The sequence below is a fragment of the Telluria sp. LT2P34 genome, assembly GCF_059685915.1.
The window spans coordinates 1,191,904-1,249,030 of the sequence record NZ_JCASIN010000001.1; the positions used below are offsets into that span (position 1 = coordinate 1,191,904).

Consider the following 57,127-nt stretch of genomic DNA (forward strand, 5'->3'; position numbering starts at 1 on the left):
GGCCTGCGCTTCGTGCGCTCGCGCCCGATCGTGCTGGGCGCCATTTCGCTCGACCTGTTCGCGGTATTGTTCGGTGGCGCCACCGCCCTGCTGCCGGCCTACGCCCACGACGTGCTGCATGCCGGGCCGACCGCGCTCGGCTGGCTGCGTACGGCCCCGGGCGCGGGTGCGGCCCTGTGCTCGATCGCGCTCGCCTTTTTCCCGCTGCGGCGCCGGGTCGGGGCCTGGATGTTCGGCGGCGTGGCCGTGTTCGGCCTGGCCACGCTGACACTCGGCTTCACGGACAATTTCGCCATCGCCCTGGCCGCCCTGTTCCTGCTGGGCGCGGGCGACATGGTCAGCGTCTACGTACGCCATCTGCTGGTGCAGTACGAGACGCCGGACGAGATCCGCGGGCGGGTCAGCGCCGTCAACGCCGTCTTCATCGGCGCGTCGAACGAACTCGGGGAATTCGAATCGGGCGTCACCGCCGGCTGGTTCGGCCTGGTGCGCGCCATCCTGCTCGGCGGCGCCGCGACCCTGGTCGTGACCGGGCTGTGGGCCGTGCTGTTCCCCGTCCTGTCGAAAATGGACCGCTTTCCCCATCACCGTGAAGAAGGAAAGCCGGGCTAGCGTGCGGAACGCGGTAAAAATGGCGCAAAGTGTAAGATTGGCTTCAAGATTTTTGATAGGGGAGCCATCTTTATGCAAATTAATGTCAACACCGACCGCACCATCGAAAAACACCAGGGCCTGGACGAGCATGTCGAAAGCGTCGTAAAAGACCAGATCGGCCGTTTCGACCAGGTTCACCGCGTGGAAGTGCACCTGAGCAACGAGAACAGCCAGAAGCAACTCGACGGCGGCAACCGCTGCATGATGGAAGCCCACGTGACCGGCTACGCGCCAGTCGTCGTCAACGAACATGCAGTCAACCTGCACCAGGCCATCACCCAGGCCGGCGGCAAGCTCAGGCGCGCGCTCGACAGCGCCATCGGCCGCCTGAATGACAAGGGCCGCCGCGAACCGCTGCCGATTGGCGACGACATCGAACCTGAACAGGACAAGAACCTGACCAGCGGCATGTAATAAAGAATGGGCGGCGCCCCTGGCGCCGCAGCACGAGGAAGGGCCGCCGAGCTGTTCTACCCGGCGGCCCTTCCTTCGACCATCGCGCGCAGTGTGTGCAGGTAACGCAGGCCTGCAAGCGCCCGGCTGCCATACCAGGACATCATTTCTCCGTCGACGAGGAAGACGGGAATGCCGAGCTGTTTTTCCAGGGCATCGGCATGCGATTCCGTAAAACGATAGGGCTCGGTCGACAACAGCACCGCGTCGAGCCCGGCCACCAGGGCGTCGGACCAGGCGAAACGCGGATAGCGCGCCGGATCGGGCAAGGCGGGCAGCTGCCAGCCGAGTTCGGCCAGCATGCGTGCGATATAGGTATCGGCGGACACGCTCATCCACGGGTCTTGCCAGATGCAGTAGAGCACCCTCACTGGCAACCCCGGCGCCATCGACCGCAGCCGCGCATGCTCGGCCTCGAACTCGGCGCACCAGCGCTCGGCCGCGGTTTCAGCGTTGAAGATGCCGCCCATCAGGCGCGCCAGCGCCAGGTTGTCGAGCGGCGCCACCGGGTGCGTGACGACGATGTTGGGCACAAATTCGGCGAGCGCGGCGACGGTCGGCTTTTCGTTCTCGTCGATGTTGACGACGAGGTGGCTTGGCGCGAGCTTGCGGATTTTTTCGATGTTGACGTCCTTGGTGCCGCCCACTTTCGGGATCGCCGCCACCACGCTCTCCGGATGGATGCAGAAACCGGTGCGGCCGACCAGCTGCGCGGCCAGGCCCAGGTCGCACAGCAGTTCGGTAATCGATGGAACCAGCGAGACGATGCGCGCATCGGGCGCCGGCTGGTGGACGACGCCCAGGGCGTCGACAAGATGGTGTGGGGAAGTCATGGTCCCTATTGGAACATCCCTGTCGCAGGAATACCAGCCCCGCGGGACCGCAGGATCCGGTCCTCCTGCCTTTTTCGTATTACACTGCTTCAGCCATCATGCGGAGGAAGTCGTTTTGAGAGTTACCGGTATTTTTTGTGATTCGGGCTACACGGTCGAGAACCTGGAGCTGTTTCGCGGTGCGGATATGGCCGAGGCCGCCCGCGCGATCGCGGATTGCAAGGTGGTGCAACTGAGCGCGGGCGAAAGCATCGAAGACGCCGTGCGTGCGCGGCTCTACATCGTGCTGTCGGGCATGCTGGAAGTCGAGACCGATGTCCATCCCGGCGCCTCGGATGGCAGCGTCACGCGCATCGTGCCGGGCGAAAGCGTCGGCGAGCAATCGGTGCTGGACGACGCCGCCAACCTCGACGCCGTGCGCGCGGTGGAGGACACGCGCCTGCTGGTGATCGAGTCCGCCTTGGCCTGGGAACTGATCGACCAGTCGAACGTGGTGGCGCGCAACCTGCTGCGCCTGCTGTCCTTCCGGATCCGGGCCGCGAATGCCCTGCTGCGACGACGCCAGAAGCTGGGCGAGTTCTACCGCCAGCTGTCGCTGAACGACACGCTTACCGGACTGTACAACCGCACCTGGCTGGCCGACATGCTGCCGAAACTCGTCACGCGTGCCCGCACCCAGGGCAGCCCGCTGGCCCTGCTGATGGTTGACCTCGACAATTTCAAGAAGTTCAACGACACCCACGGCCACCTGGTCGGGGATGCGGCCCTGTGCGCCGCGGCCAACGTCATCCGCGACGGCTTGCGCCCGTCGGATTTTGCGGTGCGCTACGGCGGCGAGGAATTGATGGCGGTGCTGCCGGAAACGAGCGTCGAGCTGGCCCACATGGTGGCCGACCGCCTGTGCCAGCAAATGCGCGAAGCCGTGCTGTTTTCCGACATGCGCGTGCCGATGCCACACCTGACCGCCTGTTTCGGCGTCGCGGTGCTGGGTCCCGACGGGGATGAATTGAGCCTGATCGAGGCGGCCGACGCCGCCCTGTATCGGGCCAAGGATGCCGGGCGCAATTGCGTCAGTGCCTGAGCCGACGGCAAGCCCGGGGTGCTTAAAGATCGCCGGCATGCGGGCGCCGATTGACGGATCCCTGTACTGCCCCGACAATCGCCGCAGGCACCAATAACCGAACAAGCGATGAGCACCCATACCTTCCTCTGGCACGACTATGAAACCTTCGGCGCGCAACCGCGCCGAGACCGTCCGGCGCAGTTCGCCGCCATCCGCACCGATGCCGACCTGAACGAGATCGGCGAGCCGCTCATGCTGTTCTGCCAGCCGGCCAACGACTACCTGCCCGACCCGCAATCCTGCCTGATCACCGGCATCACGCCCCAGCAATGCCTGGAACAGGGCGTACCCGAGCACGAGTTCGCGCGCCAGGTCGAAGCCGTCTTCGCACAGCCGGACACCATCGGCGTCGGCTACAACACGATCCGCTTCGACGACGAGGTGACGCGTTTCCTGTTCTGGCGCAACCTGCTCGACCCGTATGCGCGCGAGTGGCAGAACAATTGCGGCCGCTGGGACTTGCTCGACGTCGTGCGCATGACCTACGCGCTGCGCCCGGAAGGCATCGAGTGGCCGCGCCACCCGGACGGCCGTCCGAGTTTTCGCCTCGAGGACCTGGCCAGCGCGAATGGCCTGGCGCACGACAGCGCCCACGACGCGCTGTCGGACGTGCGCGCGACGATCGCGCTAGCGCGCCTGATCCGCAAGGCGCAGCCACGCCTGTTCGAGTTTTGCCTCGAGCTACGCCGCAAGGACAAGGTCGCCAGCGAAATGGGCCTGCATCTCGACCCGGCCCAGCGCCAGCCTTTCCTGCATGTGTCGGGCATGTTCCCGGCCGAACAGGGCTGCCTCGGCCTGGTATGGCCGCTGGCCCAGCATCCGACCAACAAGAATGAAGTCCTGGTGTGGGACTGCCGTCATGATCCGTCGGAACTGTTCGGGATGGATGTCGAGACCATCCGCTTGCGCATGTTTACGCGCAGCGCCGACTTGCCGGAGGGCGTGACGCGCCTGCCGATCAAGAGCGTGCACCTGAACAAGTCGCCGATGCTGGTCGCCAACCTGAAGACCTTGAGTGCGCCGATGGCGCAGCGCTGGGGCATCGACCTCGAGCAGGGGCGCGCGCACGCCGTGCTGGCGGCAGGTGGACCGGACATGGCGGCGACCTGGGCCCAGGTGTTCCAGAAACCGGCGGCCGCGAGCGAATTCGACGTCGATGAAGATTTATATGGCGGCTTTGTCGGCAAGGACGACCGCCGCAAGCTCGACGCCCTGCGCATGCAGACGCCGGCCCAGCTGGCGAGCGGCCGCCCTTCCTTCGAGGATGGACGCCTGGCCGAACTCCTGTTCCGCTATCGCGCACGCAATTTCCCGCAGACGCTGAGCCCGGAAGAAATGGCTACGTGGGAAGAGCACCGGGCGGCCAGGCTGTTCGACGGCGCCGGCGGCGCACGCACGGTGGACCAGCTGTTTGGCGAAATCGATGCGCTGTCGGAGACGGCCGACGAGCGCGCCGAGGAGATCCTGGGGGCGCTGTACGACTATGTGGAAGCGATTGCGCCGAGCAGGTATTGAGGCTCAGGCCCCACGATACCGGTTGATGTCGTCGCGCGTCTCGCGCGCCACCCTCCTCGCCGCCGCCGCGAAATCTTCCCCCTCCTGCGGCGCCGCATACAAAATCGCCCGCGAGGAATTGATCATCATCCCGGTGCCGCTGCTGGTCCGTCCGGCGCGCACGGTCGCTTCGACGTCGCCGCCCTGGGCGCCGATACCCGGCACCAGCAGCGGCATGTCGCCGATGATCCTGCGTACCTGCGCCAGTTCTTCCGGGAATGTCGCGCCCACCACCAGCGCGCACTGTCCGTTGCGGTTCCATTCTTCGGCCACCAGGCGCGCCACGTGCTGGTACAGCGGCTGCCCGCCGACATCCAGGAACTGCAGGTCCGAGCCACCCGGATTCGAGGTGCGGCACAGCACGATCACGCCCCGGTCCGGCCATGCCAGGTAGGGCTCGACCGAATCGAAACCCATGTAGGGATTGACCGTCACCGCATCCGCCCCGTAGCGGTCGAAGGCTTCGCGCGCGTACTGGTGGGCGGTGGCGCCGATGTCGCCGCGCTTGGCGTCGAGGATCAGCGGGATGTGCGGGTAGGCGTCGCGCAGGTAGCGGCAAATCTTCTCGAGCTGGGCTTCGGCGCCGAGCGCGGAGAAATAGGCGATCTGCGGCTTGAAGGCGCAGGCCAGGTCGGCCGTGGCGTCGATGATGGCCTTGCAGAAGCGGACAATCCCGTCCGGTGCATCGGCCAGGCCCATGGGAAAGCGCGCCGGGTCCGGGTCGAGCCCGACGCACAGCAGCGAATCGTTGCGCGCCCAGGCCGCGGAGAGTTTAGTCATGAAATTCACGTGGCGCCCCTTGTAACAGTGTCATTGCAAACCCCATATTGTACCCGCCGGCCACGGGGCTCGGCCTTGCATGGCCTGCGGCGAGCACGAGCGTGCGACCCGCGATGTTATCCTGAGGTATATTTTAACTATTCGACAACTCGCAATGGACAAGTACACCATGACCTCATCCCTCTTCTCGCGCTGGGCCCGCCTGCTGGCGGCCGCAATGCTGGCAAGCTCGCTGCTCTCGGGCTGCGGCTACAACGATTTCCAGGTCAAGGATGAAGCGACCAAGGCCGCCTGGGGCGAAGTGGTCAACCAGTACCAGCGCCGCGCCGACCTGATCCCCAACCTGGTCAATACCGTCAAGGGCTATGCCTCGCACGAACGCGAGACCCTGGAAGCGGTGACCCGTGCGCGCGCCGCCGCGACGAGCTTCCAGATCACCCCGGAAGTGCTGAACAATCCGGAAGCGTTCAAGAAGTTCCAGCAGGTGCAGGGAGAACTGTCGAGCGCGCTGTCGCGCCTGATGGCGGTCTCCGAGGCCTATCCGAACCTGAAGGCCGACACCAGCTTCCGCGACCTGCAATCCCAGCTCGAAGGCACCGAGAACCGCATCACGGTCGCACGCCAGCGCTATATCGCGTCGGTGCAGGACTATAACGTCCAGGTGCGCAAGTTCCCGACCAACCTCACCGCGATGATGTTCGGCTACGAGGCAAGGCCGTCGTTCACGGTGGAGAACGAAAAAGCGATCTCGACCGCACCGTCGGTCAACTTCGGCAAATAAGCAGATGAGCGTGCTGCGTACTTTATGGGCCGTGATCCTGGTCAGCCTGCTTGCCGGCCCGGCCCAGGCCCAGCTGAAAGCCGTGCCGGCGCTCACAGCCCGCGTCACCGACAGCGCCGGCATGCTGGACGCCAACCAGCGCGCGCGCCTGGAAGCGGTGCTCGCCGAACACGAAGCAAAGAGCGGCAACCAGATCGCAGTGCTGCTCGTCAAGTCGACCGAGCCGGAAGCGATCGAGCAATACGGCATTCGCGTCGTCGAAGCCTGGAAGCTCGGCCGTAAAGGCATCGACGACGGCGTCCTGCTGCTGGTTGCGCGCGATAACCCGAGCGCGCTCAGGCGCTTGCGCATCGAAGCGGGTCGTGGCGTGCAGGGCGTGCTGACGGATGCCCAATCGAAGCGCATCCTGCAAGACGTGATCGCACCGCATTTTCGTCAAAACCATTACTACGAGGGCCTGGTCGCAGGTGTGGGAGCGATCTCCACCGTGCTGAACCGGGAACGATTTCCCGAAGTGGCGCGGCAGGAAGTAGCGCCTGCGGGACAAAACGAACAAGGAGGCGGGATCGGTATGTTTGGTATCTTGGCACTGGTATTTGGTTTCATGCTGTTGCGGTCGATGTTCAAGCCGCGCCGTCCGCGCCTGTCGCGTGGCGGCTGGGGCAGCGGCGCATCGGGCTTCATCCTCGGCAGCGTGCTGTCGAATGCGGGACGCGGCGGCTTCGGCGGCTTTTCAGGCGGTGGCGGCGGATTCGGCGGCGGCGGTGGTTTCGGCGGTGGCGGCGGCAGCTTTGACGGCGGCGGCGCCTCGGGAGACTGGTAATGGAACATCCATCGTTTGGACAACGCCTGGGCCGCGTGATGCGCCACTGGCGCAGCTCGAAGGCCGACGCGCAGCGCGCCTTCCCTGAAGCCAGCCTGGCCGCAGTTGCGCAGGCAATCGCCGCCGGCGAGCAGACCCATCGGGGCGAAGTGCGCTTCATCGTCGAAGCGGCCCTGCCCACCGACGAGGCCTGGGACGGCATCAGCAACCGCGAGCGCGCCCTCGCCCTGTTCGCCGACTACGGCGTGTGGGACACCGAAGACAATTGCGGCGTACTCATCTACGTGAACCTGGCCGAGCACAAGGTCGACATCGTGGCCGACCGTGGCATCGACCGCAAGATCGACAGCGCCACCTGGCAGGCGGTGTGCCGCACCATGACCGATGGCTTCAAGCAGGGCAATTATCACGACGCCACGCTGGCCGCGATCGAACAGGTCAATGCGCTGCTGCGCCAGCATTTCCCGGCCAACGGCGCGCGTCCCAACGAGCTGCCGGACCGGCCGGTCATGCTCTAGCTGACGCCGGGGCGCAGGAAGCCGGGTGCCGCTACAATGCGGCATTCCGTTATCCTTGAAAGTCCCGCCATGAAACTCGCCAACAAGATCGCCCTCGTCACTGGCGCCAGCCAGGGCATCGGCCTGGCCTGTGCCCAGCGCTTCGTGCGCGAAGGCGCGCGTGTGATGCTGGCCGACGTGCGGCCTGAAGGCGCGGCCGCTGCCGCAGCGCTCGGCGACGACGCCCGCTTCTTTTGCGCAGACGTCAGCCAGAAGTCCGATGTCGACGCGCTGATCGAAGCGACCCTGGCCGCCTTCGGCCGCATCGATATCCTCATCAATAACGCGGGCGTCACGCATGCCGCCGACTTCCTGGACCTGACCGAGGAAGATTTCGACCGCGTACTGCGCATCAACCTGAAATCGATGTTCCTGTGCAGCCAGGCAGCGGCGCGCGACATGGTCAAGCGTCAGAACGGCTGCATCATCAACATGTCGAGCGTGAACGCCGAGCTGGTGATTCCGAACCAGGTGCCGTATGTGATTTCCAAGGGCGGCGTCAACCAGTTGACCCGGGTAGCGGCGATCAGCCTGGCGCAGCGAGGCATCCGCGTCAACGCCATCGGACCGGGCACGATCTTGACGGAACTGGCAAAACAGGCCGTGCTGTCGAGCCCGGAGGCACGCCACACGATCCTGTCGCGCACGCCGCTCGGACGCTGCGGCGAACCGGAAGAAATTGCCGCCATCGCCGCCTTCCTGGCCAGCGACGACGCCTCGTACATCACGGGCCAGACCTTGTACGCCGATGGCGGACGCATGCCGCTGAACTACACAGTTCCCGTGCTGGAACAAGCCGGGTAAGCGCCGCAGCTATTCACGCCATGCATGTCTGGTATCTGATTTAACAATTAGACAAATGTTTGGCGGCGCAACATACTTGCACCTGTCTCCACTATTCTCCTCCAAGAAAATAGTTTCAAGCCCGCTCTTCAGCGGGCTTTTTTTTTGCCTAATTACGGCGAACATCTTCCCTCATGTCAGACCATCCACCGTGGGCATCGTTCGGCAATGCGTGTGCAGGCTTGCGCTACGTCATGTCCGCGTAATAATCGAACCTTATACTGGGTTTCATCTGCAGTACACGCAACCGATATGCGTGATTGCAGACAGGTGTGCAACGCTTTCGCGCTGCACACCCACCGATCAAGTGTCTCTTGGCCCGGTCTTGGGTTGTGCCCACCTTATTTCTGGTGGGCACTTTTTTTCGCGGGTCCATCTGATTAGCATAAAAACATCCGCCAGCCTTGCAGGCTGACGGGTTTTGACTATGATGAAGTTCGTGCCTCGCAAGCGAACGCAAACCAACCATGACAGGGAGTCGGACAGATGAATTTTCACGTTCCTGAAACACATACCCCGCAAGCTGGCGCCAGTCGCCGCCAGCATCACGATGTCGGCAGCCTGGTTCTCTCCGAGCTCAACCCGCTGGTCGTGGTCGATCACCTCGACGGCGAAGAGGTACCCTTGACCCTGCTGACCTTCGGGGCCGTCCGTGAACTCTGCCCCAAGTGCCAGCAAACCCATCTCAAGCTCGTGCTGCGCCAGACCTCGGTACGCATGGCCCACCTGTTTTGTGTCGAGTGCGAAAGCTGCTTCGACGCACGCTACTCCGACGGCGCCCCGGCGCTGACGATCTGAGTTCCCAGCGCAAGTCCGGCGGTGCTGTCGTGCGGCCAGCCGGCGTGGTATGGTTGCCGTTTTTTTCGCACTTGTCCGCCATGCCCTCATTATTTCGACTTGCCCTGCTCGACCCGCGCCTGAACAAGCTGCGCTTTGCAGCCGCGACCGCCATGTTTTTGTCGATTATCGTCACCGGGTCGATTCCGGGCGTGCGTGCCGGCGTCGGCCATTACGCATCCGGCCTGGTGCTGCATTCCCTGGCCTATGCCACCCTGGCCCTGCTCTGGTTCACCGCCAGCCGCGGCAACGCCGCCAGCCGCAGCCTGTCCGCCGTGCTGGCCGTCGCTGTCATGGGCGCCATCGACGAGCTGGTACAAAGCATGTTCCCCTTCCGCGGCGCCGACATCGGAGACTGGCTGGTCGACTGCAGCGCCGCCATCGTCACCTGCGCGGTCCTGTGGCTGGTGTTGCCGAAGACAGCGCTGCAACGCAGCTGAATTCTTTACAGTCAGGCGCCCGCTGCCAGGTTTCGGCCGCCGGGCTCCCTGACTGACGAGTTTCCCCTACCATCCCCTCGCTTGATCTGCCTCATGTCATACCCGAGTCAGCTGGAACGTCGCGCCCGTTCGCGCCTCTTACCTGAGTGGCAGACGACATCGTCACGCTTACCCACTGACAAATCAACAAAGGAGTCGATCATGAAACAACCACACCAGAGCGCAATCCTGGCCGGCTTGCTGGTCCTGGCGCTCGGCCTGTCGGGCTGCGCCGCCATGCGCGGCGGCAGCGATAGCGGCGCAGGAACCAGCGGCAGCTCGGCGAGCGGCGATACTGGCAGCGGTAGCGGTGGCATGTCGGGTACGAGCAGCGGCACCAGCACCAGCGGTTCAGGCGGCTGGGGCGGTGGCAGCGCGACCGGATCGGGCAGCTCGGGCAGCTCGGGCACGTCCGGTACCTCGGAAAGCTCCGCGACCTCCGGCACGTCCGGCGCCACCGGCCATGACCAGTGCGGCACGAGCGGCACTGCCGGCACCTCGGGCAGCTCGGGCACAACCAGCAGCATGGGTGAAGGCAGCGCTGCCGGCACCATGGCCGACACTGCCAGCGGCAGCGCCCAGGCAGGCAGCACGACCGCCGGCAGCGCCACCGCGGCCGGCGCCAGCCCGAACAGCACGGTGGTATCGGTTGAACGGGTCGCCCGCTCCAGCAGCGACATGAGCAGCGGCGCAACCGGTACCGGCGCCGTCGGCAGCAGCTCGGGAGGAACCACCGGCAGTTCGACAGCGGCGGACAGCGGGGTCTACCGCATCACGCTGCGCATGGACGATGGCAGCATGCAGGTCGTCAACCAGGAGACGACGCCGGACTTCCGCAGCGGGGACCGCGTCAACCTGAGCGGTGGAGCGATCCGGCGCTAGTGCGTGCGGCCGCGGCCGGGGCGAGTCCGGGCCGGCGCCAGGTGCGCCGGTCAGGTGGACATCGGCACGCCCCCTCCCTGGTTCGGCGGCGGCGACGACGAGTTGCGCGTTGCCGCCCAAATCACATCGAAGGGCAGCTTCGGCGTGCGGTCGGCATTGAGCAAACCGTTCGCTTCCTGGAAGGTGTCGGCGAACTGCGTGTAGCAAAAGCCCGCGAACATGAAGGTTTCGTTGACCACCTTCAACAGCCCGCTGTACAGGCAATGGAAGCTTTCCGCCGTGTTCGAGCGCGAATAGCCCCAGGTGCCGGTGTCCGGCGTTTCCTTGGTGTCGAAGGCGATGCCGCCGAACTCGGTCAGCACGATCGGCTGGCCGCGGTGCGGGAAGCCGTCCAGCGTCAGGATACGCCCGCCGGGACGCCGCTGATCGAAGAGTGTCCGCACCGGGTCGCTCACTTCGTAGCGCGCCTTGACCTTTTCCGGATCGCAGTCGTAGTCGTGGATGCCGAGGATGTCGGTGGCCGACGCTTCCCAGCCGTCATTGCCGATCACCGGGCGCGTCGCGTCCAGGGTGCGCGTCAGGTGGTACAGCGCTTCCACCGCGTTGCGATGCGCCTGCGTCAGCGTCAGGTTCGGCACGCCCCAGGATTCGTTGAAGGCGACCCAGACGATGATGCAGGGATGGCTGTAGTCGCGTTCGATCGCTTCGGTCCACTCACGCACCATGCGCGAGATCGCTTTCGGGCTGAAGCGGTAGGCCGAGGGCATTTCTTCCCAGACCAGCAGGCCCAGCTTGTCGGCCCAGTACAGGTAGCGCGGATCTTCGATCTTCTGGTGCTTGCGCACGCCGTTGAAGCCCATCAGCTTGGCCAGCTCGACGTCACGCCGCAGGTGCTCGTCGGACGGCGCGGTGAGGAAGGACTCGGGCCAGTAACCCTGGTCGAGCACGAGGCGCAACTGGTAAGGCCTCCCATTCAACATCAGGCGGTCGCGGTTGATGGCGAACGAGCGCAGCGCTGTGTACGAGCGGATGCGGTCGACAACCTTGTCGCCGCAGCGCAGCGTGACCTCGGCGTCGAGCAGGGTCGGACGCTCCGGGCTCCACAGCAGTTCGTTGCGTGAATCGTCTATGCCCGGATCCGACAGCGCGATCTTGCGGTTCGCTTCGCCGGCCAGCAGCTTGTAATGGTCGTCGGCCATCAAATGCTCGCCATGCCAGATCTTCACCTCGACGAACATGTCGTCGCGGATCGCGCCGCCGGCGAACACTTCGCAGCCGATCTCGAAGGTCTCGAAAATTGGGGTCCACTTCAGCTTGGCGATGAAGGTCTCTTCGACCTGTTCGACCCAGACGGTCTGCCAGATGCCGGTGGTGCGCGGATACCAGATCGAGTGGGGTTCCAGCAGCCAGTCCTGCTTGCCGCGCGGTTTGGCCAGGTCCATCGGGTCGTCCTCGACGAACAGGGTCACGACCTGCTTGCCGTCGGCCTTCATGGCCGAGGTGATGTCGGCCGAAAACGGCGTATGCCCGCCTTCGTGCTCGGCGACGAGCTGGCCGTTCACCCAGACGCGCGAATGATAGTCGACAGCGCCGAAGTGCAGGATGGTGCGGCCATCGGTGGGCATGACCGTGAACTCGCGTTCGTACCAGCAGAAGCGGTGAAAACCCGTGTCGCCGATGCCGGACATGGCCGTCTCGGGCGCGAACGGCACTTCGATTTCATGGGTCCATTCGGTGACGTCGCCGGGCAGCTTGAAGCGCATCGCGTCGTCGAAACAGAAGCGCCACTTGCCATTGAGGCTGATCCAGTTGTCGCGCACCAGTTGGGGACGGGGATATTCAAACTGACTCATATTTTCCTTTCAGTGTGTCGGTACGGGAATCAGGATGCGGCCTTCGCGTCCGTTCCGGTTGTATTCGGCGAGCGCCGCGGCCGCGGCGCGTTCGGCATGGCCGGCCTGGCACAGCGCCACGCAGGCGCCGCCAAAGCCGGCGCCGGTCAGGCGCGCGCCGACCACGCCTTCCTGCGCACGCAGCAAGGCGCACAGCTCGTCGAGCTCGGGGATCGATACTTCGTAATCGTCGCGCAGGCTGAAGTGCGACGCGTTCATCAGTTCACCGAAACGCTCGAGCGGCACGCCGCCGGCCGCTTCGAGTACCCGCAAATTTTCCTGTACCACATGGCGGGCGCGCTGTCGCAGCAGCTCCGGCAGCGTTTCGACGGAGGCCGGGTCCTTCACATCGCGCAGGGCTTTTACGCCCAGCTGGCGCGACGCTTCCTCGCACTCGGCGCGGCGCTCGTTGTACTTGCTGCCGGCCAGCTTGCGCGCAATGCCAGTGTCGATCACGATGATTTCGGCGCCCTCCGGCAGCGGCACCAGGCGGTGCTCGAGGGTGCGCGCATCGATGAACAGCATGTTCGATTCGTCGGCCAGGCTCGACGCCATCTGGTCCATGATGCCGCAGTTGACGCGGGCGTATTCGATCTCGGCGCGCTGCGCCAGGCGCGCCAGCTTGACGTCGTCGAGTTCGAAACCGAGCAGCCGGCGCAGCGCGCGCAGCGTCGCCACTTCCAGCGCCGCGCTCGAGGACAGGCCCGAGCCCACCGGCACGTCGGTCGAGACCCACACGCGCAGCGGCGGCACCTGCACGCCCTCGGCCTCGACCAGGCGGATGCAGCCTTCGATATAGCTGCCGAAGCCTGATGGCGCGCTGCCTTCGGGCGCGAAGCTGACGTTGGCGTCGAGCGTGCTCGAATAGAAAATGAAGTTGCCGTCGCCGCTGCGCGAGATCGCCACCGTGGTGCGCTGGGGCGTGGCCACCGGCAGCATGAAGCCGTCGTTGTAGTCGGTATGCTCGCCCAGCAGGTTCACGCGTCCCGGTGCGTCGGCGTGCACTTCGGGCGCACCGCCAAAGAAGGAATCGGTTGTCACCATCAGTTCATCTCCAGCCAAAGCGGCCGCTGTCGGCCCTGCACGGTCATGGCAGGCCACTGCGGGTCCAGGGTCAGGTTGTCCAGTCCCTGCGGGCCGAGGAGGAAGGTGTCCTCGACCTTCAGTCCCGCAAAGCTGGGGTTGAATGCGAATGCCATGCCGGTTTCCAGTTCGGTCGCGGTACTGGGCGTGGCGACGATCTCGCGCGCCAGGTAGCCGGTGATGCCGCCCTGGTGGTGTTCTTCCATCGCGCTTTGCTTGTCGGCGTGGTTGTACGCCGCGGCAAACGCGTGGTACACCGCCGACAGCGATTTGCCCGGCACGACAGCGGCCAGGCCGGTCGCCTCGACTTGCATGAGCGCGTCGGCCTCCTGCGGGGCGGGACCGGCAAAACTGACGAAGCGCGTCAGGTTGGCGTACAGGCCCTGGCGGCGCGCGCAGAACACCAGCATGGCGCGCGCGCCGATCCGTTCATGCGTCGGCGTCGGGTGCCGGTACAGGGGCAGGCGGCGCTCGCCGGCGGCCAGCACCAGCGCCGGATGGATGCCGCGCCGCCAGAGTTCCGCCGCGCCGGCCGCAGCCAGTTCGTATTCGGTCCATTCGGGACGGGCGCGGCGCAGGGTCGCCGTCATCGCTTCGGCTGCCTCGCGCCCGAGCTGGCGGTAGCGCAGCTGTTCCGATTCGAGCAGGACCAGGCGCCGCTGCCGCAGTCCGTTTGCCAGCAGTCGTTCGTCGCCGTGCGGATGGTCGGACAAGACCGCTCCCTCGCCGGCCACTCCGAGCACGTAACGCTCCCGCAATTCGGCTTCGGCCCAGGGTGAAACGTGGAAGGAAAAGCCGGCCGGGATTTCTTCCTCGCGCAGGCGCGCGGCCTCGATCTCGTCGGTCAGGATGGCCGCTTCGTCCTGCGTGACCAGCACTTCGGCCACGCCGGTGTCGCTCGTGTGCAGCACCGCGTTCGAGCCGCCGGCCGTGATCCAGGCGAACCAGTCGCTGCCGCGCAGGCGGATCGCCGCCGCGCCCTGGCTGGCAAGGGACTCGCGCAGCAGGGCCAGCTTCGATGCGACTTCGGCGGCGCGATCCGGATCGCTCATGCGCCCTGCTCCAGGGATACGTTTACGGCCTGCAGCTCGGCGGCCGTATTCTCGGGCAGCACGTCCATCGCAAACATGCCCGCGCCCAGCTCGGTGCCGGCCAGGTATTTCAGGCGGTCGCGCGAGCGGTAGGGCGGATAGAACTGCGCATGCAGCTGGGTTTCGGGATGCTCGGCGCCATCGGTCGGCGCCTGGTACCAGGCCATCAGGTAAGGGAAAGGACGGTCCCACATCTTCTCGTACTTGAGCAGTACGGTTTTCAGGGCCCGCGCCAGGCCGGCGCGCGCCTCCGGCGTCAGGGCGGCGAAATCCTTGCAGGGCGCCGTCGGCATCACCCAGACTTCATACGGATAGCGCGCGCAGGCCGGCACGAAGGCGATCGCATGCGCGTCCTGGTACAGCACGCGGCTGCCGTCGGCCGACTCGTTTTTCGCCATGTCGCACAGCAGGCTGGTGCCGTGCTGCAGGTAGTAGTCGCGCTCCTGCGCCAGCATGCGCTCTGGCACCTGGGGCACGAAGGGGTAGGCATAGATCTGCCCGTGCGGATGGTGCAGCGTCACGCCCACTTCCGCGCCGCGGTTTTCGAAAGGCAGCACGTACTGGATGTGTTCGGTAGCGCCGATGCGACGGGTGCGGTCGCCCCAGACCTGGAACAGCAATTCGATGCGCGACAGCGGCAGGTGCACCAGGGCCGTGGTCGGGTCCTGCGTGAACACGACCACTTCGCAGTGGCCGTTGGCCGGGGCGGTCGGCACCGTCAGGTGCGGCGGATTGTGCGAGCCCAGCGCCAGCGACGGGAAGCGGTTGTCGAACACCGCGACTTCATAGTCGCCCGGCGGCATCTCGGTCGGGAAAGCGGGATCTTTCGTCACTGCCAGCGGGTTGTACTCCGGCGGCGGCAGGAAGGTGCGGTTCTGGCGGAATCCGGCGTAGGTGACCCACTCGCCGCGCAGCGGATGCCAGCGCAGGTGCGGGTTGGCCTGCAGCGGATCGGGGAAAGGGCTGGGCGCCTCGATGCCATCCGGAATCGGCTGGTTGCTGTAAAGAGTAAGCTGTCTTCCGTCCGGCTTTGTCAGTTCTTTGCTGTACATGTCGTCTTTGAAAGGTCGGGCAGGTCACATACGCTCGCCGGGGCCAGGCCCCTGCGTTCGCGGCTAGGCAACGATCCTAACATGGGGGTTATCGTTACATTTTCCCCACAGAATGTATGTTTTTTCCAACAGTTAATGACTCAGCGGAGTGGCATCTCCACTGCATGGCTGGCAGCACGCCGCGCTCCTATGAAAAACGCGATAAAGCCGTGCTCGCCAGGTCAGCATTCGGTCGCAACGTAAGACATATCCTACCAAACTAATCGACGTTTTCGCCTAATTCGGCAAGCATTCCTCTGACAAACTCGACAGCGTGTTTTTTCACCGTCTTTTCTTACTTTGCCAGTTCCGCCAACACCGCCGTGTACATCTGAAGATTCAGCAACAGCTGCTTGAGGGTGATGAATTCGCGCTCGGAGTGTCCGGTATAGACCTTGCCGGGCATGGCCGGGCCGAAACTGACGGCGTTTGGGAACAGGCGCGAATTGGTGCCGCCGCCGATGGCGATCGGCTTCGGGTTTTTCACGCCGGTGAAATAGGAAAACACGTTCATCAGCACGGGCAGTTGCGGCGCATCCTTGCGCAGCCAGGGCTCGCCGGTGCGTACCGAGATGTTCGCCAGCGGCAGGTTGCGCCCCTGCCACTGCGCCAGCGCCGCGTTGACCTCGTTGGTGAACTGCTCGACGCTCTTGCCCTGCGGACGGCGCAAATTGATCGACACTTCGATGCCCTCCTCCTTCTGGCGGATCACCGTCGGCGCCAGGGTCATCGGACCCATGAAACTGTCGCGATAGGCAAGGCTGCCGAACTTGTCGCCGTACAGCCCGGTGCCAACCAGCTGATTCAGGTAATTGACGACGCCGCCGGCCGTCGTGTTCGGCCAGGGGCGCACGGCCAAGGCGTCGGCCAGCATCGCCACCGCGTTCACGCCGTCTTCGGGCTTCGAGGAATGCGCCGACACGCCGCGCGCGCGTACCAGCAAGTCAGTGCCCTTCCATTCGAATTCATAGCGCATGCCGTCCTGCTTCGCGCCGCGCGCGCGCACCTGCGCTTCGAGCGCCGGGTTGGCATTGGCGATGGTGGCGCTGGCGTCTTCGGGAATCTGGGTGCCGAAAAAGCCGCCGGCAAAAGCGGCGATGTGGGGTTCGCCCGCCGGCGGCAGTTCGGCGCCGGCCTTCGGCAGCGTCACGGCGATCGTGCCCGAGGCCTTTTCCGCAACTACCGCCGGGTACTCGGCATCGAGCGTGATGTTCATCTGCGGCGGCTGGTGGGTCTTCAGGAAGTCCACCAGCGGCTGCCAGTTCGATTCTTCGCCCATGTACACATACAGCTCGATGCGCTTGGACAGAGGCAGCTGCTGGTCTTTCAAGGCCTTCATCGCATACAGCGCGGTGGCGATCGGGCCCTTGTCGTCTTCGGCGCCGCGCGCCATCAGCTTGCCCGGCTCGCTCGTCTGGTCGAGGACAAAAGGCGATTTCTTCCACTTGCTCGGGTCTACCGGCTGGACGTCGCCGTGGGTGACGATGCCGACCCGTTCCGTCCCCTGCCCCATCCCGATGACCACTACCCAGCCGTGGTCGGTGAAATCGAAGCCGAGGCGCCCGGCCTCCGCCTTCAGCGCATTCTTGAAGCCGATATGCTGCGGGTCCTGGTCGGACGGCAGATCGGGCCTGGCCACGGTGTTGAAGCTGACCAGCTTCGCCAGCGTCTCGACGACCTTCGTGCGATAGGTGGTGACGGCGTACTTGGCCGCTTTCACGGCGGCGGGGCTGGGGACGGCGGCGGTGCTCGAGGGAGCGTCGGCGGCGGCGTGGGCGGCACAGGCCAGCAACAGGCCGGCGAGGATGGTTCGTTTCATGTTCTATGTAGTCTCCATTGCAGGGGCGCAACGAGTCTAGCACAGGGGTTACGGCGCTCCGCGCACCGCCGCAATCCGTTATCGTGGCGTTATCGAAGACAGCAAAACCAAAGGATCATCATGAGCAGCAAGAGCGTACGCCGCATCCACCCGGCCCTGCGGGACGACATCGGCGACCTGATCACCCAGCGGCCGGTGCCGAGCAACCACCTCGACCAGGTCGACCCCTTCCTGTTCCTGAACCACCACGGCCCGCAAACCTACCCGCCGCACAACCGCGGCCTGCCCTTCGGGCCGCACCCGCACCGCGGCTTCGAGACCGTCACCTTCATCCTCGACGGCATGCTGACCCACAAGGACAGCGCCGGCCACGAAAGCATCATCCGCGCCGGCGGCGTCCAGTGGATGACTGCCGGCAGTGGGCTGATCCATGCCGAAATTTCGCCGCCTGAATTCCTCGAGCACGGCGGGCCGCTGGAAATCCTGCAGTTGTGGGTCAACCTGCCGCCGCACCTGAAAATGACGCAGCCGGCCTATACCGGCCTGCAGCGCGACCAGATCCCGGCCCGGCAGTTCGATGATGGCCGGGTGACGATGAACCTGGTGGCCGGCGAATTCGAGGGTACGAGCGGCCCGGTGCGCTCGCTCACGGACGTGTTCATGAGTACCGTCGAATTGCGTGCCGGCGGACGCTTGCGCCTGCCGGTTCCCGGGCGGCGCAACGTCTTCCTGTACGTCGTGCGCGGCGCGGTGCTGGCCGGCGTCGGGCAGGACCGCGTGGCCGCCTGCCACCTGGCCGAAATGGCGATCGAAGGCGACGAAGTCGAGCTGACGGCACCCGAAGGCGCGCTGGTCCTGCTGGGGCATGGCGAGCCGATCGGGGCGCCGGTGGTGTCGCACGGTCCCTTCGTGATGAATACGCGCGCCGAGATCGAACAGGCGATCCGCGACTACCAGGCGGGCCTTTTCGGGCAACCCATGTAGTACATTAGCCCGACCGACAACTTCCCGCGAGACCTGCATGCATGCCGTCCCCCTCGTCGCCACCACCCGTGGCTACCCGTCTTCCGGCTACGTGGTCGAAAACGTCCACGCCGGTTCGATCGCCGTCACCGACAGCACCGGGCGCCTGATCGCCTGGGCTGGCGATCCGCACTATCCGACCTTCACCCGCTCGGCGCTGAAACCCTTCCAGGCCCTGCCTTTCCTGCTGGACGGCGGCCCGGACAAATTCGGGCTGGCGCAGGACGAGCTGGCCCTGCTCTGCGCCAGCCATTCGGGCGAGGAAAAACACCTGGCGGGCGTGCGTTCGATCCTCGGCAAGATCGGGCTCGACGCCGGCCACCTCGAATGCGGCTGCGGCGCGCCGCTGTATTACGAAGCGAACAACCTGCCGGTCCCGCAAGACCGCGCCTGGACGCCACTGCACCACAACTGCTCCGGCAAGCACAGCGGCTTCCTGGCCTGGTGCCGCATGCACGACGCACCCAGCGCCGGCTATGTCGAGTTCGACCACCCGCTGCAACGCGCGATCCGCGCGACCCTGCTTGATGCCGCCGGCCTGCCCGAAGCGAGCCTCGCGACCGGCATCGACGGCTGCTCGGCGCCGAACTACGCCCTGCCGCTGGACCGCCTGGCGCAACTGTTCGCGCGCCTCGGCCAGGGCGCGCTCGACCCGCGCTTCGGCAGCGCCTTCGGCCCCCTGTTCGACGCCATGACGGGGCGGCCGGACATGGTCTCCGGCACCGAGCGCAGCGACCTGGTGTTGATGACGGCGGGCGGCGGCGACTGGGTGGCCAAGATCGGCGCCGACGCGGTGCAGGCGATCGGCATCCGCTCGGCCGGCATCGGCATCGCCATCAAGATCGCCGACGGCAACAACCGGGGCCTGCATACGGTCACCTACAACGTGCTGGATCAGCTCGGGCTGCTGAACGACGCCCAGCGCACGGTGCTGGAGCGCTTCCGGCAGCCGCAGATCCGCAATGCGCGTGGGGCGGTGGCGGGGGATATGCGGCCGATGTTTACCTTGCAGCGGGCGTGAGGCGTAGGGTGGGCGGCTCTGCCGCTCACGCGTTCAAGCACAGTACGATCAAGCGCGCAGGCATTTCAAAGGTAATTTGAACGCGTGAGCAGGAAACCTGCGCACCCTACGAAATCAAGCGCCGCAGCATGCCAGCCACCGGCTCGAGCACCTCGCCATCCTGCCAGTACGAATTGTGCGACAGCGGGTTCCAGCTCTTGAGCACCCAGCCGATCGCGCCCTGGCCGGCATTAATGGTGCGGTCTTCGACCAGGGCGCGGTAGCCGCTTGACAAAGGCTGAAGCGGCCAGCCGAGAACGTCGTCGGGGTCGTACAGATTCAGCCAGCGGAACATCGGCGTCGGCCGCGCGATCGGCTTGATGTGCATCTCCTTGTGGGCGGCAACAAAAATCGGGATATTGCAGCCGGTCGTCACCAGGCCGGCGCAGCTGCCGGCGGCCAGGAACTGCTTTTCGCGCTCGCTCAGGACGCGTCCCAGCGCCAGGCGCGACCAGCCATCGATGTCGCGCCAGATGCCGGCTTCCACGCGCCCGCCGCCGAGCGCCTTCTGCGCGTCGTAGATATAGTTCGAAAGCACCTGGCAGCCGAGCGAATGCGCCAGGAACACGATCGGCACCGGCTGTTCGGAAGGCGCGGCCGATGCGTGCGAAGCGAGCAGGCTGCGCGCGATCTCTCCCTGCGCCAGTTCGTACACGGAACCCGGATCTTCCTTGCGGTTCTCCAGCCCCGCCGCGTCGGCAAAGCCGAACAGCATGAACTTGCGCAGCCCGGCGTAATGGACCTCGCTGGCGGCGTTGACGCGCTCCCAGACCTCCTGCTCGTTCTTTTGCAGGATGTGCTGGTAGTAGACCGAATGGAAGGCGACCCGCTCGCGCAAGGCCGGGCCGAGGCGAGTACGCATCTGGCCGAACAGGTTTGCCGCATAGTCGCGCGGCGTCTCGCCCATTCCGTGAATCGTGATCAGTGCGACCTGGGGCATGGCAAGCTCCGCAAATGAACTCGCGCCGAAAGCGCGTCGGAATCGACCTCAACAGTGAAGCAGATTCCTAACTCCAGCTTACCACCGGCAGGCAGGGAACGGCAGCGCGCCGTTGCGACGCACCGACACCTGGTCAGGCAGCTTTACTGAATTTGTTATAGGAACTATAATTTACAAAAAACTAACTATATTGCTCGATAAATATATTTACACGGTAGTCCATGTGAACCCTCTTCTATTTCCCGACTATGCCCAGGCCATCCGCGAACTCGACCTGGCCTCGATCGCGGCGCCCGCCGCCATCCCCGAGCGCTTCCTGCTGGCGCGCGAGGGCCGCACCAGCATCCATTACATCCCTTTCGAGCACGTCAACCAGCATGCCCGTATCGTGATCGTCGGGATCGCGCCCGGCTTCGTGCAATGGAAGATTGCGATGGCCGAGGCGCAGCGCCAACTTGCCAGCGGCGCGCAGGACGCCGAGATCCTGCGTGCGGCGCGCCTGGCCGGGGCCTTCAGCGGCGCGATCCGCCCGAATTTCGTCGCCCTGCTGGACGCCATCGGCATGCAGCGCTGGCTCGGCATCGCCAGCTGCGCCAGCCTGTTCGGCCAGGATGCGCAGCTGGTGCAGATCAGCGCGATCCTGCGCCATCCGGTTTTCGTCGACGGCAAGAACTACAGCGGCACTCCCGGCATGGCAAAACAGCCTTTCCTGCGCGAGGCCGTGCTGCGCTATTTCGCGCACGAAGCGGCGCAGCTGCCGGACGCGCTGTACATCCCGATGGGCGGCAGCGTTGCCGAGGGCCTCGATTGGCTGGCGCGCGAAGGCGTGATCCGGCGCGACCGCATCCTGCATGGCCTGCCGCACCCGTCCGGCGCGAATGCCGAGCGTGTCGCCTATTTCCTGGGCCGCAAGGAGCGTGCCTTGCTTTCCTCGCGCACCAACGCGCGTCAGATCGATGCGGCGCGCGCCACGCTGGTGGCGCAAATGGATGCGCTGACCAACTAGGTGCTGGCCACGTCCCGCAGGATGCGCACCAGCGCCGCCATGTCGACCGGCTTGACCAGGTGGTGCGCGAAACCGGCGGCGAGCGCCCGTTCGCGGTCGCGCTCGAGGCCATAGCCGGTGGCCGCGATCAGCAGCGCGCCGCGCGTTCGTTCGTCCTTGCGCAGCAGCGCCGCCAGCTGGTAGCCGTCCATGTCCGGCAAGCCGATATCGACCACCATCGCGTCCGGCCGTTCGACGATGGCGCGCTCGAGCGCCGCCGCCGCGTTGTACTCGACCAGCACCGCATGGCCCTGCGCGCGCAGCAGCATGGCCAGGCTGTCGGCCGCGTCTTCGTTGTCGTCGACGACCATGACGCGCAGCGGCCGGTAAGGCGCGGCCTCGACGCTATGGGGCCGCCCCGGCTGCCCGCGGCCGGGCCCGCCAAGCAGGCTGCATGGCAGGTCGATGGTAAACATGCTGCCGCGCCCGACGCCCCCGCTGTGCGCGGCGACGCTGCCGCCATGCAGCTCGACCAGCTTTTTCACCAGCGCCAGGCCCAGCCCGAGCCCGCCCTGCGAGCGCGCCAGCGTGCGCGCGCCCTGCGTGAACAGTTCGAACACGCTCGGCAGCAGTTCGGGCGGCATGCCCGAGCCGTTATCGCGCACCAACACGCGCGCATATTCCCCCTCCTGCCCCCCTGCGTGCACCTCCAGCCCTAGCGCGATGGTCCCGGCCGGCGGCGTGTACTTCGCCGCATTGTTGAGGATATTCGCGACGGCCTGGATCAGGCGCGTCGCGTCGCCCTGGACGATGACCGGATGCGGCGGCAGCTGGAGGTCGATGCGGTGCGATTTTTCCTCGATCAGGGGACGGGCCTGGTCGAGGGCGCTGCGCACCACTTCCTTCATGTCGACCTCGCTCACCTGCAGCGTAACCAGCCCGCGCGTCACCCGCGAAACGTCGAGCAGGTCGTCGATCAGGCGGCTCATGTGCTTGACCTGGCGGCCGATGATGGCGCCGGCCTGGCGGATGCGCGGCTCGTCGCGGAACTGGATGGCCAGCAGGGCGGCCGAGCTGCTGATCGGCGCCAGCGGATTGCGCAGCTCGTGCGCGAGCATCGCCAGGAATTCGTCCTTCATGCGCGACAGGCGTTCGGCCTCGACGCGCGCCCCGCGTTCGCTCTGCAGGAGCGCGTCGCGCTCGCGCGCCGACTTCTGGGCGATCTCGTAGAGGTGGGCATTGTCCATCGCCACCGCCGCCTGCGCCGCCACGCCGGCCACGATGCGTTCGGTGCGCTCGGTGAACACGCCCGGTTCCGGATGGCCGAAGACCAGGCCGCCGAGCACCGTGCCCGAGCGCGACACGACCGGCACCGCCAGGTAGCTGCGTACCGGCAGGTGGCCCCGGGGCATGCCGTAATGCGGCCCGGACCGTCCATAGCGCGCATCGCGGGTGATGTCGTCGCTGCGCACCGACACCTGTTGGTGGAAGGTCGGGTTGAAGACGGCGGTCGCACCCGGGCTGCCGAAGTGGGCAAAGGCTTCGATCGGCGCACCGGACAGGGTGTAGGGACGTATCCGTTCGCCCCCCGGCTCCCCCTCGCCGCCGTCGCCGTCGCCGCGGCCGTTATAGAAGAAGGCGCCGAACTGGGCGCCACTCAGCGCCGTGGCGGCGTCGGTAACGGCCTGCAGCAGCGTCTCGAGATCGAGCGTCGAGGCCAGCGCCTGGCCGGTGCTGTGCAGCACCTCGAGGATGCGCGACTCGTCGCGCAGGGTTTCCTCGACCCGCGCCCGGCGCACCGCTTCGCGCGTGTGGTGCGCCACGTCCTCGGCCAGCGCCACTTCGCGCGCGGCCCAGTCGCGCGCCTGCGGTTCGTGCAGGTAGAAGATCGCGGCGAGACGCCCTGCTTCCATGATCGGCACCACGACCATCGCACGCGCGCCGATGCTTGCATAGCCAGCGGCATATGGTGCAGCCAGCGGATCGGCGCCGATGTCGTCCAGGCGCAGCAGCTGGCCGGCACGCAGCCGGTCGATCAGCGCAGGACCGAAGCTGTCGAGCGGCCGGGTCTCGCCGGCCAGGCTGGCGACTGCGCCGTCGGTCCAGTCGCGTTCGACGGTGACGCGCTGGCCGCCGGCGTCGATCTCGCCGTAACCCACGCGGGCCACCGCCAGGTGCTTGCCCAGCAGGGCGCTGGCCGCCTCCATGATGCGGAAAGGGTCGAGCAGTTCGCGCAGTGTCGCGGTCAGCTTCAGGTGAAAGCCGTGCTGTTGTCCGGCCAGCACGCGCGCGGTGGTATCGGTGAGCACCCCGCAGACGCCGATCACGGCGCCCGCTTCGTGCACCGGCGAAGCCGACAGGGTCACGTAGTACGGAATTTCGCGGCCTTGCTGCAGAATGTTGAAGCGCAGGTCTTCGGCCAGCAGCGCGTCGCCCCTGGCGGCCGCGGCAACGAAGGGCAGCAGTTCGCACCAGGCCCGGGTTGCGGTCTGCGCCAGCGGCTGGCCGAAGGCGGCCGGATGGCAGTCGCCGAGCATGGCGATGCAGGCTTCGTTGTAGACCAGGCGCAGCTCCGGTCCCCAGGCCAGGAACATCGGCAGCCGCGCACCGGACATCAGGTCCACGACGACATGCAGGCCCTCTGGCGCGTCCGGCGGCAGTACCGTACCCACGCGCGGCCCCGTTCGGCGGCGCTCGCCGCCGGCGGCAGGGAAGTGATCGCGCATCGGCTTATTCATGCGGGGTAGTCGCGGAAATCCGGGTGGATATCAGGCTGATAATAGCGCCGATTGACTACCCGCGCGACGGTCTTGCGCGCTGGCGTGACCGCTTCATGCACACGGAATAAAAGTGTTGTCTAAACCTCTAGCAGGAACCGGAAACGCGATTCGGTGGCATAGGTTTCGCCGGGCCGCAGGATGGTGTTCGGGAACAGCGGCTGGTTGGGCGAATCGGGGAAATGCTGCGGCTCGAGGCAGAAACCGCCGCGGTAAGGATAAGTCCGGCCCTTGCCCTGGAGCGAACCGTCGAGAAAGTTCCCGCTGTAGAACTGCACGCCCGGCTCCTGCGTGAACAGCTCGAGCACCCGGCCCGATACCGGCTCGCGCACGCGCGCCGCGCGCGTCATGGCGCCGGGGGTCGCTTTGTCGAGCACGAAGCAGTGATCGTAGCCGCCGCCGTGCGCCAGCTGCGCGTCGGGCTCGCCGATGGCCTGGCCGATCGGGCGCCGGCTGCGAAAGTCGAACGGCGTGCAGGCGACGCTCGCCAGCGCGCCGGTCGGGATCAGGTCGGCGTCGATGGCGACGAAGGCGTCGGCGTCGAGCACCAGTTCATGGCCGAGGATATCGCCGCAGCCGGCGCCGGCCAGGTTGAAATAGCTGTGCTGCGTCAGGTTGACCGGCGTGGCGCGGTCGGTCACGGCGGAAAAGCGCACCACGATCTCGTTGTCTTCGCTGAGGCTGTAGCGCACGGTGGCGTCGAGGGTGCCCGGGTAGCCCTGTTCACCGTCCAGGCTGCGGTAGACGAGCACCAGTTCGCCGCCTTCGATGCGCGCCTTCCACAGCACGCGGTCGAAGCCTGGCGTGCCGCCATGCAGGTGGTTCTTGCCGTTATTAACCGGCAGTTCATGGGCCCGGCCATCGAGCGTGAAGCGCCCGCGCGCGATGCGGTTGCCGTAACGGCCGATCAGCGCGCCGAAATACGGGCTGGCGTCGCAGTAGGGCTCGAGCGTATCGAAGCCGAGCGCCACATCGGCAAAGTCGCCATGGCGGTCGGGGACGTGGATCTCGGTGATGATGCCGCCGAAGTCCAGGACCCTGACGCTCATCCCGGCCTTGTTCAAGAGCGTGAACACGCTGACGGTGCGGCCGTCGGGCAGTTGGCCGAAAGGCGCTTGCAGGATACCGGATTGCACGTTGTCGTTTCCTCGATTGTCGATGAATCGATCCTAGCATGCGCGCCGCAGGGCGGCGCGCCCCGTTGCCGCCCCGTTGCCGCTACCTGGCCAGCCTTCGCCGCTGCCGGCCTCGCCCGATCTGCTACAGTAGAAGCGATATTCATCCTGCATAGAGGATCGATACCCATGCCAGCCCCACGCCTGCCCCCCGACGATGCCGAGCGCCTGCGCCTGCTCGAATCGCTCGACCTGCTCGATACCGAAGCCGAAGAGGTATTCGACCGCGTCACGCGACTGGTCAGCCGCCTGCTGAAGGTGCCGATCGCCCTGTTCTCGCTGGTCGGCGAGCACCGCCAGTTCTTCAAGTCGCGCGTCGGCATGGAGGCACGCGAGACGCCGCGCGCCTATGCCTTCTGCGGCCATGCCATCCTGCAGGACCAGCCGCTGGTGGTCAGCGACGCCGCCAGCGACGCGCGCTTTGCCGACAACCCGCTGGTGACCGGTCCGCCCGACATCCGTTTTTATGCCGGCGTGCCGGTGCGTACCAGCGGCGGCCTGGCGATCGGTACCCTGTGCGCGATCGGTACCGAGGCGCGCGTGCTCACCGCCGACGAGCTGTGCATCCTGATCGACCTGGCCGACATCGTGCAGCAGGAGGTGCAGTACCGCGAACGCCTGGCGCTGGCCGGACGCCAGAAACTGCGTTCGGCCGCGGTCCTGCATGCCAGCGAAGGACGCTTCCGTTCGATTTTCGACCTGGCCAGCATCGGCATCGCGCTGGTCTCGCCGACCGGGGGCTGGATCAGCGTCAACGGCGCGCTATGCCAGATCCTCGGCTATTCGCAGGAAGAACTGCAGCGCCTGAGCTTCCAGGACATCACCCACCCCGACGACCTCGACCTCGATCTCGAGCTGCTGCGACGCCTGCACATTGGCGAGCTCGACCAGTACCAGATGGAGAAGCGCTACATTCGCAAGGATGGGCGCCCGGTCTGGGTCAACCTGAACGTCAGCAAGAAACTCAACGATGCGGGCGAGCTGGAATACTACATCTCGGTCGTGAAGGACATCCAGGCCCAGAAGGAGACCCAGGCCGCCCTCACCGCCGTCTACGCCGAGCTCGAGGAACGGGTCGCGGCGCGCACGGGCGAGCTGCGCGAGCGCGAGGCCGAGCTGCGCAGCGTGATCGAGAACGCCAACGATGCCTACATCAGCCTCGACCAGGAAGGCCTGGTGACGGTCTGGAACCGCGCGGCCGAGCAGACTTTCGGCTACGAGGCGCTGGAGGCCATCGGGCGTCCGGTCGACGCCTTGATCATCCCGCCCGAGTATGGCGGCCGGCACCGCGCCGGCCTGTTGCGCAACGTCGGTGGCGGCGCATCGACCGTGCTTGGCAAGCGCCTCGAGCTGCCCGCCGTGCGCAAGGACGGTTCGACCCTGACGGTCGAAGTGCGCATCAATGCGCTCGAGGTGCGCGGGCAAAAGGTGTTCAGCGCCTTCCTGCACGACATCTCCGAACGCAAGCAGGCCGAGGCCCAGCGCGAATATGAAAGCCGGCACGACATGCTCACCGGTTTGCTGAACCGGCGCGCCCTGCTCGAGACGCTGCCGATCGCCCAGGCGCGCGCCGCACGCACCGGGCGCAGCATGGCGCTGCTGTTCATCGACCTCGACGGCTTCAAGCTGGTGAACGACACCTACGGCCACGAAACGGGCGACCGCCTGCTGTGCGAAGTGGCGGCGCGCCTGGGCGCCGTGGTGCGCAAGACAGACAGCGTGTTCCGCCTCGCCGGCGACGAATTCACGGTGCTGGTCGAAGGCCTGTCCGATGGCGTGGACTGTGCCCACACCGTCGCGCTGAAAGCGATCGAGGAGCTCGGGCGCCCCTGCCCGGTCGATGGCGGCGTGGCGCAGGTCGGCGCCAGCGTCGGCATCGCCCTGTTCGCGCCCGACAGCAGCGCCAGCGCCGACGACCTGCTGCGCGAGGCCGACGGCCACATGTACGACGCCAAGCGCGCCGGCAAGGGCCAGGTGTTCCCGCGCCGGGCTTGAATCGCTTTAACGCTGCACGCGCGAGAACGCGTCGCCCTTTTTCCAGGCCGGCATCGCCGGCGCGTTGGCTACCGCATAGCCCAGGTTCAGCGTGAACTGGGCCTGCTGCAGCATGCCCGACAAGTCCCACTCGGGGCGGTATTCGTCCGTCACCTGGTGGTAGTCCTTCTTGTAGCCGACCATCTTCGCGCTGCCCGCCTGGTGCGCGTGTTCGAACTCGAAGTGGCCGTCGCCCGAGAACACGGCCGAGCCGACGTTGAAGGCGGGGACGCCGGCCTTGGCGAAGTTGAAGTGGTCGGCGCGGAAGTAGGCGCCCGACAGGTCGGGAATGGTCGGGGCCAGTTTCAGGCCCATCTTCTTCGCCACCGCGGCGGCGGTGTCGTACAGGCTGCTGCGCTCGGCGCCGGGCACGCCGATGTCGCGCGTGCGGCCGACGAAGTTCATGCTGTCGAGGTTCAGGTCGGCCGCGGTCTGCGCCAGCGGCACCACCGGGTTGGCGACGTAGGCGGCGCTGCCCAGCAGGCCCTGCTCTTCGGCGGCCGGCCACAGGAATACCTGGGTACGGCGCGCCGGCTTCTTGACCGCTTCGGCGGCCATCGCCAGCAGCGCGGCGGTACCGGTGGCGTTGTCGATGGCACCATTGAAGATGTGGTCGCGCCCGCCCTTGGCGGCCAGGCTCGGCTCGACGCCGAATCCATCCCAGTGCGCCGAGTACACCACCGCCTGTGCTTTGAGCTTCGGGTCGGTGCCGGGCACGATGCCGATCACGTTGAGGTCTTCGACCTGGCGCACGGTCGACTTCATGACGAAGCGTGCGCTGGTCTTCAGGTCGACCGGGCGGAAATCGCGCTGTTCGGCGTCGGCCCGCAGCCGGTCGAGATCGAAGCCGCTGGCTGCGAACAGTTCGCGCGCCGTGTCCTCGTGCAGCCAGCCTTCGACCGGGTTGCCGGCGCCGGCCAGGCGGAAGCGTTCGTGCGAAAAGCCATTGGCCGGCACGTCCCAGGCATACGAGGCCGACGGCGTCGTGTGGATCAGCAGCGCCCCGGCCGCGCCGCGCCGCACCGCTTCCTCGAATTTATACAGCCAGCGCCCGTACCAGGTGTAGGCGCGGCCGGCAAAGCGGTTCGGCTCCGCGCCGGTGGGCTGCGGGTCGTTGACCATCATGACGAGGATCTTGCCCTTCACGTCCTGGCCCTTGTAGTCGTCCCAGTTTTCTTCCCGGGCCGACACGCCGTAGCCCACGAACACCAGGGGCGCCTCGACCGTCAGTTCGGCCTTGCCGCCCGCCGTGCCGAAGACGATGCCCTTGCCGAGCGCAGGGGCGATGCGCTTGCCGCCGGCTTCGAAGCTGGCCACGCTGCCCGGCAGCTGCTTGGTGCCCTGGATGCGCACCGGCTGGCGGTAGCCGCCGCCCGGCATCGGCTGCAGGCCGATCGCCGCGGCCTGGGTTTCCAGATAGCGCACGGTAAGAAGACCGCCGCGTTGGCCGGTACCGCGTCCCTCGAGCAGGTCGTCGGCGAGGAAGGAAAGGTGAGCGCGCAGCGCCGGTTCCGACACCAGCGGCGCCTGCTGGGCAAGCGCGCTGGAGGACAGGCTCAAGGTGGAAGCGGTGACAAGGGCGGCGAAGGTGGGGCGAAGGCGCATCGGGACTCCGTGAGGTTGAATGTTCCTCACATGTTACCCCGGAGGGACGACGCGCGTCTTCAGGCCGGGGCGGCGGCCGGCTCCATCAGCCCGGCCCGCACCACCGCGCGTCCGAGCGCGGCGAAGCAGTCGGCGTCGATCGCGGTGCCGACGGTCTTTTCCATCATCTCGAGCGCCTGCGGCACGGGAATCGCGCCACGGTAAGGACGCTCGGCGGTAATCGCATCGAAGATGTCGGCGGTCGTGATGATGCGGGTTTCCATCGCGATCTGGTCGGCCTTCAGCCCGCGCGGATAGCCGCCCCCATCGAGCCGCTCATGGTGGGCGCCGGCGATGACCGCCAGTTCCGCAAAGGCCTCGATGCGCGACAGGATCGATTCGGTGAACTCGGCATGCTGGCGCACGGCGGCCCATTCCTCGCGGTCGAGCGCACCGGCCTTGTCGAGGATGCTGTTGCTGACCCCGAGCTTGCCGACATCGTGCAGCATCGCGCCGCGGCGCAGCCAGCGGCGCCGCTCCTGGCTGATGTCGAGTTCTTCGGCGATCATGTCGGTGTAGAGCGCCACCCGGCTGCTGTGACCGCTCGTGTACGGACTTTTCGAGTCGACCACCTGGCCGAAGGCGGTGGCGATGTCGTCCAGGTAGTCGTCGTCGATCGGCACCGTATGCTGGCGCGGCTCCATCGCGAACACGGTCTTGTCCATGTTCGGCGCGGAGAGGGTCGCCCAGAACGCATCGGATTTGGCCACGCGCTCGAAGGCGTCGACCAGGCGCGGATCGAACCAGCTGCCGGCGCGCGTGCGTGCCTCGGCCAGCGCCGCGTCGCGGCCCTGGGACGTGTGGAAGACGTCGATCACCTGCGCCAGCAGGGCGATGCGCGCATACACGGGAATCGCCTCGCCGGCCAGCCCGGCCGGTTTGCCCTTGCCGTTGAAATGCTCGTCGAGGTTGTAGATGCCGAGTGCAACGGGCTCGGGGAAGCGCAGCAGGCGCGCGATTTCGGCGCCGCGCTGGCAACGCGTGGCGATGAATTCCAGGCCGGTCTCGCGGCCGGTGCGCAGGGTGTTGAGCACGGTGCGGAAGCGGTCGGCCATGCCCGCCTTCATGCCCGCGTGCTTGAACACGAAGGCCAGCAATTGCGGCAGGCTGTCGCCGACGGTCTTGATGTCGTGCTTGAAGGCGTGGTCGTCGGTCAGGTAGAGTTCGCAAATGCGCGCCGCATTGCTGCTGCAACCGACGTCTTTCAGCAGCAGCACGTAATACAGCTCCCACAACTGCTCGCTGCTCATGCCGGCGTCGCGTCCGATGTGCATGCCGATCCAGCAGGACCGCAGGCAATGGCCGGGGGGCTGGCCTTCAGTCAGGTCGAGTGCATAGCTAAGCGAGCCGATCAGTTCGGAAAGCTTCAGGCTGCTCGCAGGGACGGCAGCGGCGTCAGGGAATCGGTCCATGGTGTGAAAGTTGCCTTATAGAATGTATGGATTCTACGTTGCACTTACGCCTTCCGCTCGCAGAACTGCAGATTTGTCACGTTCGAAAGAAGAATCGTCATCTTTTTGTGTTCAAGCCGCCACTGCATGCGCCGGCGGGACCGCCGCATGCAGGCGTACCGACCAGATTACACCGAGCACGAGCAAGCCGATGGCCAGGATTTCCAGCAGCCGCGGCGCCGTGCCGCGGTAGATGAAACCGTAGAGCATGGCGGCCACCGTCTCGAACAGGATCAGCTGGCCCGTCAGCGTCACCGGCAGGCGCCGGCTGGCGATGTTCCACAAGCCGTTGCCGATGACCGAGGCGCCGAGCGCCAATAGCCCATTGTAGATCCAGAAGGACGCCCAGTCGCGTTCCGCTGCCGGGAACGCTTGTGTATCTTGCGTACCGTGCGTGAACAGCATCGACACCAGGCCGAGCGGCAGGGCGATCAGGCCGCTGGCCAGGCCGTAGAGCGACGACCACTCGCCGCCGCTGAACTGCGGATTGCCCTTCAGGTAGCGCGCGTTGTCGACCGCATACCAGGTCCAGCACAGCAGGGCGCCGGCCGCGCAGGCCACCCCGAGCAGTACCGAAGCGCCGCCCGCCCCACTCCCCTGCGCATGGGACAGGGCGTCGACATTGATGCAGCCGATCGCGACGGCCACCACCAGCAAGGGCAGCGCCATGCGGCGCAGCGGCACTGCGCCATGGTCGCGCCGGCCCAGCAGCGTGACGGCAACCGGAATCAGGCCGATGATGAGCGAAGTGGGCGCCACCCCCGCCAGTTTTACGCCCGCTGCCAACAGCATGTAGTAGACCAGGTTGCCGCTCAGGGCCTGGCGCACCAGGGCCAGGTAGTCGCGCGGGACCAGGCGGCGCAGCAGCCGCATCAGGCGCGGCAGCAGCAGGCCGAGCGAGATGGCGCCATAGGCCAGGTAGCGTCCCACCGCCAGCTCGACCGGCGAAAAACCGGGCAGCAGCTCGGGCACGATGAACACCATGCCCCACAATGCGCCGGCCAGCACGCCACACAACACGCCAGTCAACACGGCAGTCCTCCGAACGATGCAAAGGGAGGATTGTGCCAGAAGGCGCCGGCGCGGCGGGAGCCGTCAACGACGGAGGCGCCGGGGCGACCGGTCGATGGGACCGGCGCGGCGGCGCCATGTTCACGGTCGAGCAGCTTGCTCGCCGCTTTCTGCTTCTCTTCTGCTTACCCCACGCCGTCATGCGGCCGGAGGGGTCGGTACGACAATGATTTACTTGTCGTTCTTGCGGCTCTGCGAACCGGCTTTGGCATGCTGCTCGGGTGAGCCGCCCTGGACGCCCTTGCCGCCCTGCTTTCCGCCCTGGTTGCCGCCTTGATTACCACCTTGATTACCGCCTTGATTGCCACCGCTTTGCTGGCTGCCGCTACCGCTGCTCTGGTTGTTGCCGTCGTTCTTGTGGCTCATCGAGCCGGCACGGCGTGCTTCTTCCGAATTGAACTCGTGGGCATTGCCCGATGCGTGGGCCGCACGTCCGCCTTCGCTGGCGATTTCGCGCTGACGCTCCGGATCCATCGATGCGAAGCCACGGTTGCTGGTGTCACCGCTCTGCTTGCTGCCCTGGTTTCCACCGTTGCCGCCCTGGTTTCCGCCTTTGTTTCCGCCTTGATTGTTAGCTGCCATCACTACCTCCTGTTATCAAGTGAACGCTCGCCGGAACTGCCCGCCTGAAGCGCTGGCACGTTTCCCGCTGAGACAGGACCATCCTAGTCATCGTCGGCCCAGCCGGCCACCGTATGCATGCCGTGGCAGGGTAGGAATTCGCCTTATGCAGGTGTCAGTCGAGGACGCCAATCCGAACGCAATTCTTATCCGGCGGAAAGCTTGGTAGAGCACCTAGCATCAGGGCGTGACATTCGACGGCCAGGCGCGCGACACGCCATGGCGCCGTTCCGGGCTGGCGCGGTGGCGGCGCGTGGCAATGTCGCGCAGCAGGCCGGCCAGGTCTTCACCGTCGATCGGCTGGACGAAGTGGAAGTCGAAACCCGCTTCGGTCATGGCCGCTCGCTCTTCAGGGCGGCCATAGCCGCTGACGGCAATCAGGATCGAATCGGCCGTTGCCGGATTGGTGCGCAGGCAATGGGCCAGCGCCGAGCCGTCGATTTCGGGCAGGCCGACGTCGAGCAGGTAGACGTCGGCCGGCTCGTTCGCGGAACCAATCAGCGCTGCTCGCGAGTCGTGTTCGGTGCGTACCGGGTAACCGCCGGCCTCGATCATCCTGGACAGCATCCGTGCCGCGGCAACGTTGTCGTCGACCACCATCACCTTGAGCGGGGCATTGCCCGGCGCCTGGCGCGTCTGCGGCGCCGGCTGGATCGCGTCGCTGCCGTCGGCCAGCGGCAGCGATACCGTGAAGCGGCTGCCCTGCCCCGGACCGCTGCTCTCGACCCGGACCGAACCGCCATGCAGCTCGACCAGCCGCTTGACCACGGCCAGGCCGATGCCGAGCCCGCCCTGGGTGCGGTCGGAGCCGCGCTCGGCCTGGGCGAACAGCTCGAAAGCGCGCGCGATCAGTTCCTCGCTCATGCCGATGCCGTTGTCGCTCACGGTCACCCGCGCGCAAGCCCCTTCGATGGCGGTCTTGACCTCGATACGCCCGCCCGGAGGCGTATATTTCACGGCATTGTTCAGGAGGTTGGCCAGCACCTGGATCAGGCGTTTCGCATCGCCGCGCACGGTCAGCGGCTGCGCCTGCGGACGCGCCTCGAGCTGGTGGCGGCGCGCCTGCAGCAGCGGCGTCACCTGCTCGACGGCCTGGGCCAGGATGTCGCGCAGGTCGATGCGCTGCTGGTCGATCACCACCAGGCCGCGCGTGACGCGCGACACGTCGAGCAGGTCGTCGACCAGGCTGGTCAGGTGTTTTACCTGGCGCAGGATCACGGCGCCCGTACGTTTCACGCGCTCCATGTCGACGCTGGCATGGCCCAGCAGTTCGGCCGCGACCATGATCGGCGCCAGCGGGTTGCGCAGCTCGTGCGCCAGCGTCGCCAGGAAGTCGTCCTTGCGGCGGTCGGCCTCGCGCAGGGCGTCCTCGGCCTTCAGGCGTTCGCTCATGTCGAGCAGGATGACGACGGCGGCCAGCACCGCGCCGTCGCGGTCGTGGATGGGCGCGGCCGAACACAGCACCAGGCGACGCTGGCGCGCCTGGTCGAACGTTTCGATTTCGATCAGGCAGTGCGACTGCGCAAGGCCGCGCAGCGCCTGCGCCAGCGGCCACTCGCCTGGCGCCACCGGCTGGCCATGGCGCTCCGAGCCGTCGGCCCACCAGCCGCGCCACTCGGAAAAATCGATCGGGATATTCCTGGGCAGCGCGTCGCGGCCCCACAAGGCCTGATGGGCGGCGTTCGATTCGAGCACTTCGCCATTCCCGGTCACCATCGTGATGCCCAGCGGCGCGGCGTCGAGCACCGCTTTCAGGCGCGCGTGGCCGGCTTCGGCCTGGCGCGCGGCATCGAGCGCGTCGCGCCGGCTCAGCTGCAGGGCTTCTTCAGCGCGCTTTTGTTCGGTGACGTCGATGGTGACGTGATGAATGCAGAGCAGTTCACCCTGAGCATCGAAGATCGGGGCATGGACCGCGTTCCAGAAGCGTTCGACAAACACTTCCGCGCCATCTTCCCCGGTCATTCGGATCGGGTAACGCTGGGTCGGCATCGACTGCGGCTGGCCGGTCTCGATGGCGCGCGCCAGTGCAGCGCGCAGCGCGGCCATGCCGGTATCCTCGGGATCGTTCGGGTCTTCAGGAAACACGGCGAACACCCGCTGGCCCACCAGCTGCGCGCGGCTGCAGGTCAGGTTGCGCAGGAAGGCGTCATTGACGTCGAGGATGACCGGATCGGCAATCGGCGAAAAAATGCAGGCGCCGATCGGGGAATTTGCAAAAATCAATTGATACAAAGGCTGGTCCAGCATGCGGGGCTTTCGGAGAGGCAGACTAGTTCTCCAGACTAGCCTAGCTGCCCCGCCGTGCCGGTGCGGTGCTTAACGATCTGTCAAAAATGTTTGGCGCGGCGGGAGCGCATCAGTCCGGCCAGGCACAGCACCGGCAGCATCAGCGCCAGCGTCGACGGTTCCGGCACCTCGGCGCTGATGACGAAGCTGTCGCCCGCCTTCAGGCCACGCGTGTCGAACAGCCAGTTCGATGCGTTGTCCAGACCGAACGGGTTGCCAAAATGAAACTCGGCAAATTCCGCTTGAGAGAAGGTGATACTGGCGTAATTCGGCCCGGATTTGACTTCGCCGAGCGTGCCGAAGGTCGGCTTCACGCTGCCAGCCGCAGCGAAGGAGATGCCGTTCAGCCTGAAGTGAAACTGGTTCAGCGCGGCGCCGCTCAGGTTGCGGACGACGGCGTTCAGGCTGAGCGGCCCGGACAGGTCGGCTTCCTCGAGCGCGAAACGCAGGGTGCTGGTCTCGAAATTCTTCAGATCGAGGTCGAAGGAGACCGCGCCCGGCGCGCTGAAGTCGCTGACCGTGTTGGCCGGCGAGCCGGTGGTGGTGAGGAGGATGGCCGCGCTGCCCGCGTTGGCCGCCAGGGCCAGGGCCAGCGCAGCGGCGATGTGTTTGATCTGCATGTGTTTTTCCTGTCGTGATGTGTAATTTGAACCGGGATTACAGCGGACCATTGGCCCAGGGGCCGGCGATCGCGAAGGTGACGCCCGGCGTCTGGATATTGACGAACAGGAAGCGGCCGGTCGGGTCGAAGCAGGCGCCGGCGAATTCGTTGGCGCGGCGGTCCCCTGCCAGGCTGGTCAACTTGCCCGCGCTCTGCAGCTGCGCTTCGGTCAGCACAATATTGTTCTTGGCGAAGATATAGGCGTCGCCGCCACCCGTGATGCCCATCAGACGCTGGCCGAAACCAAACTGGTCGGTCGCGGCGGTCGACGCGTCTTCACAGATCAGGATCGCATTGCGCGGCGAGACGGTCAGGTTGTCGCCCATGTTGCCGACCAGTTGGCTCGGGCTCGAATAGATGCACTTGAGCACCTGCGTCGCCAGATCGAGTTCCCAGATCGCACCACGCGACACGGCGCCGCCGGCGGTATCCATCACGTACATCTTGCCCTGTGCATACCAGATGCCTTCGCCGCGGTTCATCCGCAACGCACCCTGGATCCAGCCCTGCACGAAGGGGCCGGCCGCATTCGTGATCGCGATGCCGGTCGGGCCGGTGGCGTTGCCGCGGTTCTGGTCCGGATTCGCGATGTTGACCCATTCCAGCTCGTAGCTCGCATTCAGCGGCGCCGTGCCGAGGTTGACGTTGGCCAGCCCCTTGACCCTGGCCATCTGCAGCACCCCGCCGATCGCCAGCGAGCCCGGCGCACCCTGCTTGACGTCAGGCAAATACCGGTAAAAGCCCGACTTGCCGGACAAATCTTCGGTCTGGTAGACGTCGCCCGTCGCCGGATCGACAGCGGCCGCTTCGTGCCCGAAACGGCCCATGCCGACAATCGGCTGCCCGGTCGTTTGCGCCGGGTCGGCCGTTACTTCGAATACATAACCATGCTTGCGGCCCGAGGCGCTGACTGCGTCCGAGCTGACTTCCTCGCATGTCAGCCAGGTGCCCCAGGGCGTCACGCCACCGGCGCAATTGGTCTGGGTGCCGCCCAGGCTCGGCGTCATGCTGACCCAGTTGCCATCGCGGAAAATCAGGTTGGTAGTGCCGCCGCCGAAGCGGTTATTCGATCCGGCAGCACTCGCACCCGCATCGAACACCCCCGGTGCGTTGATGAAACCCGCCACCGCGCCTGCACCGAGCTCGTGATTGCGCACCAGCACCAGCTCGCTGCTGCGTCCGACCTTGCGCGATACGATGACGCCCATGCCGTCATGGCCACCCGGGCAAGGCTGCCCATCGGTCATGGCATCGCCACGCCAGCCGAAGCTTTTATACGTAAAACCCGGCGGCAACTGCAGCAACGGCAGGCCGGTCGTCATGTCGTTGACCGGGCGGATCGGGCCGTAAGGGCTGTCGACCAGCGCCGTCGATCCGTTGGCCGCCTGGGCCTGCTGCGCCCCCATCGCCATGAAGGCGCCGACGAAAGGCAGCGCCGAAGCACCCGCCACGCCCTTGAGCAGGTTGCGCCGCACTGGCGAGATGTTCTTGTCTGTCATGCTGAGCATTCTCCGAAAGGTCAGTCGGCCGGTGGATCCGGCGACGGGATATTGGCGACCGGGTTGCCGGCCTCGCCGCGCCGGTGCAGCGCGGATGACCTTATTACAACAGCCAAAAGCTACCGTTCGATGACAGCAAAATGACAAGATTGTGTCGTGGGTGGGCAGTACTGCCGGGCTGGGCGGCGTGCAGGCGAGATGCGCGACGCCTCGCGCTGGCAGCTGATGCGGGGGAATGTGCTTGAACTGACGAGAATTGTTGCTATAATAGGCGGCTTCGTGAACGCGAAGCATGCAGGAGAGATGGATGAGTGGTTTAAGTCGCACGCCTGGAAAGCGTGTGTAGGTTCATAGCCTACCGGGGGTTCGAATCCCCCTCTCTCCGCCAGGACAACAATGGAAAAAGGCAACCCTCGGGTTGCCTTTTTTTATTGTTTCATGGCGGAGAGAAGTAGAGCCCTGCGGGCTCTACGCGGTCGCCAAGGCGGCAGGTTCGAAAGCCGTCGCCCTGCAGAGCGCGGCGGGGTCGCGGGACGTGACCGAATCCCCCTCCTCCTGCCGCCCTTCGGGCGGCCACTTCAGTCTTCAAGCTACAACCCCACTTCTCCACCCCTCCAGCTCTACCGCAACATCCCCCTTCCCATCCCTGGCTAAATTGACCTGTTAAGTCGCTACTGACTAACCACGCCAACAAACCAGGGACACCATGCACCGCTACTACATCACCCTCGGCGCACCCACCACAGCAAACGGCAAGGTCACCTCCGCCAACCATCTGCGCACGATCAACGACGAAGCGGTCGCCCTCGAAGGCGACAGATGCTGGTGTCCGAAATGCCATTCCGAGGGGGTCATCGTGCTCGACGGCCCCCGCCTGAGCGAAACCTTCGACGACCGGGAAGTAGCTCTCAGCGACGACCTCTGCATGTGCAAATGCACTCCTCCGCCGCGCCTCGTCGCTGCACAGGATTTCGCCTGCCAGGACATCGACACCGACTGGCACGCTACCTGGACGGAGGAAGCAGTCGCTACCGCAGCAAAACTCAACACAGCCGGCAACAATCCGCCCACTAAGCCGAGCGGCGCTCCACTCGTGCTACTGGACCCCGGTACAGACGAGCCCTACCGATACCGCGCATACACGCTCCAGCTCGCCGACTCGGTCATCGAGGGAAAGACCGACCGGTACGGCGCGACGCGGCCTTTGACTGCCGCGGAGCGGGCGGCCATCGTCGACTGGTACGTCGTTGCCGAAAACAACGCGGTGTGATTCCCGACTTTTCCCCTGAAGAGCATGTATGCCCAGCGTCTACGTCCCCGGCAAGCCGAATCCCTATTTTCCGAAGCATCAGTTCCACGGTGTACGCGTGTATGGAGGCTACCAACGCATACAGCAATGCAAGCCTCACCATTACGCCGGATCATGCGCAACGGTTGAGCAAGGCATTGCGGCCTACATCCTCTCTCCCGAGCATTTGTGGGCGACCTTCCAGGTCGAGGCCGAAAACCTGCTGAAGGTGAACGGCAGGTTCATCGAGGATCCCAAGGAGCGGAACAGGCGCATCAATGCTGCTTACGCCAGGCTGTGGCTGGCCGACAATCGTTTCCAGTGGGCGGGATTGGCTGCGTTCGCATCCAAGCAGGTGGGGTGCGGCATGCTCCATGCAAGCGAGGTGATCGAACGAAACCGCCGCGAACGGGAGCGCGTTCAGCAGTCATTTGCCCAGGCAGGCGTTGCGGGCGCCGAGCTGGCCACCGTGCTGCAAATGGGTACCGAAGTTGGCGTACAAAATATGTACCTTCGTCTCGGCCACGGCAACATGCATTTGTTCCTCGACATTTATCCGCTACACCGCTTTTACATGGAACGCGGATGGAAGGATTTCAGCACTTACCTGCCTACAAGGCAAAACAACAAATACCCTGTGCATTGGGAGATCGACAGATCTGTGCTGCCGTTCGGCACGCCCTTTAGCGAAATCATCACCGGGTTCGAACAGATTAACGCCGGCCGCCCACACGAAAGTGTCAAATTGTTGGCGCACCACGAACAAGTAAACATTCTCCAGAAGATCATGTACGACGCGAAGATCATGCAATGGCTACTTGCCCTAAATCAGCTCGCCTGGGCTACAGGGTTCCCGACTGGGGACTACCTGGAAGTACAACTAACGCTGTCCGCGCAATGCAGAGCCAGGACTGGATTAACGTCGTGGTTCTCGAAAGATCGGAAGGCGAAACTATGGGTAGTCGAGGAACGCATGAATCTCGTTTCCGCTGCGGCTAAGCGGTTCGACGAGCTTTTAAACAGTCCGGAGCGCCAACGCGTCGTCGATTCGATTAATGCGGTAGCCGAGGGCGGGGGCGTAATGTGAAAGCACATAATCGCCGTCGTTTCATTCTAGCTGGCCTCGTCGGTGCCAGCCTCTGGTGGTACAACTACACGCCGCAGCCGACAGTCCTGTCCTTCCGTGTCGGCCAACCATTCGAGGAGGTCGTCAGGAACTCGACTTATCCGGTCATGGATCGGTCGAACCTACCGGCTGACGACACAATTGGCTTTGGCGCAACATGGGTCACGGAGCCAGCCGTTATCGTCCGCTTCAATGACCCTAAACATGGGTTCACCTTGCCGCCGACCAAATTTGCGGCCCTTAGCTACCAGCATAACGTCGCCTCGACGCTGGCAACCTCTCCAATGCTGGAAAAGCTGCCTTTCGCTCAGGCTGTAATGGTGCTCGAAAGCCTGCAAAACCAGTTCAAGACAGGCGGCTGGGAGCCGTACGACGTACACAAAAGCGAATGGTTTGACCTGACGACCAAAGGGCGCAAGCAATTGAACTTAGCCATGTTCGAGCCGCCTTACTACCAGCAGCAGACACTGCGTGTTCCAAAAAAGTATGCAATGACGTTTCGATTCCTGTGCGCCGAGGGCTGCTGGACCCGGGAGCCTCCTTATCTATTTCTCATCCAGGTTGGACTCAGCCACGATACCTATGGATGGGAAGGAGATGGCCCGCAGATCTGGGAAAAGTCCCATCCCGCCAACCACGCAGCGGCTAAGCCAGCGCAGCACGACTGATATCTGCTCCCACCCGTATTTACCGCTTGAACCCCCACTCCAAGCATGTCAAACTGACAGCCCAGCATGCCCTTTCACCCAGGAGAACAACGATGACAACCATGACCGGCGGTAGCAACCATCCAGTAAAACACTTCGATACGAAGCAATTGCTGCGCATCGTCTTCGTGACGGCGCTGGTGCTGATGGTCCCTCTGGTGGCGATGCAGTTCACGAGCGAGGTCAACTGGACCGCGAGCGACTTCGTGATCATGGGTGTGATGCTGTTCGGCACCGGACTTCTGCTGCAGTTTGCGTCGAACCGTATCCGCAGCGGCAAGAGCCGCCTGCTGGCCATCGCTGCGATCGCTTTCGTCTTCTTGTTCGTATGGGCCGAGCTGGCTGTGGGTCTGGTCGGCAGTCCGTTCGCCGGTTCGTAATCCGGTCTTGCCGCTTCAAAAGGCCGCCGTCCAGGCGGCCTTTTGTCATTTCTAAAGATCGACTTTCAACTCCGCCAGCCAGGTGCGCTGCGGATAGGGATGAAAATTCCAGTACCGGTCATTGTTGAGGTTATCGATTCCCAGCGCGGCGCTCCAGCGTGCATTCAACCGGTAGGTCGCCCGCACATCGGCCGTGAAATAGCGGCTGGATCCCTGGTAGGCAAAGCCATTCACATCCACATTGTCCAGCGTCGAAAACTGCTTGCCGCTGTAGCGCGCCGCCAGCGTCAGCGCCAGCCGCTCGTTGACGCGGTAGCTGGCGACGCCGGTGGCGCGCCATTCTGGAATACGCGGCTGGCGCTTGCCGATGCTGGCCGGGAAGCGATGATTCTGCTTGATCGTCGAGTCGGCCCAGGTCAGGCTGGCATTCAGGTCCAGGCCCGGCCAGGCGACGTCAAGCGCTCCGTAGGCCAGCTCGACGCCCTTGGTATCGATGCGGCCGACGTTCTGGACATTGGTGACGTTGGGCGTGACGAGCACGTTGGTCTGCGAGTAGAGGGCGTCGTGGGTGCGTTCGCCGAAGCTTGTGATGCGCAGCGAACCGGACTCCAGCTTGCGCTCGACGCTCAGTTCGCCCGTCCAGGACCGTTCCGGCGCCAGGTTCGGATCGTTATTCACGAGCACGCCGGCACCGTTCACGCCGCCCTGGTAGAGCTCGGAGACGGTCGGCATGCGCACGGCGCGCCCGAGCGAGGCCTTCAGGACCCAGCCAGGTGTCGCCTGCCAGGCGAGCGCGGCTTTCGGGGAAGCGTGGGTTTCGCTGCGCTCCGGATGCGTTACCGTGGCCCTCGCGTTCGAGGTGCGTCCGGCGCCGGCTTCCCAGCGCTCCAGGCGCACGCCGAGCACCGCCTTCCAGTTTGGTGCAAAGCGCCATGTGTCCTGGGCAAATACCGCCTGGGTGCGGGTGCGGCCGCCGAAGGCCTGGTTGCGCGCGCCGGGCCTGCCATCGATCCAGTCGGCCGTGGCATGTTCGATACTGGCCAGCCGATAGGCATCGCGCTGGTAACCGAATTCGACGATGTGGGCGCCCTGGGGGCCCAGCGGGCGCCAGACGCCTTTCGCCGAAAAGGTGTTCCAGCCGGTGCCGCCGGCGTCGACGATGCGCCCTGCCCCGCCGCCCTCGGCGGCAGGCAGCGCCACGGTGGCGGCGCGCAGCAAGTCTTCGCTGTAGTCGTAGCGGCTGGCGGCGAGTTCCCAGTCGAACACGCCCCTGGTATTGCTCTTGACGGACAGGCCATGCATCAGGTGGCGCAGGTCTTCGTTCGAGCGGTGGAAGTCCGTCTGGCCGAGCGTGTAGCTGCGCCCGACAATCGTGACCGGGCCGCTGTAGACTGGCTGGCCGCCGCTGGTGCGCAGGTATGTATCGGGGCGGCCTTCGGCATCGTTTTGCCACAAGCCAAGCACATAAGTGGCGCGCACGGTCGGTGAAACGTCGTAGGCCAGCTTCGCCTTCAGGTGGTCCTGCACCGTGTCATAGCGGGTGGCGGTGCCGAGGATGAGCCAGTCGCGGCCGTTACGGTCCTGCCCCGGCACCGCGCCGACCACGCTGTCCGCATTCGGGCTGGGCAAGCCGGCGCCCGGCAGGCGCGTAATAAACGTTTGCGGCTGGCCGGCGCTGTCGTTGCGGCTGAGGTCAATGAACCAGGACCACGGGCCCTGGCGGTCGCCCAGGGAGATGCTGCCCTGCCAGCCGGAAAAGTTATCGCGCGTGTTGTAGAGCCGAAAGGGCTGGTGCGACAGCGACAGTTTGGCGTGCGCTTCGAAGCGGCGCGGCATGCGCGTGACGTAATCGACGACCGCGCCCACCGAATTGCCGCCATAGGCTGCGGAAAATGGGCCGTACAGCACATCGACCCGTTCGATCTCGCCTGGCGTGACCATGCCCCAGCGCGGCGCGAAGCTGGCGCCGTTGCCGAGGTAGTTCGACAGCAGGATGCCGTCCGCGTACACGGCCGAACGCGCACTGTTGCCGGTGCCCGAGGCCCGCGTTGATAGCACGGCATGGTTGTAGTCGCCGATATAGCGTTTGCGCACCAGCAGGCTGGGCAGGTATTTGAGCGCGTCTTCGGCATCGGTGGCGTTCACCGTGCGGGCGATCTCGGCGGCGGTGATGCTTTCGATGGTGGTCGGGATCTGTGTCGGCAAGGAACTGGGGCGGTGGCCGGTAACGAGCACGATGCCCGTCTGTTTGGTGCGTGCGCTGGCGTCGTCGTCTTCCTGCGCAAGGGCAGCGCTGACGAACGCACATTCGAGCGCGGCAAGGATGGCAAGCGTGATGGTGGTGTGCGTTGGTCTCATCGAGTCCCTGTCCGTACGTTGGCGGCGTGGTTTGCCTTAGCTTGGCGCACTGACAGAAAGCGATATGGACGCGGCGCATACGAGACCGGTATGCGCGCAAAAGCGGAAATGCCTGAAAACCAGCCCGCGCAACGGCGGGCTGGTGGAACTGCGCGGCGTGTTAAGCCGATTCCTTGAGCTGCTCGAGGATGGCCGGGTTTTCCAGCGTTGAAATATCCTGAGTGATGGTCTCGCCCTTGGCCAGTACGCGCAGCAGGCGCCGCATGATCTTGCCCGAGCGCGTTTTCGGCAGGTTGTCGCCGAAGCGGATTTCCTTCGGCTTGGCGATCGGGCCGATTTCCTTGCCGACCCAGTTACGCAGCTCCAGCGCCAGCTTCTTGGCCTCGTCGCCGGTCGGGCGCGCACCCTTGAGCACGACGAAGGCGCAGATCGCTTCGCCCGTCGTGTCGTCCGGCTTGCCGACCACGGCCGCTTCAGCAACCATCGGATTGGCCACCAGCGCCGACTCGATTTCCATCGTGCCCATGCGGTGGCCCGATACGTTGAGCACGTCGTCGATGCGGCCGGTAATGGTGAAATAGCCGGTGTCCTTGTGGCGGATGGCGCCGTCGCCCGCCAGGTAATACTTGCCGCCCAGCTCTTCGGGGAAATAGCTGGTGCGGAAGCGCTCGGGGTTGTTCCAGATCGTGCGGATCATCGACGGCCATGGACGCTTGACGACCAGGATGCCGCCCTGCCCGTTCGCCACGTCGGCGCCCGACTCGTCGACGATGGCGGCCATGATGCCCGGCAGCGGCAGCGTGCAGGAGCCCGGCACCATCGGCGTCGCCCCGGGCAGCGGCGTGATCATGTGGCCGCCCGTTTCGGTCTGCCAGAAGGTGTCGACGATCGGGCAGCGTTCCTGGCCGATGTTCTTGTAGTACCACATCCAGGCTTCCGGATTGATCGGCTCGCCCACCGAACCGAGCAGGCGCAGCGAGGACAGGTCGTAATTCTTCGGGTGCACTTTCTCGTCGACGTCGGACGCCTTGATCAGGGAACGGATCGCCGTTGGCGCGGTATAGAAGATCGACACCTTGTGCTTGGCGATGGTGTCCCAGAAGCGGCCGGCGTTCGGGAAGGTCGGTACGCCTTCGAACACGATCTGGGTGGCGCCCACGGCCAGCGGGCCATAGGCGATGTAGCTGTGGCCGGTGACCCAGCCGATGTCGGCGGTGCACCAGAACACGTCGCTCGGCTTGAGGTCGAAGGTCCATTTCATGGTCAGCGCGGCCCACAGCAGGTAGCCGCCGGTCGCGTGCTGGACGCCCTTCGGCGTGCCGGTCGAGCCCGAGGTGTAGAGGATGAACAGCGGATGCTCGGCATCAACCCATTCCGGCTCGCACTCCGTGCTCTGGTTCGCCACCAGGTCGTGCAGCCAGATGTCGCGCCCTTCGGTGAAGGCAACCTTGCCGCGCGTGCGCTGGTAGACGATGACGTCCTTGACCGACTCGCAGCCGCCCATGGCGAGCGCCTCGTCGACGATGGCCTTCAGGGGCAGCGACTTGCCGCCGCGCTGTTGCTCGTCGGCCGTGATGATGGCGACGGCGCCGGCGTCGATGATGCGTTCCTGCAGCGATTTGGCCGAGAAGCCGCCGAAGACGACGGAGTGGGTCGCGCCGATGCGGGCGCAGGCCTGCATCGCGGTCACGCCTTCGACCGACATCGACATATAGATGATGACGCGGTCGCCCTTCTTGACGCCGCGGGATTTGAGGCCATTGGCGAACTTGCAGACGCGCTGGTGCAGGTCGCGGTACGTGACGTTGGTGGTGGCGCCGTCGTCGGCCTCGAAGATGATGGCCGTCTTGTCGGCGTTGCCGTTGATCAGGTTGCGGTCAAGGCAGTTATACGACGCATTGAGTTGCCCGTCGGCAAACCACTTGTAAAAAGGCGCGTTCGACTCGTCGAGCGTGGTCGTGAATGGCGTTTGCCAGTCGAGGTGCTCGCGCGCCAGGCGCGCCCAGAAGCCCTCGTAGTCGCTGGCGGCCTCCTGGCACAGCTTGTCATAGGCTTCCATGCCGGAGATGGCGGCGTTTGCCGCGAATCCGGACGGCGGCTGGAACACGCGGTTCTCCTGCATGCCATGGTTTTCCTGGACAGTCTCGTTCTCGGCCATGTTAGTCTCCATCGTAGTAGTTTTGTCAGCCCACCTTAGGTGCGCCTGCTTACTGAGCGCTTACACGCACCTTCCCTATTCAGGTGCGATTTTACCAACCCTCGGGCATTCCGACGCAGCCATCTGCAAGCGCGCGCGGGCGGTGTAAAATGATGGGCTGAATTTGTCGGAAATCCTGGAGCCGTATCTGATGTTGCAAAACGAACCTGCACGCGAGCCGCATAAGCTTACCCCCCTGAACCGCCTGATTTTTTCCAGCCGCTGGCTGCAGTTGCCGCTGTATCTGGGCCTGATCCTGGCGCAATGTGTCTACGTATTCCACTTCTGGGTCGAGCTGAAAGACCTGATCGGCGCCGCCATGGGCAATGTCGCGTCGCTCGAGCATATCCTCGACGCCGTCACCGTGCCGGGCGCCGAGCGTCCGGCAAAGCTGACCGAAGTGACCATTATGCTCGTCGTGCTGGGACTGATTGACGTGGTCATGATCTCGAACCTCCTGATCATGGTCATCATTGGCGGATACGAGACGTTTGTGTCGCGCATGCACCTCGAAGGCCACCCGGACCAGCCCGAATGGCTGTCCCATGTGAACGCCTCAGTGCTGAAAACCAAACTGGCGATGGCGATCATCGGCATTTCCTCGATCCATTTGCTGAAGACCTTCATCAATGCAGGGTCATACAAGGAAGAAGTGATGATGTGGCAAGTCATCATCCATTGCGCCTTCCTGCTCTCGGCCATGGCGATTGCCTATACCGACCGCATCGTCATGACGACGCACGCAGCCAAAAATCACTAATCTTTATCTCGAGAATTCCATGACAGTCATCAAACAGGAAGACCTGATCGAATCGGTCGCCGCGGCCCTGCAATACATCAGCTACTACCACCCGGCTGACTACATTCAACACCTGGCGCGTGCCTACGAGTCCGAGCAAAGCCCGGCGGCAAAAGACGCGATCGCCCAGATCCTGACCAATTCGCGCATGTGCGCCGAAGGCAAGCGTCCGATCTGCCAGGACACCGGCATCGTCAACGTCTTCCTGAAAATCGGCATGGGCGTGCGCTTCGAAGGCTTTTCCGGCAACGTCACCGACGCCGTCAACGAAGGCGTGCGCCGCGCCTACAACTTTGCCGACAACAAGCTGCGCGCCTCGATCGTGGCCGATCCCCACTTCGAGCGCAAGAACACGAAGGACAACACCCCGGCCGTTGTCCATATGGAACTGGTCGAGGGCAACACTGTCGACATCCGCATCGCAGCCAAGGGCGGCGGCTCGGAAAACAAGACCAAGTTCATCATGCTCAATCCTTCCGATTCGCTGGTCGACTGGGTGCTGAAGACCGTGCCGCTGATGGGCGCCGGCTGGTGCCCACCGGGCATGCTCGGCATCGGCATCGGCGGCACCGCCGAAAAAGCGATGCTGATGGCGAAAGAGTCGCTGATGGAAGACATCGACATGTACGAGCTCAAGCAGCGCGGCCCGCAAAACAAGCTGGAAGAGCTGCGCATCGAACTGTGCGAGAAAATCAACGCGCTCGGCATCGGCGCGCAGGGCCTGGGCGGCCTGACGACCGTGCTCGACGTCAAGATCAACATGTACCCGACCCACGCGGCCTCCAAGCCGGTAGCGATGATCCCGAACTGCGCCGCCACCCGCCACGCGCATTTTGTGCTCGACGGCTCGGGGCCGGTCTACATGGAACCGCCGGCCTTGTCGACCTGGCCGGACGTGCAGTGGATGCCGGACACCGAACGATCGAAGCGCGTCGACCTCAACACCCTGACCAAGGAAGAAGTCGCTTCCTGGACGCCGGGCCAGACCCTGCTTCTGAACGGCAAGATGCTGACCGGACGCGACGCCGCCCACAAGCGCATCCAGGACATGCTGGCCCGGGGCGAGCAATTGCCGGTCGACTTCACGAATCGCGTCATTTATTACGTCGGCCCGGTCGACCCGGTGCGTGAAGAAGTCGTCGGTCCGGCAGGCCCGACAACCGCGACCCGTATGGACAAGTTCACCGAGATGATGCTGGCGCAAACCGGCCTGATCTCGATGGTCGGCAAGGCCGAGCGCGGCCCGACCGCCATCGAAGCGATCCAGCGCCACAAGTCGGCCTACCTGATGGCAGTCGGCGGCTCGGCCTACCTGGTTTCGAAAGCGATCAAGTCGGCGCGCGTGGTCGGCTTCGAAGACCTCGGCATGGAAGCGATCTACGAATTCGACGTGCAGGACATGCCCGTCACCGTCGCGGTCGACTCGAACGGCACCTCGGTGCACAATACCGGTCCGAAGGAATGGTCGGCGAAGATCGAATCGCTGAAGGGCATCCCGGTCTCGGTCGTGTAAGAATGTCCGCAATGTCGCCCGACGCCCCCATCGGCATCTTCGATTCCGGCGTCGGCGGCCTGTCGGTGCTGCGCCATATCCGCGCGCAGCTGCCGCATGAACACCTCATCTATTTCGCCGATTCGGGCTTCGCGCCCTACGGCGACAAGCCGCAAGCGCTCGTCACCGAACGCGTGCTCGCCATCGGCGCCTTCTTCCAGGCCCAGGGCGCCAAAGCCATCGTCGTCGCCTGCAACACCGCCACCGTGGCGGCGATTGCCGTGCTGCGCGAGCACTACCCGGGCATGCCGATCGTCGGCGTCGAGCCGGGCCTGAAACCGGCAGCCAGCGCAACCCGCAGCGGCATCGTCGGCGTGCTGGCCACCGAGCGCACCATCGCCAGCAGCAAATTTTTGCTCTTGCAGGAACAAATCAGCGCCGCCACCGGCGCGCGCTTCCTGCTGCAAGCCTGCAATGGACTGGCCGACCAGATCGAATGCGGAGACCGCGAGTCAAGTGCCCTCGAACCCCTGCTGCGGCGCTTCATCCATCCCCTGCTCGATGGCGGAGCCGACGTGCTGGTGCTCGGCTGCACCCATTACCCCCTGGTGCAAGCCTCGATCGAACGCGTGATCGCGGCCCACACCGACCGTCCGGTGACCCTGGTCGACACCGGCGAGGCGGTCGCGCGCCAGCTCGAACGCCTGCTCGCCGCCGGTAGTATCGCGCGCCCTGCCACGGCTGCGCCCCCTGCCCGCCTCGACGGCTTTACCAGCGCCAGCGCGACGGCGCTGTCGGCGGCGTTTGCCGGCCTGCTCGGGACCGACCCGCCGGTGCATGAGCTGGCGGCTGCGAGCGCCGGCACGATGTTGATCCGACAGAACAATTAGATTTGCCACTTTCCTCGAGAGTTTGTATAATCTCGTTCTGTCGCGGCATGCTGTGGCAGAAAAGCAAGACAGTGGTGGCTGTAGCTCAGTTGGTAGAGTCCAGGATTGTGATTCCTGTTGTCGTGGGTTCGAGCCCCATCAGCCACCCCAAGAATTCGGTAGTAAAGAAAGGGTTACATGCTTCGGCGTGTAACCCTTTTTTTGTTTTGGGCACCTGACCAACGATAAGCGTTTTAGTTCCCTTGTTGAGTTAGACCGAGGTCATGTTCAGTTTGATAGCGGAGCCTACAGTAAAGCCCTTGCAGTTCATCGTTTTCCTGTTCAAGGCTCCCATGACATTGTCGCCCACCCACAAATCCCGCTTCCGGCGCATCAGCTTGCTTGGATCAGCCCTCGTCGTGCTGTGCGTGAGCAGCGCCACGGTGCACGCGGCGCGCCAACCGGCGCGCACGCCGGCGCCCCCTCGCGCATCCGACTACAGCGTCATCAACCTCGGCGCCGACGCGGCGATGGCATTCCTGAACGCGCGCGGCCAGGTCGCCTTTGTTACGGGGGCGCCCGATGCTCCGGTGAACTGGTTTTTCGACGGGGCGCGGCTGCATGCACTGCGTTCGCTGGGCGGGTCCTATACGCAGGTAAAAGGCTTGAACAATCAGGGGGTCGTGGTGGGGCAATCGCAGGATGCGCGGCTTGATTACCGCGCGTTTTCCTGGACCGTGGCGGACGGCATGCGCGCCTTGCCGGGCCCGGCCCTGGCCGACGCGAACGCGATCAACAACCGTAACCAGGTTGTGGGCGCCGTGCGCGCGGAGGGGCAACAGTTCTACACCCGCGCCAACCGCTGGGATCCGGACGGCAAGCTCACCCGGCTGGGCCCGGCACCGGCGAGGTTGTCGACTGCCTGGGCCATCAACGACAACGGCGTATCTGTGGGCGACGCGGAAGTGCAGTTCCAGGACAGCCGCGCGATGGTGTGGGACGCGGCCGGCAAGGCGACGGACCTGGGTAAATTCGGCGGCTCGCAGTCGACCGCCAAGCACATCAACGCCAGTGGCCAGGTGCTCGGCACCTATTACAAGGATGGGCGCGGCATCGGTTTTCTGTGGAGCCGCAGAAGTGGCATGCTGCGGATCGGGCTTGAAACGGGCGAGCAGTATCTCACCGGGCTGAACGACTACGGCGACGTTACGGGGAACAACCGGATCATGGACGGCGGTGCGCTCTATCGTTACAGGCCATTCCTCTGGTCGGTGCGGGGCGGCATGCGGCTACTGCCGATGGCCGGGGCGCAGGATGCCAGGGTCGGGGCGCTGAACAAGCGGCGCCAGATGGTCGGCTACCTCGAGCACACGCTGGAGGACGCGACAAGCAGGCGCGCGGTGTTGTGGGACGATGCGGCCAATCCGGTCGACCTGAACACCCGGCTCCATCGCCCTCCCCCCGGTCTGGTGCTGTACGCCGCAAGCGCGATCAACGACGATGGCGCCATCGTCGCCCACTCGAACGCCGGGCTGGTGCTGCTGCGACCAGGCAAAGCAGGCACGGCCGCGCCGGTACTCGGCGCCATCGCCGGCGCGCCCGCCAACGAGACGGTCGCGCTGGGCGACACGGTCGACTTCACGGTCAACTTCGTCGACAGCGCCACGGCCGAGTCGCACCGGGCCTCGGCCAGCGTCAACGATGGCTGCACGCAGGCGGCGCCCAGCCTGCGCGAGCGGCGCGGCGCGGGCGACGTCAGCCTGCGCCATACCTTTTGCCGGCCAGGCAGTTTCACGGTGCAGGTCAGGGTAACCGACCAGGCCGGGAATGCCACGCAGGTGCAGCGCCTGCTGTCCGTCACGGATCGGTCGCCGATGCTTCGCCAAGGGCAGGCACAATAAAAAAGGCCACCCAGAATCCTGGGTGACCTCTTGTTCGCGCTTGACGCTGTTTCCGGGCCGGCTTACGCCAGCCCTGGTCCATCAATAACGGTTGCCGTTGTTCGGACGCGCATCGACACGATTCGGGACGCCGTCGTTGTCGCGGTCGCGGTCATAACGGTTTGGGACACCGTCGCGGTCGCGGTCACGGCCCATACCATCGGCACGGTCGCCACGCTGCCAGCCGCCGCGATTCATTACCCAACCGTTATTGTCGCGGCGCCATTCAGGGCGGGCATACACATAACCTGCACGCACTCGCTCATGATGACCGGCAACCCAGGTGTAGCGGCGGCCGTTCCAGTCCCAGTAACCTGGCACCCATTCATAGCCACGACGTGCCGCCGGGATGCGCTCGGCGCGCAAGGCCGGTGGGGCCTTCTCTACGACGATAATCTGGGTCCTGCTTTGCGCCACTGCTTGCACCGGGGTGAAAGCGGCGGAACTGATCAGAACAGCTGCTGCGGTAAGAAGGATTCGTTTCATGGTAGTGCTCCTTTCGGTTCGTGTGAGATCACTATATCCAATCATTCTTGCGCACAGTAGCAATGATGCAAGTGCTTACAATCGATACATTTGGCCGGAATTCATTAACAAACTGGAAACGTTATGTTAGCTCGGCACGCATGCGAGGGGCGCACGCTCGAGACCGCTATCGAATGGAGCCGGCGTATGCCTCATCTGCCGGCGGGGCGCGCAATACGCTTTCGACGATAAAAACAAAACAGCCGGCGCAAGGCCGGCTGTCTGTCATGCGAAAACCCGCGACGGATTAGTCGAGTTTCCAGGCGTAGTCGACCTTGGCCCAGGTCTGCGCCGGGGCGCCGTCCTTGCTGCCCGGCTTGAATTTGCAAGCCGTCAGGCCCTTCTGGGCTGCCTTGTCGAGGCCTTTGAAGCCGCTCGACTTGTCCAGCTTCGAATCGGCGACGCTGCCGTCGGCGTTGACGAGGAACGACATCGTGGTCGTGCCCTGCTCTTCGTTCATCAGCGAGGCTTTCGGGTATTCCACCTTGCACTTCGACGGATCGAAGGAGGCCGGGGTTTCGGCAGCGAAGGCCGAGCCGGCGATGGCAGCGAAAGCGAAGGTGGCGATGGCGTTGAGGTAAGTTTTTTTCATGATGGTCGTTCCTTTAAAGTTTTTGTTAATCTGCCGCTGACTACTGCGGTCTTTCTGTGAGTCCGGCAAATTGCCGTGAATTAAAATTCTTCCCATTCGTCGCTGCCTGCCGACACCGGCGCCTTCTTCGGCTTGGCGGACGGCTTGGCTGCTGCCGGGGTGGCAGCCGTAGCGGGCTTCTTCGGGGCCTGGCGGGCTGGACGCGCTGCCGGGGCGCGCAGCGCTGGCAAGGTGGCCATCTGGCTTGGCGCCGGGCGTGCCGCTACCGGTGGCGCGGCCTGCTCTTCACCGTCGACCAGCTTGAAGATGCTGACCACGCGGGCCAGTTCGCCGGCCTGGTCCTGCAGGCTCTGGGCGGCGGCGGCCGCTTCTTCCACCAGGGCCGCGTTTTGCTGGGTCATGCTGTCCATCTCGATGATCGACATGTTGACCTGCTCGATGCCGGCGCTCTGCTCGGCGCTGGCGTTGGCGATCTCGCCCATGATGTCGGTGACGCGCTTGACGCTCGCCACGACTTCGTCCATGGTCACGCCGGCCTGGCCGACCAGCTTGCTACCGCGCTCGACCTTCTCGACCGAGTCGCCGATCAGGGTCTTGATTTCCTTGGCGGCCGCAGCCGACCGCTGGGCCAGGTTGCGCACTTCGGAAGCGACGACCGCGAAACCACGGCCCTGCTCGCCGGCACGTGCCGCCTCGACCGCGGCGTTCAGGGCCAGGATGTTGGTCTGGAAGGCAATGCCGTCGATGACGCCGATAATGTCGGCAATCTTGCTGGCCGAGCTATTGATCTCGCCCATGGTGCCAACCACTTGCGACACCACGTCGCCGCCCTTGCGGGCCACGTCGGACGCGCTGGCCGCCAACTGATTCGCCTCGCGAGCGTGCTCGGCGTTCTGCTTGACGGTAGTGGTCAGGGTTTCCATCGCCGAAGCGGTCTTTTCCAGCGAGCTGGCCTGCAATTCGGTACGCGAGGACAAATCGAGGTTGCCGGCGGCGATTTCACGCGACGCGGTGCCGATGGTCTCGGTGCCGCGGCGTACCTGGCTCACGATATCGACCAGGCTGTCGCGCATGCCGTTCATCTCGGCCAGCAAGCTGCCTTTGTCGGCGGTGCTGGTGTCGATGGCGATCGACAGGTCGCCGTGGGCGATGCTGCCGGCGATCCGGGTCGTGTAGTCGGGCTCGCCGCCCAGCTGCTTGATCAGGCCGCGGGTGATGACCCAGGCAGCCGCCGCACCGATGCCGAGCGCCAGCACCAGCATGATCGACATGAAGTTACGGGCATTGACGAAGGCGTCGTGCGCATCCTGCTGGGTCTGGGCGCTCTGCTTGTCTTCCAGTGCCACCAGTTTATCCAGCGCTTCGGTCCACTTCTTCTGGACTGGACGGACTTCCTTGATCATGACGCGGGTGGCGTCCATGGCGTTGTTGGCCAGGTAAAGCTCGGACGCCTTGGCGATGGCAGGCATGGCTGCCGTTTCGTGTTGCTTGATTTCGGCCAGCAGCGCTTTCTCGCCGGCGCTGCCGTCCTTGGCGAAGATGCGGGCGACTTTTTGCTGGGCTTCGTCGTACTTGGCGGTCTGTTCCTTGAAGCGCTTGAGGTCCGGTTCCATTTCGCTGGCGTCGGTCATCAAGGTCAGCACGCGCAGGGAAGCGAGGCGGTCTTGCACGTTGGTGCGCATTTCGATCACGGAACGGCTGGACACATTATTGACGCTGACGACGTGATCGAGCCGGTCCTGGATCTCGGACATGCGCCAGATGCCGACGACGGTCACGGCGACCAGCAGCACCAGCACCAGGGCAAAGCCCAGTCCCAAGCGCATCCCGACTTTCATCTTCGATAAATTCATTTCGCCTTCCCAGTTGATGGATCAGATTTGCTTCGATGTTTACGGCGGAACTGTCCTTGAGCAAATCTGCAATCCCGCACCGAAATTATGGAGCGCGCCTTGCCTTAGAGCAAGCAATCGCTCAATTCGCCCACGTAATTTACCATTTCCGTGTAGCAAATTTCCTACACGAAAGACTAAGTCTGGTCGAACTCTTGTTTAATTAACTACTGGAAAGAGCAGTGTGACAACAGATCAAGCGGCCGGGCGGCGCCCGGTGAGCTCATGGGGAGTGGTGCGGAAGGGATCTGCCGCAGCGTGCCGCGGCAGTGGAGCGAATCAGAGGCCGGGGATCAGGCTTGCCGCCTCGAGCAGGAGGCGCGGGTCGCCGCCGGCCAGTTTCTTGGGATCGGACAGCATCTGGCGGAAGGCGCGCGCGCCGGGCAGTCCCGCGGTCAGGCCGAGCATGTGGCGCGTGACGCTGTTGAGCTTGAGACCACGGCTGCCATGCTGCGCGAGCTGTTCCGCGATATACGGCACCATCGCCGCCAGTACCTCGGCGCGGGTCCTGGCCGGCGCGCTGGCGCCGTAAAAGCGTGCATCCCAGTCCGCCATCACCCAGGGATTGTGATACGCCTCGCGGCCCAGCATGACGCCATCGACGTGCTCGAGGTGCCGCGCGATCTCGTCGTCGCCCTTGACGCCGCCATTGATGATGATTTCCAGGTCCGGAAACTCGCGCTTGAGCTGATAAGCGACGTCGTAGCGCAGCGGCGGGATCTCGCGGTTTTCCTTCGGCGAGAGGCCCTTCAGGATGGCGTTACGGGCGTGGACGATGAAGGTGCGGCAACCGGCGTCGGCCACGGTGCCGACGAAATCGCGCACGAAGCCATACTCTTCACTATGGTCGATGCCGATCCGGTGCTTGACGGTGACGTCGATCGTCACCGCGTCGCGCATCGCCTTGACGCAGTCGGCCACCAGCTGCGGCTCGTTCATCAGACAGGCGCCGAAGGCGCCCTTCTGCACCCGCTCCGACGGGCAGCCGCAGTTCAGGTTGATTTCGTCATAGCCCCACTCCTGGCCGAGCTTCGCGCTCTTGGCCAGGTCCGCCGGTTCGCTGCCGCCCAGCTGCAACGCCAGCGGATGCTCGACCTCGTCGAAGCGCAGGTGGCGCTCGACATCGCCATAGACCAGCGCGCCGGTGGTGACCATCTCTGTATACAACCAGGTATGGCGGGTGATCTGGCGGTGGAAGACGCGGCAGTGGCGGTCGGTCCAGTCCATCATCGGGGCGACTGACAGGCGGCGTCCACTAACCGGGGCCTGGAGCGCCGGCGCGCTGCCGGCTTGGTTCTCTGCTGCGTTCATGTTTTTCCTGGAAAACGGCCGGGCGCCAGAGCGGGCTGCCGGCGGCGAAGGGGCATATTTTACCGTAAGGCCAGAACGCCAGCCGGGCACGACCTGCGGCCTGCCTGCTGACTTGTCGCCTTGCCATGCTTTCTCGGGATCCGAAAATAATCGAAATTATTTCCATACGGCACTTAATAGATCTGTGGAAACAGTCGTCTTGTACTTGTGAGAGCGTGAACAAGCGCTACCTTCAACGAAGCACCCGATACTAGGAGTTCACCATGCTGAGCCTGCACACCAACAACGCCGCCCTGTCCGCACAAAGCTCGATCGGTCGTACCCAAGGTGGCCTGTCCACCTCGATGACCCGCCTGTCGACGGGCTTCCGTATCAACACGGCGTCGGACGACGCGGCTGGCCTGCAGATCGCAACCCGCCTGAAAGCCCAGACCAGCGGCATGGCCGTTGCAATGCGCAATACCCAGAATGCCACCTCGATGATCCAGACCGCCGGCGGCGCCCTGTCGGAAATCAAGAACATGCTGATCCGCATGAAAGACCTGGCAACCCAGTCGGCGGACGGTTCGTCGAGCGCCGCCGACCGCACCGCACTGAACGCCGAGTTCGGCGACCTGCAAAAAGAAATCGCCAACGTCCTGACGAACACGACCTTCGGCGGCACCAAGCTGCTGACGGGCGCCGGCGGCTTCGCGGCTGCCGTCAAGCTCCAGATCGGCGCAACCGCCGCTGAAACGATGGACATCGATGTTAGTACGGACGTACTGGCGATCGGTACCGACGCCGGCCTGCTCGCCATGACCACCCAGACCAGCGCCAACACCGCCATCACCAGCGTGCAAGCAGTGCTCGACAAAGTCAGCACCGTTGACTCGGCACTCGGTGGCGCGGCCAACCGCCTGTCGCACGTGCATAACAACCTGTCGAACATCAGCACCAACACCAAGGCCGCGATCGGCCGCATCATGGACACCGACTTCGCGACCGAAAGCGCGAACATGACGAAGAACCAGATGCTGACGCAAGCCGGCACCGCGATGCTGAAGCAGTCGAACCAGATGTCGCAGATGGTCATGTCGTTGCTGCAGTAATCCCGCTTTTCCCCGGCCGATATCCGCCGGGAGTTGCACAGGCCAGCCGCTTCCAGGCTGGCCTTTTTCGTTTGCACTGCCCTGTCATGCGCGCCCTGGCGTCACTCCTTGAAACTATTTTCAATTTATTTCCATACGGCACTTAATGGATGTACGGAAACAGTCGTCTTGTACTAGTGAGAGCGCGACAGAGCGCTACCTTCAACGAAGCACCCAACACTAGGAATTCATCATGCTGAGCCTGCACACCAACAACGCCGCCCTGTCCGCACAAAGCTCGATCGGTCGTACCCAAGGCGGCCTGTCCACCTCGATGACCCGCCTGTCGACCGGTTTCCGTATCAACACGGCGTCGGACGACGCGGCTGGCCTGCAGATCGCAACCCGCCTGAAAGCCCAGACCAGCGGCATGGCCGTTGCAATGCGCAACACCCAGAACGCCACGTCGATGATCCAGACCGCCGGCGGCGCCCTGTCGGAAATCAAGAACATGCTGGTCCGCATGAAAGACCTGGCAACCCAGTCGGCCGACGGTTCGTCGAGCGCCGCCGACCGCACCGCACTGAACGCCGAGTTCGCCGACCTGCAAAAAGAAATCGCCAATGTCCTGACGAACACGACCTTCGGTGGCACCAAGCTGCTGACGGGCGCTGGCGGCTTCGCGGCAGCTGTCAAGCTCCAGATCGGTGCAACTGCCGCTGAAACGATGGACATCGACGTCGCTACGGACACACTGGCGATCGGCACCGACGCCGCCGCCCTCGTCATGACCAACCAGACGACCGCCAACACGGCAATCACCAACGTGCAAGCGGTCCTCGACAAAGTCAGCACCGTTGACTCGGCACTCGGTGGCGCCGCCAACCGCCTGTCGCACGTGCATAACAACCTGTCGAACATCAGCACCAACACCAAGGCCGCGATCGGCCGCATCATGGACACCGACTTCGCCACCGAAAGCGCGAACATGACGAAGAACCAGATGCTGACGCAAGCCGGCACCGCGATGCTGAAGCAGTCGAACCAGATGTCGCAGATGGTCATGTCGCTGCTGCAGTAATCCCGGCTTTCCCTGGCTGACTTCAGCCAAAAGCTCCAAGGGCCAGCCGCTTCCAGGCTGGCCTTTTTTTATGTGGACACGCCATGACCACCATTTCATCCATCGTCCCCCTGCTGCCCCCGACCGTGCCGCCCTTGCAGGCGGCCGGCATCTCGGCGCTCGCTCCGATTGCCTACGCCGCGCACCAGGCCGAGCTGCTGCTGCCGCAGTCGACGCCGCTGCTCAACCCGGCCGCCCCGGCGGCCGCCGCCGAAACGGCGGACGGCGCCGCGATGCGTCCCGACCAGGTATTCATGTCGCGCCAGCTGGTCTTTCCCCACGACGGGCGCACGCTGGCCGGCAACTGGCGCGCGATGGTCGGCAATGTCGGGGCGACGCTGGCCGAGCGCGAACTGCGCGCGCGCGCGGGCGCCCTGCCGGCGGCGCTGCTGCTGAACGTGCAGGATGGACGCCTGCCCGGACGCACGCCCGACTCCCATGTCCAGCCTGCCGACCCGTGGCGTTTTACGGTGCATGCGGGCAGCGCGCGCGAGCAGCATCTGCAGGTCTTGCGCAAGGGGGCCGATGGCCAGGCCGGCCGCCGCCGGCGTCCGCGCGCGGCCCTGCGCCTCGAGCTCGAGCTCAGCGACGGCACCCAGGTCGCGGTGCAGGTCGAGCCGGTGCCGGGCGGCGTGGCGATCGAGATGGCCGCCCCGGAT

Annotated in this window: 49 protein-coding genes and 2 tRNA genes (2 of these 51 running past the window's edge); 28 read left to right on the forward strand and 23 right to left on the reverse strand. The window is 65.0% G+C overall.

The window, feature by feature from the left end; translation table 11 throughout:
• Positions 1–612 carry the 3' portion of an MFS transporter gene (locus tag AC56KZ_RS05315; protein WP_497161073.1) on the forward strand. Its footprint begins 609 nt before the window's first position, so the window shows 612 of its 1,221 coding nt (coding positions 610–1,221); the start codon falls outside the window, past its left edge; the stop codon is at positions 610–612.
• A 72-nt stretch (positions 613–684) separates the two neighbouring features.
• A complete protein-coding gene (locus AC56KZ_RS05320; protein ID WP_497161074.1) occupies positions 685–1,068 on the forward strand; it encodes an HPF/RaiA family ribosome-associated protein in 384 nt (127 codons plus the stop codon).
• 56 nt (positions 1,069–1,124) lie between these two features.
• Here the strand turns inward: AC56KZ_RS05320 and AC56KZ_RS05325 are convergent, their stop codons facing one another.
• Positions 1,125–1,940: a helical backbone metal receptor gene (locus AC56KZ_RS05325; protein WP_497161075.1), complete on the reverse strand. Its 816-nt coding sequence runs from the start codon at positions 1,938–1,940 to the stop codon at positions 1,125–1,127.
• Positions 1,941–2,055: 115 nt separating this feature from the next.
• On the opposite strand from AC56KZ_RS05325, the gene AC56KZ_RS05330 reads away from it, so the two are divergent.
• Positions 2,056–3,021: a GGDEF domain-containing protein gene (locus AC56KZ_RS05330; protein ID WP_497161076.1), complete on the forward strand. Its 966-nt coding sequence runs from the start codon at positions 2,056–2,058 to the stop codon at positions 3,019–3,021.
• Positions 3,022–3,129: 108 nt separating this feature from the next.
• Complete coding sequence (gene sbcB, locus AC56KZ_RS05335; RefSeq protein WP_497161077.1) at positions 3,130–4,578, forward strand: exodeoxyribonuclease I; 1,449 nt, start codon at positions 3,130–3,132, stop codon at positions 4,576–4,578.
• A gap of 3 nt (positions 4,579–4,581) precedes the next feature.
• Here sbcB and pyrF read toward each other — a convergent pair whose 3' ends face one another.
• Positions 4,582–5,406 carry an orotidine-5'-phosphate decarboxylase gene (pyrF, locus tag AC56KZ_RS05340; RefSeq protein WP_497161078.1) on the reverse strand — a complete coding sequence of 275 codons (825 nt, stop codon included), beginning with the start codon at positions 5,404–5,406 and terminating at the stop codon, positions 4,582–4,584.
• A gap of 160 nt (positions 5,407–5,566) precedes the next feature.
• On the opposite strand from pyrF, the gene AC56KZ_RS05345 reads away from it, so the two are divergent.
• The 7 genes from AC56KZ_RS05345 (at position 5,567) to AC56KZ_RS05375 (ending at position 10,599) form a co-directional block, all read left to right on the forward strand.
• A complete protein-coding gene (locus AC56KZ_RS05345) occupies positions 5,567–6,178 on the forward strand; it encodes a LemA family protein (RefSeq protein ID WP_497161079.1) in 612 nt (203 codons plus the stop codon).
• Positions 6,179–6,182: 4 nt separating this feature from the next.
• Positions 6,183–7,001, forward strand: coding sequence for a TPM domain-containing protein (locus AC56KZ_RS05350; RefSeq protein WP_497161080.1), 819 nt, complete (start codon positions 6,183–6,185; stop codon positions 6,999–7,001).
• The gene (locus AC56KZ_RS05355) at positions 7,001–7,519 is read left to right on the forward strand and encodes a TPM domain-containing protein (RefSeq protein ID WP_497161081.1); all 519 of its coding nucleotides are present in this window, start codon (positions 7,001–7,003) and stop codon (positions 7,517–7,519) included. Before AC56KZ_RS05350 ends, AC56KZ_RS05355 begins: the two co-directional genes overlap by 1 nt.
• A 69-nt stretch (positions 7,520–7,588) precedes the next feature.
• A complete protein-coding gene (locus tag AC56KZ_RS05360; RefSeq protein WP_497161082.1) occupies positions 7,589–8,362 on the forward strand; it encodes an SDR family NAD(P)-dependent oxidoreductase in 774 nt (257 codons plus the stop codon).
• 525 nt (positions 8,363–8,887) lie between these two features.
• Positions 8,888–9,199 carry a hypothetical protein gene (locus tag AC56KZ_RS05365; protein WP_497161083.1) on the forward strand — a complete coding sequence of 104 codons (312 nt, stop codon included), beginning with the start codon at positions 8,888–8,890 and terminating at the stop codon, positions 9,197–9,199.
• Positions 9,200–9,279: 80 nt separating this feature from the next.
• On the forward strand, positions 9,280–9,678 hold the full coding sequence (locus tag AC56KZ_RS05370) for a VanZ family protein (RefSeq protein ID WP_497161084.1): 399 nt from the start codon (positions 9,280–9,282) through the stop codon (positions 9,676–9,678).
• A 201-nt stretch (positions 9,679–9,879) separates the two neighbouring features.
• Positions 9,880–10,599 (forward strand): hypothetical protein, encoded by a 720-nt coding sequence (locus tag AC56KZ_RS05375; protein ID WP_497161085.1) that lies wholly within the window; start codon positions 9,880–9,882, stop codon positions 10,597–10,599.
• Positions 10,600–10,649: 50 nt separating this feature from the next.
• Here AC56KZ_RS05375 and AC56KZ_RS05380 read toward each other — a convergent pair whose 3' ends face one another.
• The 5 genes from AC56KZ_RS05380 to AC56KZ_RS05400 all read right to left on the reverse strand — a co-directional run bounded on the left by AC56KZ_RS05380 (position 10,650) and on the right by AC56KZ_RS05400 (position 17,575).
• Positions 10,650–12,452, reverse strand: coding sequence for a glycoside hydrolase family 2 protein (locus AC56KZ_RS05380; protein WP_497161086.1), 1,803 nt, complete (start codon positions 12,450–12,452; stop codon positions 10,650–10,652).
• Between the two features lie 9 nt (positions 12,453–12,461).
• On the reverse strand, positions 12,462–13,535 hold the full coding sequence (gene galK, locus AC56KZ_RS05385; protein WP_497161087.1) for a galactokinase: 1,074 nt from the start codon (positions 13,533–13,535) through the stop codon (positions 12,462–12,464).
• A complete protein-coding gene (locus AC56KZ_RS05390; RefSeq protein WP_497161088.1) occupies positions 13,535–14,626 on the reverse strand; it encodes a M24 family metallopeptidase in 1,092 nt (363 codons plus the stop codon). The genes galK and AC56KZ_RS05390 overlap by 1 nt, the downstream gene beginning before the upstream one ends.
• Complete coding sequence (gene galT, locus AC56KZ_RS05395; RefSeq protein ID WP_497161089.1) at positions 14,623–15,717, reverse strand: galactose-1-phosphate uridylyltransferase; 1,095 nt, start codon at positions 15,715–15,717, stop codon at positions 14,623–14,625. Before galT ends, AC56KZ_RS05390 begins: the two co-directional genes overlap by 4 nt.
• Before the next feature lie 334 nt (positions 15,718–16,051).
• Positions 16,052–17,575, reverse strand: coding sequence for a dipeptidase (locus AC56KZ_RS05400; RefSeq protein ID WP_497161090.1), 1,524 nt, complete (start codon positions 17,573–17,575; stop codon positions 16,052–16,054).
• A gap of 120 nt (positions 17,576–17,695) precedes the next feature.
• On the opposite strand from AC56KZ_RS05400, the gene AC56KZ_RS05405 reads away from it, so the two are divergent.
• Both AC56KZ_RS05405 and AC56KZ_RS05410 read left to right on the forward strand, forming a co-directional pair.
• Positions 17,696–18,559, forward strand: coding sequence for a pirin family protein (locus AC56KZ_RS05405; protein ID WP_497161091.1), 864 nt, complete (start codon positions 17,696–17,698; stop codon positions 18,557–18,559).
• Between the two features lie 37 nt (positions 18,560–18,596).
• Positions 18,597–19,619, forward strand: a complete 1,023-nt coding sequence (locus AC56KZ_RS05410) for an asparaginase (protein WP_497161092.1) — start codon at positions 18,597–18,599, stop codon at positions 19,617–19,619.
• A 106-nt stretch (positions 19,620–19,725) separates the two neighbouring features.
• Here AC56KZ_RS05410 and AC56KZ_RS05415 read toward each other — a convergent pair whose 3' ends face one another.
• Complete coding sequence (locus tag AC56KZ_RS05415) at positions 19,726–20,598, reverse strand: hypothetical protein (RefSeq protein ID WP_497161093.1); 873 nt, start codon at positions 20,596–20,598, stop codon at positions 19,726–19,728.
• 223 nt (positions 20,599–20,821) lie between these two features.
• On the opposite strand from AC56KZ_RS05415, the gene AC56KZ_RS05420 reads away from it, so the two are divergent.
• Positions 20,822–21,604 (forward strand): hypothetical protein, encoded by a 783-nt coding sequence (locus AC56KZ_RS05420; RefSeq protein WP_497161094.1) that lies wholly within the window; start codon positions 20,822–20,824, stop codon positions 21,602–21,604.
• Here AC56KZ_RS05420 and AC56KZ_RS05425 read toward each other — a convergent pair.
• Both AC56KZ_RS05425 and AC56KZ_RS05430 read right to left on the reverse strand, forming a co-directional pair.
• Complete coding sequence (locus AC56KZ_RS05425; RefSeq protein ID WP_497161095.1) at positions 21,601–24,321, reverse strand: hybrid sensor histidine kinase/response regulator; 2,721 nt, start codon at positions 24,319–24,321, stop codon at positions 21,601–21,603. The genes AC56KZ_RS05420 and AC56KZ_RS05425 overlap by 4 nt on opposite strands.
• 119 nt (positions 24,322–24,440) lie before the next feature.
• The gene (locus tag AC56KZ_RS05430) at positions 24,441–25,496 is read right to left on the reverse strand and encodes an aldose epimerase family protein (protein WP_497161096.1); all 1,056 of its coding nucleotides are present in this window, start codon (positions 25,494–25,496) and stop codon (positions 24,441–24,443) included.
• A gap of 168 nt (positions 25,497–25,664) precedes the next feature.
• Here AC56KZ_RS05430 and AC56KZ_RS05435 point away from each other — a divergent pair, with 168 nt between their 5' ends.
• Positions 25,665–27,530: a sensor domain-containing diguanylate cyclase gene (locus tag AC56KZ_RS05435; protein ID WP_497161097.1), complete on the forward strand. Its 1,866-nt coding sequence runs from the start codon at positions 25,665–25,667 to the stop codon at positions 27,528–27,530.
• Positions 27,531–27,536: 6 nt separating this feature from the next.
• Here AC56KZ_RS05435 and AC56KZ_RS05440 read toward each other — a convergent pair whose 3' ends face one another.
• From AC56KZ_RS05440 to AC56KZ_RS05470, 7 genes are all read right to left on the reverse strand, one after another.
• Positions 27,537–29,174: a M28 family peptidase gene (locus AC56KZ_RS05440; RefSeq protein ID WP_497161098.1), complete on the reverse strand. Its 1,638-nt coding sequence runs from the start codon at positions 29,172–29,174 to the stop codon at positions 27,537–27,539.
• Positions 29,175–29,233: 59 nt separating this feature from the next.
• Positions 29,234–30,625, reverse strand: coding sequence for an HD-GYP domain-containing protein (locus AC56KZ_RS05445; RefSeq protein ID WP_497161099.1), 1,392 nt, complete (start codon positions 30,623–30,625; stop codon positions 29,234–29,236).
• Positions 30,626–30,736: 111 nt separating this feature from the next.
• Entirely contained in the window at positions 30,737–31,696 is a 960-nt protein-coding gene (locus tag AC56KZ_RS05450; RefSeq protein WP_497161100.1) for a DMT family transporter, read from the reverse strand.
• A 210-nt stretch (positions 31,697–31,906) separates the two neighbouring features.
• On the reverse strand, positions 31,907–32,317 hold the full coding sequence (locus AC56KZ_RS05455; RefSeq protein WP_497161101.1) for a KGG domain-containing protein: 411 nt from the start codon (positions 32,315–32,317) through the stop codon (positions 31,907–31,909).
• Positions 32,318–32,536: 219 nt separating this feature from the next.
• Positions 32,537–34,603: a PAS domain-containing hybrid sensor histidine kinase/response regulator gene (locus tag AC56KZ_RS05460; protein WP_497161102.1), complete on the reverse strand. Its 2,067-nt coding sequence runs from the start codon at positions 34,601–34,603 to the stop codon at positions 32,537–32,539.
• A gap of 80 nt (positions 34,604–34,683) precedes the next feature.
• A complete protein-coding gene (locus AC56KZ_RS05465; protein ID WP_497161103.1) occupies positions 34,684–35,262 on the reverse strand; it encodes a PEP-CTERM sorting domain-containing protein in 579 nt (192 codons plus the stop codon).
• Positions 35,263–35,299: 37 nt separating this feature from the next.
• Positions 35,300–36,802, reverse strand: a complete 1,503-nt coding sequence (locus tag AC56KZ_RS05470) for a PhoX family protein (RefSeq protein WP_497161104.1) — start codon at positions 36,800–36,802, stop codon at positions 35,300–35,302.
• A gap of 297 nt (positions 36,803–37,099) precedes the next feature.
• Here AC56KZ_RS05470 and AC56KZ_RS05475 point away from each other — a divergent pair.
• From AC56KZ_RS05475 to AC56KZ_RS05495, 5 genes are all read left to right on the forward strand, one after another.
• Positions 37,100–37,190, forward strand: a tRNA-Ser gene (locus tag AC56KZ_RS05475).
• A 318-nt stretch (positions 37,191–37,508) separates the two neighbouring features.
• On the forward strand, positions 37,509–38,072 hold the full coding sequence (locus AC56KZ_RS05480; protein ID WP_497161105.1) for a PAAR domain-containing protein: 564 nt from the start codon (positions 37,509–37,511) through the stop codon (positions 38,070–38,072).
• Positions 38,073–38,100: 28 nt separating this feature from the next.
• Positions 38,101–39,177 (forward strand): DUF2515 family protein, encoded by a 1,077-nt coding sequence (locus tag AC56KZ_RS05485; RefSeq protein WP_497161106.1) that lies wholly within the window; start codon positions 38,101–38,103, stop codon positions 39,175–39,177.
• The gene (locus AC56KZ_RS05490) at positions 39,174–39,884 is read left to right on the forward strand and encodes a hypothetical protein (protein ID WP_497161107.1); all 711 of its coding nucleotides are present in this window, start codon (positions 39,174–39,176) and stop codon (positions 39,882–39,884) included. The genes AC56KZ_RS05485 and AC56KZ_RS05490 overlap by 4 nt, the downstream gene beginning before the upstream one ends.
• A 92-nt stretch (positions 39,885–39,976) precedes the next feature.
• The gene (locus AC56KZ_RS05495) at positions 39,977–40,303 is read left to right on the forward strand and encodes a hypothetical protein (protein WP_497161108.1); all 327 of its coding nucleotides are present in this window, start codon (positions 39,977–39,979) and stop codon (positions 40,301–40,303) included.
• Between the two features lie 51 nt (positions 40,304–40,354).
• Here AC56KZ_RS05495 and AC56KZ_RS05500 read toward each other — a convergent pair whose 3' ends face one another.
• Complete coding sequence (locus AC56KZ_RS05500; RefSeq protein ID WP_497161109.1) at positions 40,355–42,661, reverse strand: TonB-dependent receptor; 2,307 nt, start codon at positions 42,659–42,661, stop codon at positions 40,355–40,357.
• 160 nt (positions 42,662–42,821) lie between these two features.
• The gene (gene acs, locus AC56KZ_RS05505; RefSeq protein WP_497161110.1) at positions 42,822–44,819 is read right to left on the reverse strand and encodes an acetate--CoA ligase; all 1,998 of its coding nucleotides are present in this window, start codon (positions 44,817–44,819) and stop codon (positions 42,822–42,824) included.
• 190 nt (positions 44,820–45,009) lie between these two features.
• Here acs and AC56KZ_RS05510 point away from each other — a divergent pair, with 190 nt between their 5' ends.
• From AC56KZ_RS05510 to AC56KZ_RS05530, 5 genes are all read left to right on the forward strand, one after another.
• Positions 45,010–45,618 (forward strand): TIGR00645 family protein, encoded by a 609-nt coding sequence (locus tag AC56KZ_RS05510; protein WP_497161111.1) that lies wholly within the window; start codon positions 45,010–45,012, stop codon positions 45,616–45,618.
• A gap of 19 nt (positions 45,619–45,637) precedes the next feature.
• Positions 45,638–47,170: a fumarate hydratase gene (locus tag AC56KZ_RS05515; RefSeq protein WP_497161112.1), complete on the forward strand. Its 1,533-nt coding sequence runs from the start codon at positions 45,638–45,640 to the stop codon at positions 47,168–47,170.
• Between the two features lie 2 nt (positions 47,171–47,172).
• Positions 47,173–48,039, forward strand: coding sequence for a glutamate racemase (gene murI, locus AC56KZ_RS05520; protein ID WP_497161113.1), 867 nt, complete (start codon positions 47,173–47,175; stop codon positions 48,037–48,039).
• A 74-nt stretch (positions 48,040–48,113) separates the two neighbouring features.
• Positions 48,114–48,189 (forward strand) — tRNA-His (locus tag AC56KZ_RS05525).
• 182 nt (positions 48,190–48,371) lie between these two features.
• Positions 48,372–49,919: a PKD domain-containing protein gene (locus AC56KZ_RS05530; RefSeq protein ID WP_497161114.1), complete on the forward strand. Its 1,548-nt coding sequence runs from the start codon at positions 48,372–48,374 to the stop codon at positions 49,917–49,919.
• Positions 49,920–50,000: 81 nt separating this feature from the next.
• Here the strand turns inward: AC56KZ_RS05530 and AC56KZ_RS05535 are convergent, their stop codons facing one another.
• The 4 genes from AC56KZ_RS05535 to dusA all read right to left on the reverse strand — a co-directional run bounded on the left by AC56KZ_RS05535 (position 50,001) and on the right by dusA (position 54,278).
• The gene (locus AC56KZ_RS05535; protein ID WP_497161115.1) at positions 50,001–50,444 is read right to left on the reverse strand and encodes a YXWGXW repeat-containing protein; all 444 of its coding nucleotides are present in this window, start codon (positions 50,442–50,444) and stop codon (positions 50,001–50,003) included.
• 286 nt (positions 50,445–50,730) lie between these two features.
• Entirely contained in the window at positions 50,731–51,075 is a 345-nt protein-coding gene (locus AC56KZ_RS05540; protein ID WP_497161116.1) for an energy transducer TonB, read from the reverse strand.
• Positions 51,076–51,155: 80 nt separating this feature from the next.
• On the reverse strand, positions 51,156–52,928 hold the full coding sequence (locus AC56KZ_RS05545; RefSeq protein ID WP_497161117.1) for a methyl-accepting chemotaxis protein: 1,773 nt from the start codon (positions 52,926–52,928) through the stop codon (positions 51,156–51,158).
• Positions 52,929–53,246: 318 nt separating this feature from the next.
• Entirely contained in the window at positions 53,247–54,278 is a 1,032-nt protein-coding gene (gene dusA / locus AC56KZ_RS05550; RefSeq protein WP_497161118.1) for a tRNA dihydrouridine(20/20a) synthase DusA, read from the reverse strand.
• A 263-nt stretch (positions 54,279–54,541) separates the two neighbouring features.
• Here dusA and AC56KZ_RS05555 point away from each other — a divergent pair, with 263 nt between their 5' ends.
• The 3 genes from AC56KZ_RS05555 to AC56KZ_RS05565 form a co-directional block, all read left to right on the forward strand.
• Positions 54,542–55,369: a flagellin N-terminal helical domain-containing protein gene (locus AC56KZ_RS05555; protein ID WP_497161119.1), complete on the forward strand. Its 828-nt coding sequence runs from the start codon at positions 54,542–54,544 to the stop codon at positions 55,367–55,369.
• A gap of 232 nt (positions 55,370–55,601) precedes the next feature.
• The gene (locus tag AC56KZ_RS05560; RefSeq protein ID WP_497161120.1) at positions 55,602–56,429 is read left to right on the forward strand and encodes a flagellin N-terminal helical domain-containing protein; all 828 of its coding nucleotides are present in this window, start codon (positions 55,602–55,604) and stop codon (positions 56,427–56,429) included.
• Positions 56,430–56,512: 83 nt separating this feature from the next.
• A protein-coding gene (locus tag AC56KZ_RS05565) for a hypothetical protein (protein ID WP_497161121.1) crosses the window boundary here: on the forward strand, positions 56,513–57,127 show its 5' portion. 225 nt of this gene lie beyond the right edge of the window; only the first 615 of its 840 coding nucleotides appear in the window; the start codon lies at positions 56,513–56,515; its stop codon lies beyond the right edge, outside the window.

Coding starts and splice junctions, on each gene's coding strand:
- dusA (WP_497161118.1), bottom strand. CDS start 54,278: ATGAACGCAGCAGAGAACCAAGCCGGCAGCGCGCCGGCGCTCCAGGCC.
- AC56KZ_RS05410 (WP_497161092.1), top strand. CDS start 18,597: ATGCATGCCGTCCCCCTCGTCGCCACCACCCGTGGCTACCCGTCTTCC.
- sbcB (WP_497161077.1), top strand. CDS start 3,130: ATGAGCACCCATACCTTCCTCTGGCACGACTATGAAACCTTCGGCGCG.
- AC56KZ_RS05400 (WP_497161090.1), bottom strand. CDS start 17,575: ATGAAACGAACCATCCTCGCCGGCCTGTTGCTGGCCTGTGCCGCCCAC.
- AC56KZ_RS05495 (WP_497161108.1), top strand. CDS start 39,977: ATGACAACCATGACCGGCGGTAGCAACCATCCAGTAAAACACTTCGAT.
- AC56KZ_RS05345 (WP_497161079.1), top strand. CDS start 5,567: ATGACCTCATCCCTCTTCTCGCGCTGGGCCCGCCTGCTGGCGGCCGCA.
- AC56KZ_RS05530 (WP_497161114.1), top strand. CDS start 48,372: ATGACATTGTCGCCCACCCACAAATCCCGCTTCCGGCGCATCAGCTTG.
- AC56KZ_RS05480 (WP_497161105.1), top strand. CDS start 37,509: ATGCACCGCTACTACATCACCCTCGGCGCACCCACCACAGCAAACGGC.
- AC56KZ_RS05350 (WP_497161080.1), top strand. CDS start 6,183: ATGAGCGTGCTGCGTACTTTATGGGCCGTGATCCTGGTCAGCCTGCTT.
- galK (WP_497161087.1), bottom strand. CDS start 13,535: ATGGTGACAACCGATTCCTTCTTTGGCGGTGCGCCCGAAGTGCACGCC.
- AC56KZ_RS05460 (WP_497161102.1), bottom strand. CDS start 34,603: ATGCTGGACCAGCCTTTGTATCAATTGATTTTTGCAAATTCCCCGATC.
- galT (WP_497161089.1), bottom strand. CDS start 15,717: ATGTACAGCAAAGAACTGACAAAGCCGGACGGAAGACAGCTTACTCTT.
- AC56KZ_RS05455 (WP_497161101.1), bottom strand. CDS start 32,317: ATGGCAGCTAACAATCAAGGCGGAAACAAAGGCGGAAACCAGGGCGGC.
- AC56KZ_RS05465 (WP_497161103.1), bottom strand. CDS start 35,262: ATGCAGATCAAACACATCGCCGCTGCGCTGGCCCTGGCCCTGGCGGCC.
- AC56KZ_RS05380 (WP_497161086.1), bottom strand. CDS start 12,452: ATGAGTCAGTTTGAATATCCCCGTCCCCAACTGGTGCGCGACAACTGG.
- AC56KZ_RS05440 (WP_497161098.1), bottom strand. CDS start 29,174: ATGCGCCTTCGCCCCACCTTCGCCGCCCTTGTCACCGCTTCCACCTTG.
- AC56KZ_RS05370 (WP_497161084.1), top strand. CDS start 9,280: ATGCCCTCATTATTTCGACTTGCCCTGCTCGACCCGCGCCTGAACAAG.
- AC56KZ_RS05500 (WP_497161109.1), bottom strand. CDS start 42,661: ATGAGACCAACGCACACCACCATCACGCTTGCCATCCTTGCCGCGCTC.
- AC56KZ_RS05535 (WP_497161115.1), bottom strand. CDS start 50,444: ATGAAACGAATCCTTCTTACCGCAGCAGCTGTTCTGATCAGTTCCGCC.
- AC56KZ_RS05390 (WP_497161088.1), bottom strand. CDS start 14,626: ATGAGCGATCCGGATCGCGCCGCCGAAGTCGCATCGAAGCTGGCCCTG.
- acs (WP_497161110.1), bottom strand. CDS start 44,819: ATGGCCGAGAACGAGACTGTCCAGGAAAACCATGGCATGCAGGAGAAC.
- AC56KZ_RS05545 (WP_497161117.1), bottom strand. CDS start 52,928: ATGAATTTATCGAAGATGAAAGTCGGGATGCGCTTGGGACTGGGCTTT.
- AC56KZ_RS05375 (WP_497161085.1), top strand. CDS start 9,880: ATGAAACAACCACACCAGAGCGCAATCCTGGCCGGCTTGCTGGTCCTG.
- AC56KZ_RS05445 (WP_497161099.1), bottom strand. CDS start 30,625: ATGGACCGATTCCCTGACGCCGCTGCCGTCCCTGCGAGCAGCCTGAAG.
- AC56KZ_RS05365 (WP_497161083.1), top strand. CDS start 8,888: ATGAATTTTCACGTTCCTGAAACACATACCCCGCAAGCTGGCGCCAGT.
- AC56KZ_RS05560 (WP_497161120.1), top strand. CDS start 55,602: ATGCTGAGCCTGCACACCAACAACGCCGCCCTGTCCGCACAAAGCTCG.
- murI (WP_497161113.1), top strand. CDS start 47,173: ATGTCCGCAATGTCGCCCGACGCCCCCATCGGCATCTTCGATTCCGGC.
- AC56KZ_RS05435 (WP_497161097.1), top strand. CDS start 25,665: ATGCCAGCCCCACGCCTGCCCCCCGACGATGCCGAGCGCCTGCGCCTG.
- AC56KZ_RS05415 (WP_497161093.1), bottom strand. CDS start 20,598: ATGCCCCAGGTCGCACTGATCACGATTCACGGAATGGGCGAGACGCCG.
- AC56KZ_RS05510 (WP_497161111.1), top strand. CDS start 45,010: ATGTTGCAAAACGAACCTGCACGCGAGCCGCATAAGCTTACCCCCCTG.
- AC56KZ_RS05555 (WP_497161119.1), top strand. CDS start 54,542: ATGCTGAGCCTGCACACCAACAACGCCGCCCTGTCCGCACAAAGCTCG.
- AC56KZ_RS05355 (WP_497161081.1), top strand. CDS start 7,001: ATGGAACATCCATCGTTTGGACAACGCCTGGGCCGCGTGATGCGCCAC.
- AC56KZ_RS05325 (WP_497161075.1), bottom strand. CDS start 1,940: ATGACTTCCCCACACCATCTTGTCGACGCCCTGGGCGTCGTCCACCAG.
- AC56KZ_RS05360 (WP_497161082.1), top strand. CDS start 7,589: ATGAAACTCGCCAACAAGATCGCCCTCGTCACTGGCGCCAGCCAGGGC.
- AC56KZ_RS05470 (WP_497161104.1), bottom strand. CDS start 36,802: ATGACAGACAAGAACATCTCGCCAGTGCGGCGCAACCTGCTCAAGGGC.
- AC56KZ_RS05540 (WP_497161116.1), bottom strand. CDS start 51,075: ATGAAAAAAACTTACCTCAACGCCATCGCCACCTTCGCTTTCGCTGCC.
- AC56KZ_RS05425 (WP_497161095.1), bottom strand. CDS start 24,321: ATGAATAAGCCGATGCGCGATCACTTCCCTGCCGCCGGCGGCGAGCGC.
- AC56KZ_RS05515 (WP_497161112.1), top strand. CDS start 45,638: ATGACAGTCATCAAACAGGAAGACCTGATCGAATCGGTCGCCGCGGCC.
- AC56KZ_RS05320 (WP_497161074.1), top strand. CDS start 685: ATGCAAATTAATGTCAACACCGACCGCACCATCGAAAAACACCAGGGC.
- AC56KZ_RS05405 (WP_497161091.1), top strand. CDS start 17,696: ATGAGCAGCAAGAGCGTACGCCGCATCCACCCGGCCCTGCGGGACGAC.
- AC56KZ_RS05485 (WP_497161106.1), top strand. CDS start 38,101: ATGCCCAGCGTCTACGTCCCCGGCAAGCCGAATCCCTATTTTCCGAAG.